At 70.6% G+C, this 56469-nt stretch carries 53 protein-coding genes and 1 tRNA gene (1 of these 54 cut by a window edge); 23 read left to right on the top strand and 31 right to left on the bottom strand.

The genetic code is table 11. The annotated features are described in order from the left end of the window. The 3 genes from DEJ47_RS19470 to DEJ47_RS19460 all read left to right on the top strand — a co-directional run. Positions 1-1011 carry the 3' portion of a M18 family aminopeptidase gene (locus DEJ47_RS19470; RefSeq protein ID WP_150170057.1) on the top strand. Its footprint begins 288 nt before the window's first position, so 1011 of the gene's 1299 nt are visible here — the last part of the coding sequence; the start codon falls outside the window, past its left edge; the stop codon is at positions 1009-1011. Positions 1012-1120: 109 nt separating this feature from the next. Continuing rightward, on the top strand, positions 1121-1351 hold the full coding sequence (locus DEJ47_RS19465) for a DUF6458 family protein (RefSeq protein WP_150170055.1): 231 nt from the start codon (positions 1121-1123) through the stop codon (positions 1349-1351). Positions 1352-1408: 57 nt separating this feature from the next. After that, on the top strand, positions 1409-1909 hold the full coding sequence (locus DEJ47_RS19460; protein ID WP_150170053.1) for an LURP-one-related/scramblase family protein: 501 nt from the start codon (positions 1409-1411) through the stop codon (positions 1907-1909). 43 nt (positions 1910-1952) lie between these two features. Here the strand turns inward: DEJ47_RS19460 and DEJ47_RS19455 are convergent, their stop codons facing one another. Continuing rightward, entirely contained in the window at positions 1953-2771 is an 819-nt protein-coding gene (locus DEJ47_RS19455; RefSeq protein ID WP_150170051.1) for a carbon-nitrogen family hydrolase, read from the bottom strand. A gap of 135 nt (positions 2772-2906) precedes the next feature. Here DEJ47_RS19455 and DEJ47_RS19450 point away from each other — a divergent pair, with 135 nt between their 5' ends. After that, on the top strand, positions 2907-3731 hold the full coding sequence (locus DEJ47_RS19450) for a maleylpyruvate isomerase family mycothiol-dependent enzyme (RefSeq protein WP_150170049.1): 825 nt from the start codon (positions 2907-2909) through the stop codon (positions 3729-3731). A gap of 45 nt (positions 3732-3776) precedes the next feature. Here DEJ47_RS19450 and DEJ47_RS19445 read toward each other — a convergent pair whose 3' ends face one another. Then, the gene (locus tag DEJ47_RS19445) at positions 3777-5084 is read right to left on the bottom strand and encodes an MFS transporter (RefSeq protein ID WP_150170047.1); all 1308 of its coding nucleotides are present in this window, start codon (positions 5082-5084) and stop codon (positions 3777-3779) included. Continuing rightward, positions 5081-5782 (bottom strand): GntR family transcriptional regulator, encoded by a 702-nt coding sequence (locus DEJ47_RS19440; RefSeq protein ID WP_150170045.1) that lies wholly within the window; start codon positions 5780-5782, stop codon positions 5081-5083. The genes DEJ47_RS19445 and DEJ47_RS19440 overlap by 4 nt, the downstream gene beginning before the upstream one ends. Before the next feature lie 193 nt (positions 5783-5975). Between DEJ47_RS19440 and DEJ47_RS19435 the strand changes: the two genes are divergently transcribed. Continuing rightward, positions 5976-6872, top strand: a complete 897-nt coding sequence (locus tag DEJ47_RS19435) for a D-alanyl-D-alanine carboxypeptidase family protein (protein ID WP_223828412.1) — start codon at positions 5976-5978, stop codon at positions 6870-6872. Positions 6873-6939: 67 nt separating this feature from the next. Here DEJ47_RS19435 and DEJ47_RS19430 read toward each other — a convergent pair whose 3' ends face one another. From DEJ47_RS19430 to pdhA (DEJ47_RS19420), 3 genes are read right to left on the bottom strand one after another with little or no spacing between them, the layout of a single operon-like run. Then, positions 6940-8400 (bottom strand): dihydrolipoamide acetyltransferase family protein, encoded by a 1461-nt coding sequence (locus DEJ47_RS19430; protein ID WP_150175739.1) that lies wholly within the window; start codon positions 8398-8400, stop codon positions 6940-6942. A gap of 20 nt (positions 8401-8420) precedes the next feature. Continuing rightward, positions 8421-9401 carry an alpha-ketoacid dehydrogenase subunit beta gene (locus DEJ47_RS19425; protein ID WP_150170043.1) on the bottom strand — a complete coding sequence of 327 codons (981 nt, stop codon included), beginning with the start codon at positions 9399-9401 and terminating at the stop codon, positions 8421-8423. Positions 9402-9403: 2 nt separating this feature from the next. After that, positions 9404-10603 carry a pyruvate dehydrogenase (acetyl-transferring) E1 component subunit alpha gene (pdhA, locus tag DEJ47_RS19420; RefSeq protein WP_150170041.1) on the bottom strand — a complete coding sequence of 400 codons (1200 nt, stop codon included), beginning with the start codon at positions 10601-10603 and terminating at the stop codon, positions 9404-9406. A 405-nt stretch (positions 10604-11008) separates the two neighbouring features. Between pdhA (DEJ47_RS19420) and DEJ47_RS19415 the strand changes: the two genes are divergently transcribed. Both DEJ47_RS19415 and DEJ47_RS19410 read left to right on the top strand, forming a co-directional pair. Beyond that, positions 11009-11671 (top strand): response regulator, encoded by a 663-nt coding sequence (locus tag DEJ47_RS19415; protein WP_150170039.1) that lies wholly within the window; start codon positions 11009-11011, stop codon positions 11669-11671. A 114-nt stretch (positions 11672-11785) separates the two neighbouring features. Next, the gene (locus DEJ47_RS19410; protein WP_150170037.1) at positions 11786-12208 is read left to right on the top strand and encodes a pyridoxamine 5'-phosphate oxidase family protein; all 423 of its coding nucleotides are present in this window, start codon (positions 11786-11788) and stop codon (positions 12206-12208) included. A 21-nt stretch (positions 12209-12229) separates the two neighbouring features. On the opposite strand, the gene DEJ47_RS19405 is transcribed toward DEJ47_RS19410, so the two are convergent. Then, entirely contained in the window at positions 12230-13798 is a 1569-nt protein-coding gene (locus DEJ47_RS19405) for a protein kinase domain-containing protein (RefSeq protein ID WP_150170035.1), read from the bottom strand. Between the two features lie 305 nt (positions 13799-14103). Between DEJ47_RS19405 and DEJ47_RS19400 the strand changes: the two genes are divergently transcribed. Continuing rightward, on the top strand, positions 14104-15744 hold the full coding sequence (locus DEJ47_RS19400) for a protein kinase domain-containing protein (protein WP_150170033.1): 1641 nt from the start codon (positions 14104-14106) through the stop codon (positions 15742-15744). Positions 15745-15846: 102 nt separating this feature from the next. Here the strand turns inward: DEJ47_RS19400 and DEJ47_RS19395 are convergent, their stop codons facing one another. The 9 genes from DEJ47_RS19395 to pdhA (DEJ47_RS19355) all read right to left on the bottom strand — a co-directional run bounded on the left by DEJ47_RS19395 (position 15847) and on the right by pdhA (DEJ47_RS19355) (position 25709). After that, entirely contained in the window at positions 15847-16392 is a 546-nt protein-coding gene (locus DEJ47_RS19395; protein WP_150170031.1) for a bacterial proteasome activator family protein, read from the bottom strand. A 93-nt stretch (positions 16393-16485) separates the two neighbouring features. Further along, positions 16486-16902 (bottom strand): hypothetical protein, encoded by a 417-nt coding sequence (locus DEJ47_RS19390; protein WP_150170029.1) that lies wholly within the window; start codon positions 16900-16902, stop codon positions 16486-16488. 88 nt (positions 16903-16990) lie between these two features. Next, positions 16991-17968: an NAD(P)H-quinone oxidoreductase gene (locus DEJ47_RS19385; RefSeq protein ID WP_150170027.1), complete on the bottom strand. Its 978-nt coding sequence runs from the start codon at positions 17966-17968 to the stop codon at positions 16991-16993. 192 nt (positions 17969-18160) lie between these two features. Continuing rightward, the gene (locus tag DEJ47_RS19380) at positions 18161-19258 is read right to left on the bottom strand and encodes a potassium channel family protein (RefSeq protein WP_150170025.1); all 1098 of its coding nucleotides are present in this window, start codon (positions 19256-19258) and stop codon (positions 18161-18163) included. Continuing rightward, positions 19255-20832: a molybdopterin molybdotransferase MoeA gene (locus DEJ47_RS19375; protein ID WP_150170022.1), complete on the bottom strand. Its 1578-nt coding sequence runs from the start codon at positions 20830-20832 to the stop codon at positions 19255-19257. The genes DEJ47_RS19380 and DEJ47_RS19375 overlap by 4 nt, the downstream gene beginning before the upstream one ends. Then, entirely contained in the window at positions 20829-21896 is a 1068-nt protein-coding gene (locus DEJ47_RS19370) for an NTP transferase domain-containing protein (protein ID WP_150170020.1), read from the bottom strand. Before DEJ47_RS19370 ends, DEJ47_RS19375 begins: the two co-directional genes overlap by 4 nt. Positions 21897-22000: 104 nt before the next feature. Continuing rightward, positions 22001-23551: a dihydrolipoamide acetyltransferase family protein gene (locus DEJ47_RS19365; protein ID WP_150170018.1), complete on the bottom strand. Its 1551-nt coding sequence runs from the start codon at positions 23549-23551 to the stop codon at positions 22001-22003. Beyond that, entirely contained in the window at positions 23551-24567 is a 1017-nt protein-coding gene (locus tag DEJ47_RS19360) for an alpha-ketoacid dehydrogenase subunit beta (protein ID WP_150170017.1), read from the bottom strand. Before DEJ47_RS19360 ends, DEJ47_RS19365 begins: the two co-directional genes overlap by 1 nt. After that, on the bottom strand, positions 24564-25709 hold the full coding sequence (gene pdhA, locus DEJ47_RS19355; protein ID WP_150170015.1) for a pyruvate dehydrogenase (acetyl-transferring) E1 component subunit alpha: 1146 nt from the start codon (positions 25707-25709) through the stop codon (positions 24564-24566). Before pdhA (DEJ47_RS19355) ends, DEJ47_RS19360 begins: the two co-directional genes overlap by 4 nt. A 204-nt stretch (positions 25710-25913) precedes the next feature. On the opposite strand from pdhA (DEJ47_RS19355), the gene DEJ47_RS19350 reads away from it, so the two are divergent. Then, complete coding sequence (locus DEJ47_RS19350; RefSeq protein ID WP_150175738.1) at positions 25914-26408, top strand: Lrp/AsnC family transcriptional regulator; 495 nt, start codon at positions 25914-25916, stop codon at positions 26406-26408. Positions 26409-26430: 22 nt separating this feature from the next. On the opposite strand, the gene DEJ47_RS19345 is transcribed toward DEJ47_RS19350, so the two are convergent. Together DEJ47_RS19345 and DEJ47_RS19340 are read right to left on the bottom strand one after the other, a co-directional pair. Continuing rightward, positions 26431-27024: a TetR/AcrR family transcriptional regulator gene (locus DEJ47_RS19345; RefSeq protein ID WP_150170013.1), complete on the bottom strand. Its 594-nt coding sequence runs from the start codon at positions 27022-27024 to the stop codon at positions 26431-26433. Next, positions 27021-28532, bottom strand: coding sequence for a 3-hydroxyacyl-CoA dehydrogenase (locus tag DEJ47_RS19340; RefSeq protein WP_150170011.1), 1512 nt, complete (start codon positions 28530-28532; stop codon positions 27021-27023). Before DEJ47_RS19340 ends, DEJ47_RS19345 begins: the two co-directional genes overlap by 4 nt. A gap of 197 nt (positions 28533-28729) precedes the next feature. On the opposite strand from DEJ47_RS19340, the gene paaN reads away from it, so the two are divergent. Then, a complete protein-coding gene (paaN, locus tag DEJ47_RS19335; protein WP_150170009.1) occupies positions 28730-30421 on the top strand; it encodes a phenylacetic acid degradation protein PaaN in 1692 nt (563 codons plus the stop codon). A 32-nt stretch (positions 30422-30453) separates the two neighbouring features. On the opposite strand, the gene DEJ47_RS19330 is transcribed toward paaN, so the two are convergent. From DEJ47_RS19330 to DEJ47_RS19320, 3 genes are read right to left on the bottom strand one after another with little or no spacing between them, the layout of a single operon-like run. Further along, a complete protein-coding gene (locus DEJ47_RS19330; RefSeq protein WP_150170007.1) occupies positions 30454-31233 on the bottom strand; it encodes a TrmH family RNA methyltransferase in 780 nt (259 codons plus the stop codon). After that, a complete protein-coding gene (locus DEJ47_RS19325) occupies positions 31230-32552 on the bottom strand; it encodes an HTTM domain-containing protein (protein ID WP_150170005.1) in 1323 nt (440 codons plus the stop codon). The genes DEJ47_RS19330 and DEJ47_RS19325 overlap by 4 nt, the downstream gene beginning before the upstream one ends. Then, positions 32549-33370, bottom strand: a complete 822-nt coding sequence (locus DEJ47_RS19320) for a DUF5819 family protein (protein ID WP_223828411.1) — start codon at positions 33368-33370, stop codon at positions 32549-32551. Before DEJ47_RS19320 ends, DEJ47_RS19325 begins: the two co-directional genes overlap by 4 nt. Before the next feature lie 185 nt (positions 33371-33555). Here DEJ47_RS19320 and paaA point away from each other — a divergent pair, with 185 nt between their 5' ends. From paaA to DEJ47_RS19290, 6 genes are all read left to right on the top strand, one after another. Then, a complete protein-coding gene (paaA, locus tag DEJ47_RS19315) occupies positions 33556-34593 on the top strand; it encodes a 1,2-phenylacetyl-CoA epoxidase subunit PaaA (protein WP_150170003.1) in 1038 nt (345 codons plus the stop codon). Further along, positions 34590-34880 (top strand): 1,2-phenylacetyl-CoA epoxidase subunit PaaB, encoded by a 291-nt coding sequence (paaB, locus tag DEJ47_RS19310; protein WP_150170001.1) that lies wholly within the window; start codon positions 34590-34592, stop codon positions 34878-34880. Before paaA ends, paaB begins: the two co-directional genes overlap by 4 nt. Positions 34881-34894: 14 nt before the next feature. Next, positions 34895-35647 carry a 1,2-phenylacetyl-CoA epoxidase subunit PaaC gene (gene paaC, locus DEJ47_RS19305; protein WP_150175737.1) on the top strand — a complete coding sequence of 251 codons (753 nt, stop codon included), beginning with the start codon at positions 34895-34897 and terminating at the stop codon, positions 35645-35647. Then, positions 35641-36141, top strand: a complete 501-nt coding sequence (gene paaD, locus DEJ47_RS19300; RefSeq protein ID WP_150169999.1) for a 1,2-phenylacetyl-CoA epoxidase subunit PaaD — start codon at positions 35641-35643, stop codon at positions 36139-36141. Before paaC ends, paaD begins: the two co-directional genes overlap by 7 nt. Then, positions 36141-37220 carry a 2Fe-2S iron-sulfur cluster-binding protein gene (locus DEJ47_RS19295; RefSeq protein WP_150169997.1) on the top strand — a complete coding sequence of 360 codons (1080 nt, stop codon included), beginning with the start codon at positions 36141-36143 and terminating at the stop codon, positions 37218-37220. The genes paaD and DEJ47_RS19295 overlap by 1 nt, the downstream gene beginning before the upstream one ends. A 174-nt stretch (positions 37221-37394) precedes the next feature. After that, on the top strand, positions 37395-38528 hold the full coding sequence (locus DEJ47_RS19290; RefSeq protein ID WP_150169995.1) for an acyl-CoA dehydrogenase family protein: 1134 nt from the start codon (positions 37395-37397) through the stop codon (positions 38526-38528). A gap of 10 nt (positions 38529-38538) precedes the next feature. Here the strand turns inward: DEJ47_RS19290 and DEJ47_RS19285 are convergent, their stop codons facing one another. From DEJ47_RS19285 to DEJ47_RS19270, 4 genes are all read right to left on the bottom strand, one after another. Further along, positions 38539-38868, bottom strand: a complete 330-nt coding sequence (locus DEJ47_RS19285; protein ID WP_150175736.1) for a rhodanese-like domain-containing protein — start codon at positions 38866-38868, stop codon at positions 38539-38541. A 74-nt stretch (positions 38869-38942) separates the two neighbouring features. Beyond that, entirely contained in the window at positions 38943-39914 is a 972-nt protein-coding gene (locus DEJ47_RS19280; RefSeq protein ID WP_398336235.1) for a hypothetical protein, read from the bottom strand. Positions 39915-39982: 68 nt separating this feature from the next. After that, the gene (locus DEJ47_RS19275) at positions 39983-41416 is read right to left on the bottom strand and encodes a DUF2252 domain-containing protein (RefSeq protein ID WP_223828410.1); all 1434 of its coding nucleotides are present in this window, start codon (positions 41414-41416) and stop codon (positions 39983-39985) included. 196 nt (positions 41417-41612) lie between these two features. Beyond that, positions 41613-41696: transfer RNA gene (locus tag DEJ47_RS19270), tRNA-Leu, on the bottom strand. A gap of 513 nt (positions 41697-42209) precedes the next feature. Here DEJ47_RS19270 and DEJ47_RS19265 point away from each other — a divergent pair. The 6 genes from DEJ47_RS19265 to pknB all read left to right on the top strand — a co-directional run bounded on the left by DEJ47_RS19265 (position 42210) and on the right by pknB (position 50424). Beyond that, complete coding sequence (locus tag DEJ47_RS19265; protein ID WP_150169991.1) at positions 42210-43100, top strand: FhaA domain-containing protein; 891 nt, start codon at positions 42210-42212, stop codon at positions 43098-43100. A gap of 10 nt (positions 43101-43110) precedes the next feature. Beyond that, positions 43111-43623 carry an FHA domain-containing protein gene (locus DEJ47_RS19260; RefSeq protein WP_150169989.1) on the top strand — a complete coding sequence of 171 codons (513 nt, stop codon included), beginning with the start codon at positions 43111-43113 and terminating at the stop codon, positions 43621-43623. 131 nt (positions 43624-43754) lie between these two features. Beyond that, positions 43755-45317 (top strand): Stp1/IreP family PP2C-type Ser/Thr phosphatase, encoded by a 1563-nt coding sequence (locus tag DEJ47_RS19255; RefSeq protein ID WP_190415461.1) that lies wholly within the window; start codon positions 43755-43757, stop codon positions 45315-45317. Positions 45318-45343: 26 nt separating this feature from the next. Continuing rightward, entirely contained in the window at positions 45344-46768 is a 1425-nt protein-coding gene (locus DEJ47_RS19250; RefSeq protein WP_150169985.1) for an FtsW/RodA/SpoVE family cell cycle protein, read from the top strand. Next, positions 46765-48228, top strand: coding sequence for a peptidoglycan D,D-transpeptidase FtsI family protein (locus tag DEJ47_RS19245; protein ID WP_150169983.1), 1464 nt, complete (start codon positions 46765-46767; stop codon positions 48226-48228). The genes DEJ47_RS19250 and DEJ47_RS19245 overlap by 4 nt, the downstream gene beginning before the upstream one ends. 168 nt (positions 48229-48396) lie before the next feature. After that, positions 48397-50424, top strand: a complete 2028-nt coding sequence (gene pknB, locus DEJ47_RS19235) for a Stk1 family PASTA domain-containing Ser/Thr kinase (protein ID WP_150169981.1) — start codon at positions 48397-48399, stop codon at positions 50422-50424. An 86-nt stretch (positions 50425-50510) separates the two neighbouring features. On the opposite strand, the gene DEJ47_RS19230 is transcribed toward pknB, so the two are convergent. The 5 genes from DEJ47_RS19230 to DEJ47_RS19205 all read right to left on the bottom strand — a co-directional run bounded on the left by DEJ47_RS19230 (position 50511) and on the right by DEJ47_RS19205 (position 54848). Beyond that, positions 50511-51245: a class E sortase gene (locus DEJ47_RS19230; RefSeq protein WP_150169979.1), complete on the bottom strand. Its 735-nt coding sequence runs from the start codon at positions 51243-51245 to the stop codon at positions 50511-50513. 24 nt (positions 51246-51269) lie between these two features. Next, on the bottom strand, positions 51270-52487 hold the full coding sequence (locus tag DEJ47_RS19225; RefSeq protein ID WP_150169977.1) for a class E sortase: 1218 nt from the start codon (positions 52485-52487) through the stop codon (positions 51270-51272). Beyond that, positions 52484-53125: an aminodeoxychorismate/anthranilate synthase component II gene (locus tag DEJ47_RS19220; protein ID WP_150169976.1), complete on the bottom strand. Its 642-nt coding sequence runs from the start codon at positions 53123-53125 to the stop codon at positions 52484-52486. The genes DEJ47_RS19225 and DEJ47_RS19220 overlap by 4 nt, the downstream gene beginning before the upstream one ends. 228 nt (positions 53126-53353) lie before the next feature. Further along, positions 53354-54043, bottom strand: a complete 690-nt coding sequence (locus DEJ47_RS19210; protein ID WP_150175733.1) for a class E sortase — start codon at positions 54041-54043, stop codon at positions 53354-53356. Between the two features lie 34 nt (positions 54044-54077). Continuing rightward, positions 54078-54848, bottom strand: a complete 771-nt coding sequence (locus DEJ47_RS19205) for a DUF881 domain-containing protein (protein WP_150169974.1) — start codon at positions 54846-54848, stop codon at positions 54078-54080. Between the two features lie 142 nt (positions 54849-54990). Here DEJ47_RS19205 and crgA point away from each other — a divergent pair, with 142 nt between their 5' ends. Further along, positions 54991-55248, top strand: a complete 258-nt coding sequence (crgA, locus tag DEJ47_RS19200) for a cell division protein CrgA (protein ID WP_150169972.1) — start codon at positions 54991-54993, stop codon at positions 55246-55248. Between the two features lie 242 nt (positions 55249-55490). Here the strand turns inward: crgA and DEJ47_RS19195 are convergent, their stop codons facing one another. Then, complete coding sequence (locus DEJ47_RS19195; protein WP_150169970.1) at positions 55491-56387, bottom strand: rhomboid family intramembrane serine protease; 897 nt, start codon at positions 56385-56387, stop codon at positions 55491-55493. Between the last annotated feature and the right edge of the window lie 82 nt (positions 56388-56469).

Here is a 56469-nt window from a genome sequence, read left to right as displayed (position 1 = left end):
CCGCAGCCGGACGCCGGCTCGCACGGGTGGCGTCAGGTCGCCGTCGAGATCTACGGCGGTCCGCTGCTCAACTCCTGGCTCGACCGCGACCTCGGCCTCGCCGGTCGCCTCTCGCTGCGCGACGGCACCACGCGGCTCGTGGACATCGACCGGCCGCTCCTGCGCGTCCCCCAGCTCGCCATCCACATGGACCGGTCCGTGCACACCGACGGGCTCAAGCTCGACAAGCAGAAGCACATGCAGCCCATTTGGGGTCTCGGCCACGACGTCCACGAGGGCGACCTGATCCGTTTCCTGGAGGAGGAGACCGGACTCGACGAGGGCGACGTCACCGGCTGGGACCTCATGACGTACGCCATCGAGGCGCCCGCCTTCCTCGGCCGCGACCGCGAGCTCGTCGCCGGCCCCCGCATGGACAACCTCCTGTCCGTGCACTCCGCGACCGCCGCCCTCACCGCCGTCGCCGCCCAGGAGGACCTCCCGTGCATCCCCGTGCTCGCCGCGTTCGACCACGAGGAGAACGGCTCGCAGTCCGACACCGGCGCCGACGGCCCGCTGCTCGGCAGCGTCCTGGAGCGGTCCGTGTTCGCGCGCGGCGGCTCGTACGAGGACAGGGCGCGGGCGTTCGCGGGGACGGTCTGTCTCTCCTCCGACACCGGCCACGCCGTCCACCCCAACTACGCGGAGCGGCACGACCCCACGCACCACCCGCGCGCCAACGGCGGACCGATCCTCAAGGTCAACGTGAACAACCGTTACGCCACCGACGGTTCGGGCCGTGCGGTCTTCGCCGCCGCGTGCGAGAAGGCGGGCGTCCCCTTCCAGTCGTTCGTCTCCAACAACGCCATGCCGTGCGGCACGACCATCGGGCCCATCACCGCGGCACGCCACGGCATCAAGACGGTCGACATCGGCGTCGCGATCCTCTCCATGCACAGCGTGCGCGAGCTGTGCGGCGCCGACGACCCGCACCTGCTGGCCAACGCGCTGGTGGCGTTCCTGGAGGGCTGAGCCCCGCCTCGGCCCCAACTCGCCCTGTGGCCAACGATTCTCCCTGTGTGGCCGCGGAGCTCCCGGGTACCCGGAGGCTTCGTAGCCACTACGCAGGGAGGCGGTCCATATGGGCCTCGGCGGATGCATACTTCTGATCGCCGTGGGTGCCATCCTCACGTTCGCGACCGACTGGGAAATGGACGGGCTCAACGTCACCGTCACGGGTCTCATCATGATGGCCGTGGGCCTCATCGGTGTCGCCGTCTTCACCAGCATCGCCCGTCGCAGGAGGGCGGTGGTCCCGCCGGTCGCCCAGACGACCGTCGTCGACCCCGACCAGCAGCCCCGCGGTTACTGACGCCACGCCGCCCGCGACCGTGTCCGAAGTGGGACGGTTCGGGGTAGTCATGGCGCCATGAGACTTCTCGTACGCGACCGCGTGCTCGGCATCGGTGACGACTACTGGATCGAGGACGACCAGGGCCGCAAGGTCTTCCTCGTCGACGGCAAGGCCATGCGCCTGCGCGAGACCTTCGAGCTGAAGGACATGCAGGGCAGGGTGCTCATCGACATCCACGCCAAGATGCTCGCCCTGCGCGACACGATGGTCATCGAGCGGGAGGGCGAGCCACTCGCCACGGTCAAGCGCAAGCGCCTGTCGCTGCTGCGCAACCACTACCGCGTCGAGCTGGTCGACGGCACGGCGCTCGACGTCAGCGGCAAGATCCTCGACCGCGAGTTCGCCATCGAGTACGACGGCGAACTGCTCGCCGACATCTCACGCCGCTGGTTCCGCGTACGCGAGACGTACGGCCTCCAGGTCGTGCGCGAGGACGCCGACCCCGCGCTCCTCCTCGCTGTCGCGGTCTGTGTGATCCGCCTGGCGGAGAAGGAACGCGAGGGGGACGACGACTGACAGGAGACCCCGCGGTCGCGCACCCCGCCGCAGGAGAACCCCGCTAGGCGCCCCGCGCACCCCGCTGCGGCGGCGCCTGTCCGAGGAGCCGGTCCTTCAGGGCCGGGAACTGCTCACGGGTCGCCGAGACCTTTCCGGGATCGAGGTCGACCGTGAGGACCTCCTCGCCGTCACCCGCCTCCGCGAGCACCTCGCCCCACGGGTCGACGACGACACTGTGCCCCGCCTGCGGAACCCCCGCGTGCGCCCCACCCGTGCCGCAGGCAAGCACGTACACCTGGTCCTCGACCGCCCGCGCCCGCGCGAACAGCAGCCAGTGCTCCAGCCGCCGCGCGGGCCACCCCGCAGGCACGACGAACATCTCGGCGCCCGCGTCGACGAGCCCCCGGAACAGCTCGGGGAAGCGCAGGTCGTAACAGGTCGCGAGGCCGAACGTCGTGTCCTGCGTGCGGAACGTCGCCAGCTCGGAGCCGGCCGCCATCATGACGGCCTCGCCCTTGTCGAAGCCGAAGCGGTGGATCTTCCGGTACGCGGCGGCGAGCTCACCCGCGGGGGAGAAGACGAGCGAGGTGTTGTAGAGGGGACCGTCCGGGTCGCGCTCGGGGATCGAGCCCGCGTGCAGCCACACGCCCGCCTCGCTCGCGGCCTTCGACATGGCCTCGTACGTGGGGCCCTCCAGGGGCTCCGCCTCGTCCGCGAAGGACTCGTACGCGAACGCACCCGTGGTCCACAGTTCGGGGAGAACGACCAGGTCCGACCCGTCCCGCGCACTCACTTCACGTACCAGTGAAGCGACCCGCGACCGACGGGAATTGACCGCTTCGTCCTCGTCTACGGCGATCTGGATGAGAGAGGCGCGCACACTACCACCGTCCTGGCATTCGAGTCGGCAACACGGGCCTACGATCGTCACACGAAAGCACTGCCGGGGTGCCTGCGGGCAGCGTAACTTAACGTCTCAGACACCCACCGCCCGCGTACAACCGCAAGGGGTCCCGTGAGTCTCCATCCCAGCCTGCAAACCTACGCCGACGCCTGGACGCACTCCGTCGAAGCGATATCCGAGCTGGTGTCGCCGCTCGCCGAGGGGGAGTGGAACTGGGCCACCCCCTGCCCCGGCTGGTCGGTGCGCGACATCGTCTCCCATGTCATAGGCCTGGACTGCGAGATGCTGGGCGACCCCCGCCCGATCCACACCCTCCCCCGCGACCTGTACCACGTGAAGACCGAGGGCCAGCGGTACATGGAGATGCAGGTCGACGTGCGGCGCCACCACACCGCACCGGAGATGACCTCCGAGCTGGAGTACACGATCATCCGCCGCTCCCGGCAGCTGCGGAACGAGTCGCGGGACCCCTCCACCAAGATCCGCGGCCCCCTCGGCTCCGAGCAGACCCTCGAACTGGCCATGCGGCTGCGGGCCTTCGACGTGTGGGTGCACGAGCAGGACCTCCGCACGACCTTGCGCAAGCCCGGCAACCTCGACTCCCCCGGGGCGTACGTCGCACGGGACCTGCTCCTCAAGGGCCTCCCGAAGGTCGTCGGCGAGAAGGCCGGAGCCCCCGCGAACTCGGCGGTCGTCTTCGACGTCAGCGGGCCCGTCGAGTTCCTGCGCACGGTCCGCATCGACGCCGACGGCAAGGGCACCGTCGACAACGCGCCCTCCCTGGGCCCGCTCGTCACCCTCGGCCTCGACTGGGAGACGTACTTCAGACTGGCCTGCGGCCGCGTGACGTACGCGTCCGTCGCGGACCGCGTCAAGGCCGAGGGCGACCACGAGCTGGCGGACGCGATCCTGCGGAACTTCGCGGTGACGCCGTAGCGGCTCGAACCGACGGCTCCGGACGGACGGTTCAGGCGGGACGGCTCAGGCGGGTACGTGCACGGCCTCGACGCGGCTCGCGACGAGCTGCTCCCGCTCCCTGCGCACGGCCCGCGACTTGAGCCGCAGGATCTGGACGAGGCCGAGCGCCTCCAGGACGAAGACGGCGGAGAACGCGATCCGGTAGTTGTCGCCGGTCGCGTCGAGCAGCACGCCGATCGCCAGCAGGGTCGTCATGGAGGCGATGAAGCCGCCCATGTTGGTGATGCCGGAGGCCGTGCCCTGGCGCTCCGGCGGGTTCGCGGGCCGCGCGAAGTCGAAGCCGATCATGGAGGCGGGCCCGCAGGCGCCGAGGACCGCGCAGAGGACGATCAGCAGCCACATCGGTGCGTGCTCGCCCGGACAGGCGAGCGTCGCGCCCCACGCCGCCGCCGTCGTCCCGATGGTGCCGAGCGCCAGCGGGAGGCGCGCGGCGTGGTGCCGGGCCACGATCTGGCCGTAGACGAGACCGATGACCATGTTGGACAGCACGACGAGCGTGAGCAGTTCACCGGCCGTCGCCCGGGACAGGCCCTGCGCCTCGACGAGGAACGGCAGGCCCCACAGCAGCAGGAACACCATCGCGGGGAACTGCGTCGTGAAGTGCACCCACAGGCCGAGCCGGGTGCCGGGCTCCCGCCAGGACAGCGCGATCTGCTCGCGCACGAACGCCACCCCGGTGTGCGGCACCGGCTCCGGTTCGTGGCCCTCGGGGTGGTCCTTCAGGAACAGCGACATGAGGACGAGGACGACGACACCGCACAGCGCGCTCCCGGCGAAGGCGGCCGTCCAGCCGACGGAGTGCAGGAGGCGGGCCAGGACGAGCGTCGAGACGAGGTTGCCCGCCATGCCGACGAGACCCGCGAGCTGGGCGACCATCGGGCCGCGCCGGGCCGGGAACCAGCGGGTGCCGAGCCGCAGGACGCTGATGAACGTCAGCGCGTCGCCGCAGCCGAGCAGGGCGCGGGACGCGAGCGCCATCGCGTACGAGGGGGAGAACGCGAAGCCGAGCTGGCCGACCGTGAAGAGGACCACTCCGATGGTCAGCACCTTCTTGGTGCCGAGCCGGTCCACCATGAGGCCGACGGGTATCTGCATGCCCGCGTAGACGAGCAGTTGGAGTATGGAGAACGTCGACAGGGCCGACGCGTTGACGTGGAAGCGGTCCGCGGCGTCGAGGCCCGCGACGCCGAGGGACGTCCGGAAGATGACGGCGACGAAGTAGACGGCGACGCCGATGGACCAGACGAGGACGGCCTTCCTGCCGCCGGGGGGATCACCGGGCAGGGAGACGGGGGCGGCGGCGGAGCTCATCGGACCTCGCCCCGCGCCAGGTTCTGGAACCAGCCGACGTGCCGGGTGACCACGGCGACCGCCGCGTCCGCGTCGCCGCGACGCAGCGCGTCGAGGATCTCCTCGTGCTCGGCGAGGGTCTTCGCGATGCGGTCGGGGTGCGAGTGCATCACGGCGACGCCCATCCGCAGCTGCCGGTCGCGCAGCTGGTCGTAGAGGCGGGACAGGATCTCGTTGCCGCCGCTGCGGACGATCTCCGCGTGGAAGCAGCGGTCGGTGACGGCGGCCTCGGCGAGGTCACCGACGGCGGCCTGCGCGCGCTGCCGGTCGAGGAGCTCTTCGAGGCGGCCGATCAGGGCCGCGGGCGCGGGTACCGCCTTGCGCACGGAGTGCGTCTCGACGAGCAGCCGCGTCTCGACGACGTCCGCGATCTCCTGCGCGGAGACGGGCAGCACGAGGGCGCCCTTCTTCGGGTAGAGCCGCAGCAACCCCTCGACCTCCAGCCTCAGCAGCGCCTCGCGCACGGGGGTGCGGGACACCCCCACGGCCTCGGCGAGCTCGCCCTCGGTGAGGAGCGTGCCGCCTTCGTAGCGGCGCTCCAGGACGGCCTGCTTGACGTGGGCGTAGACGCGCTCGGCGGCGGGGAGACGCTTGGCGGGCGCGGCGGAAGCCGCGGAAGCGGTGGGGGTGGCGGGGGTGAGAGCGGTGGCGGCTGGCATGGGCACAGCATAGATACAACAGGTATACAGGGGTACCGCTGTCCACATGGCGAGCATCCCCGGCATGGACGGTCCCTCCCGCCCGGCCGAATTTCCCCGGCACATCAGCGCATCCATCCGCCCCTCTCGTTCGTCTAATCAGTGAGCGGCACCCTCATGCAGCCGCAGCCCAAGGGCATTTGGAGCATTTGTCTTGAATACCGGCATCAAGGGCGCACGTCGCGCGACCGCCGTCCTCGTCACCGCGAGCGCGATGCTCGCCGGCGGCGCCCTCACCAGCCCGGCCCACGCGGCCGCACCGCCGAAGCCGTCCATCGTCGCCAAGGGCGGCTATGTGATGAACAACGCCACGGGGAAGACCCTCTTCACGAAGACGGCCGACACCCGCCGTTCCACCGGCTCCACGACGAAGATCATGACGGCACGCGTGGTGCTCGGTCAGCGGAACCTGAACCTGAACTCCAAGGTCAAGATCGACAAGGCGTACAGCGACTACATCGTCCGCAACAACTACGCCTCGTCGGCCCGCCTGATCGTCGGTGACAAGGTCACCGTCCGCCAGCTCCTCTACGGTCTGATGCTGCCGTCCGGCTGCGACGCGGCGTACGCGCTCGCGGACAAGTTCGGCAAGGGTTCGACCCGCGCCAAGCGCGTGAAGAACTTCATCGGCCAGATGAACTCGACCGCCAAGACGCTCGGCATGCGGAACACGCACTTCGACTCGTTCGACGGCATCGGGCACGGCGCCAACTACTCGACGCCGCGCGACCTGACGAAGCTCGCGAGCAACGCGATGAAGTACTCCACGTTCCGTACGGTCGTGAAGACGAAGTCGACGAAGCAGAAGGTCACCACGAAGTCCGGTGGCTACCGCAACATGTCGTGGACGAACACGAACAACCTCCTCGGCTCCTACCGCGGCGCCATCGGCGTGAAGACGGGCTCCGGCCCCGAGGCGAAGTACTGCCTCGTCTTCGCGGCGACCCGCAACGGCAAGACGGTCATCGGCACGGTCCTGACCTCTTCCTCGCTCGCCAACCGCACCAAGGACGCCAAGAAGCTCCTTGACTACGGCTTCAAGGTCGCGTGACGACTCAGCCGGTACACGAAGAGGGCCCCGCCGCGACGTCGCGGCGGGGCCCTCTTCGTGTACGTCCCTACGCCCAGGTCATGAGCCGCTTCGGCTGCTCCAGGATGGCCGCCACATCGGCGAGCACCTTCGAGCCGAGCTCCCCGTCCACCAGGCGGTGGTCGAAGGACAGCGCGAGCGTCGTCACCTGACGGGGCTTCACCTTGCCCTTGTGGACCCACGGCTGGAGCTTGATCGCGCCGACCGCGAGGATCGCGGACTCGCCGGGGTTCAGGATCGGCGTGCCCGTGTCGACGCCGAAGACACCGACGTTCGTGATCGTGACCGTGCCGCCCTGCATGGCGCCGGGCGAGGTCTTGCCCGCGCGGGCCGTGGACACCAACTCACCGAGCGACGCGGCCAGTTCGGGCAGGGTCTTGGCGTGCGCGTCCTTGATGTTCGGCACGATCAGACCGCGCGGGGTGGCCGCGGCGATGCCCAGGTTCACGTAGTGCTTCTGGACGATCTCCTGGTTCGCCTCGTCCCAGGCCGCGTTGACCTCCGGGTTCCGCTTGATCGCCACGAGCAGGGCCTTGGAGACGAGCAGCAGCGGGTTGACCCGCAGCCCCTCGAACGCCTTGTCCTGCTTGAGCTCCTCGACCAGCTTCATCGTCCGCGTGACGTCGACCGTCACGAACTCCGTGACGTGCGGCGCCGTGAACGCCGACTCGACCATCGCCTGCGCGGTGGCCTTGCGGACACCCTTGATCGGGATGCGGGTCTCGCGGGCGTCCGCACCGGCCACGGGGGACGGCACCGCGGGGGCGGGTGCCTCGACCGGCTCGGGCGCCTGCGGGGCCGGTGCGGCGGCCGGGGCCGGGGCCACCGCCGCGTGCACGTCCTCGCGGGTGATGATCCCGTCGGGGCCGGACGGCGTGATCGTCGCGAGGTCCACGCCGAGGTCCTTGGCGAGCTTGCGGACCGGCGGCTTGGCGAGCGGCCGGGCGCCGTTGTGCCCGTTCAGGGACGGGGACTGCGGTGCGGGCACGGGTGCCGGTGCGGGTGTCGGTGCCGAGGCGGCCGGTGCCGGTACCGCGGCGGGAGCGGCGGGCGCCTCCGGCGCGGCGGGCTTGCGGGCCCGGCGCTTGGTGGAGGACTCGGCGACCCCGTACCCGACGAGCACGGGCTTGCGGCCCTCCGGAGCGGCGGACTCCGCCTCGGGCTCGGCAGCCGCCACGGACTCCGCGGTCGGCGCCGGCTCGGGCACCGTCGCCTGCTCGGCGACCGGGGCGCCTCCGCCCGACACGTCCACCGCGATGATCACCTGGCCGACGTCGACCGTGGTGCCCTCGGGGAACCGCAGCTCCCGTACGACGCCGTTGAACGGAATGGGGAGTTCGACGGCGGCCTTGGCCGTCTCGACCTCGCACACGACCTGGCCGTCGGTGACCGTGTCACCGGGCTGTACGTACCACTTGAGGATCTCGGCCTCGGTGAGTCCCTCGCCCACGTCGGGCATCTTGAACTCGGCAAGAGCGGTGTCTGTCATCGTCGTCACGACCCTCTCCCTCAGTACGCCAGCGAGCGGTCGACGGCGTCGAGCACCCGGTCGAGGCCCGGCAGGTACTCCTCCTCGAGGCGCGCCGGCGGGTACGGGGCGTGATAGCCGCCGACCCGCAGCACGGGCGCCTCCAGGTGGTAGAAACACCGCTCGGTGATGCGCGCCGCGATCTCCGCGCCCGTGCCCAGGAAGACCGGGGCCTCGTGGACGACGACGAGCCGCCGCGTCTTCTCGACGGACGCCTGCACGGAGTCGAAGTCGACCGGCGACATCGAGCGCAGGTCGACGACCTCCAGGGACTTGCCCTCTTCCGCGGCGGCCGCGGCCGCCTCCAGACAGACCTTCACCATCGGGCCGTACGCCGCGAGCGTGAGGTCGGTGCCCTCGCGGGCGACGGTGGCCTTGTGCAGGGGGCCGGGGATCGCTTCCTTGTCGACCTCGCCCTTGTCCCAGTAGCGCCGCTTCGGCTCGAAGAAGATCACCGGGTCGTCGCTCTGGATGGCCTGCTGCATCATCCAGTAGGCGTCCGCCGAGTTCGAAGGAGAGACCACCTTGAGGCCCGCGACGTGCGCGAAGAGCGTCTCGGGGGACTCGCTGTGGTGCTCCACCGCGCCGATGCCGCCGCCGTACGGAATGCGGATGACGACGGGCATCTTGATCTTGCCGAGCGCACGGGCGTGCATCTTCGCGAGCTGCGTGACGATCTGGTCGTACGCCGGGAAGACGAAACCGTCGAACTGGATCTCCACCACGGGGCGGTACCCCCGCAGGGCGAGGCCGATGGCCGTGCCGACGATGCCGGACTCGGCGAGCGGGGTGTCGATGACCCGCTCCTCGCCGAAGTCTTTCTGCAGTCCGTCGGTCACCCGGAAGACGCCGCCGAGCTTGCCGACGTCCTCACCCATGATGAGGACCTTGGGGTCGTTCTCCAGCGCGGTGCGCAGGGATTCGTTGATCGCCTTGGCGATGGGAAGTTTCTGGACAGCCATGGTTACTTGACCTCCCCTGCCGCGGGGGCGTCCGCGAACGACGCCTGGTAGGCGGCGAACTGGGCGCGCTCCTCGTCCACGAGGGCATGCCCGTCGGCATAGACGTTCTCGAAGATCGCCATCAGATCCGGATCCGGCATCGCCCGCACCACCTCTCGCACTCGCTTGCCCAACGCTTCGCTCTCGTCGTCGAGTTCCGCGAAAAATCCCTCATCCGCGTGACCTTCGGACTCCAGGTACGCCCGGAGCCGCAGGATCGGGTCCTTGGCCTCCCAGGCCACCCGCTCGTCGTCGTTGCGGTACTTGGTCGGGTCGTCGGAGGTCGTGTGCGCGCCCATGCGGTACGTGAACGCCTCGATCAGCGCCGGGCCCTCGCCGTTGCGGGCGCGCTCCAGCGCCCACTTGGTGACCGCGAGACAGGCCAGGACGTCGTTGCCGTCGACCCGTACGCCGGGGAAGCCGAAACCCTGCGCGCGCTGGTACAGCGGCACCCGGGTCTGCTTCTCGGTGGGCTCGGAGATGGCCCACTGGTTGTTCTGGCAGAAGAACACGACGGGCGCGTTGTAGACCGCGGAGAAGGTGAACGATTCCGCCACGTCGCCCTGGCTGGAGGCGCCGTCGCCGAAGTACGCGATCACCGCCGAGTCCGCACCGTCCTTGGCCACGCCCATCGCGTAGCCGGTGGCGTGCAGGGTCTGCGAGCCGATGACGATCGTGTACAGGTGGAAGTTGTTGCTGTTCGGGTCCCAGCCGCCGTTGTTCACGCCGCGGAACATGCCGAGCAGGTTCGTCGGGTCGACGCCGCGGCACCAGGCGACGCCGTGCTCCCGGTAGGTGGGGAAGACGTAGTCGTCGTCGCGGGTGGCGCGGCCCGAACCGATCTGGGCGGCCTCCTGGCCGAGCAGCGAGGCCCACAGGCCCAGCTCGCCCTGGCGCTGCAGTGCGGTGGCCTCGGCGTCGAAGCGGCGGGTGAGGACCATGTCGCGGTAGAGACCGCGCAGCTCTTCCGCGGTGATGTCGGCGACGTACGCGTCGTACACCGCGTTCCTCGCGTCCTTGACCCGCTTGCCCTCGGGGTCGAGCAGCTGGACGAGCTCGGGCTCGGTGCTTTTCTGCGGCGCGGGCTTCTTGGCGCTTGCGCGCTTGCCGCCGCCGGTACTGCTGCGGCGCGGTTTGCGCGCGGCGGTGCTCTCCACGGTCACGTGTGCTCCTCCGTCGGTCCGGCCCCCGGGGGTTACCGGGAAAACCAGTACGGCTCGCCTGGTCCGTGCCCGCGCACGGGGTGGGTGCGACTCAGCCGGGAACAGGCGTGACAGGTGCCCCGGCGAGCGCCCTGCACAAAGCACGTTACCCAGTGCGTCCCATTTCTGTGAAACCCCATCTGACCTGCGAATTTGCTTGGATTTCCAAGTAAACGGTCAGTCAGTCGACATACTCGGATTTCCGAGTATCCCGAGAAAACCGGGAACACTTCCTGGTCACAGCACTGATCACAGCCTGGCAGGGGGCCGGAACACCGGCACGTTATCCCGGCCACCCCGGGGACGGGAAGGGTTCCGAAGGGTTCCGCACAGGCACGCAAAGAGATCGTGTGTGAGACTGGCTCCGTGCGCGAAGATGGAAAAATTACGGTTTTTCTCCTCGACGACCATGAAGTGGTCCGGCGGGGAGTCCATGAGCTGCTGTCCGTCGAGGCCGACATCGAAGTGGTCGGCGAGGCCGGCACCGCGGCGGACGCCCTGGTCAGGATCCCGGCGACCCGCCCCGACGTGGCGGTTCTCGACGTGCGCCTGCCGGACGGCAGCGGTGTCGAGGTGTGCCGCGAGATCCGTTCGCAGAACGAGGACATCAAATGCCTGATGCTCACCTCGTTCGCCGACGACGAGGCCCTTTTCGACGCGATCATGGCCGGTGCCTCGGGATATGTCCTCAAGGCCATCCGCGGCAATGAGCTCCTCACCGCCGTGCGCGACGTGGCCGCGGGAAAGTCCCTGCTCGACCCCGTCGCGACCGCCCGGGTCCTGGAGCGGCTGCGTGACGGCAACAACGCCAAGGGCGACGACCGTCTCGCCAACCTCACCGATCAGGAGCGGAAGATCCTCGACCTGATCGGCGAGGGCCTGACCAACCGCGTGATCGGTGAGCGGCTGCACCTCGCCGAGAAGACGATCAAGAACTACGTCTCCAGCCTGCTGTCCAAGCTGGGCATGGAGCGGCGCTCCCAGGCCGCGGCGTACGTGGCGCGCATGCAGGCGGAGAAGCAGCACTGACGCGCCCCCGGGCGCGACGGACAGGCGAACCCGCCGGTTCAGGGACTTACGTCCTTCGTTGATGGGGGCGGGATCCCCTTTTCCGACGCCCTGTCGATGAACCAAGGTGGGTGCATGCCCACCGACGACCGGCTCGCCTTCGAACTGCTCCGCCGCACCGACTACGGCCGGGTGGCGACCAGCATGCGCGCGCTGCCCTTCCTCGCCGCGGCCCGGCACATCGTCGTGGACGGGAAGATCCTGCTCCGCATGCACAAGGGATACGGCTACCACCAGGCCTGCGTCGGCAGCGTCGTCGCGTACGGCGCGGACAACCTCAACGTGGCGAGCGCGAAGGACGTCCAGTGGACCGTCCAGCTCGTCGGCGTCTGCGACCGGGTCGAGCCGACCAACGCGGAGCTCGAACTCTTCGGGTCCACCCCGCACTACGTGGACGGCGAGCTCTTCGACCCGGTCTACCTGCGGATAGAGCCGCAGTTCACCACGGTCCACACGCTGCACACCGGCCACGACCGCCAGCTGCAGCACATCCTGTAGGCCGCCAGGCGCCGGTCCGGCTCAGGCCCCTTCGCCCTCGCCGCCGCCACCGTTGCCCGCACCCTCGTCGTCGCCACCGGGATCGGTCGGCGGGTCCGAGGGCTCGGTCGGGTCCTGAGTCGGCTTGGTCGGGTCCTGGGTGGGGGTGCTCGGGTCCCCCGTCGGCGTCGAGGGGTCCCCCGTCGGCGTCGACGGACGCGTCGTCGGATACGTCGGGTTCGTCGGCCGGTTCGTCGGCTCGGTGTAGTCCGTCTCGCCGCCCGTGCCCGTGTCCGGGTCCGACGTCTCGTCCTGCGTCTCGTCGTCCGCGCTCTTGCTCGGCTCCTTCGACTGCGACTGCTTCGTCGCGGGAGTCTTCGGCGGGTCCTTCTTGTCCTTCTTGTCGCTCGCGTTCAGCGCGAACGCCACACCCACCGCGATGGCGATGATCGCGAGCACGGCGACGATCCACAGCCTGCCGCGGCGTCCGCCCGTGCCGCCGCGGTGCCCGCCGTCGAAGCCGCCGTCGTCGCCCGGGGGACGCAGCATCGGGCTCGGGATCTGCGCGGTACCGGAGTCCGGGTGCGCCATCGCCGTGGTGCCCGCGACGCCCATCGCCGGGGTGCCGCCCCCCTCGTGCATCGCCACGGGGCCGGTGTTCCAGGTCCCCGTGTGACTGCCCTGCTCGGCCAGCATCTGCAGCCCGTACTGGACCAGGCCGCGCATCTCCTCGGCGGTCTGGAACCGGTCGTCCGGGTCCTTCGCGAGGGAGCGCATGACGAGCCCGTCCAGCTCCGGCGGCGCCGCGTCCGAGACCTCGGACGGCGGCACGGCCTGGTCCTGGACGTGCTGGTAGACGACGGAGAGCGGCGTCTCACCGGTGAACGGGGGCCGCAGCGCGAGCAGCTCGTAGAGGAGACAGCCCGTCGCGTACAGGTCGGAGCGGTGGTCAACGGCCTTGCCGAGCGCCTGCTCCGGCGACAGGTACTGGGGCGTGCCCATGACCATGCCGGTCTGCGTCATCGTCGACTGCGCGCCGTGCAGGGCGCGGGCGATGCCGAAGTCCATCACCTTCACCGCGCCGGTGTGGGTGATGATCACGTTCGCGGGCTTGATGTCGCGGTGCACGATGCCGTGCTGGTGCGAATAGGCCAGGGCCTCCAGGACGCCCGACACGATGATGAGCGCCTGCTCCGGACCCGGCGCCTCCGCGTTGAGCAGCAGATCGCGGATCGTCCGGCCCTCGACGATCTCCATGACGATGTACGGGACGACATTCGGCCCGACGACGTCTTCACCGGAGTCGTACACCGCGACCACGGCGTGGTGGTTGAGACCGGCCACGGACTGCGCCTCACGCGTGAAACGCGCCTTCGAGACCGGGTCCTCCGCGAGATCGGAGCGGAGCAGCTTGACCGCGACCGTACGGCCGAGACGCACGTCCTCGGCCGCGAAGACCTCGGCCATGCCGCCCCGGCCGAGTCTGTGGGTCAGCCGGTACCGGCCGTCGCCGACGAGCCCGCCGTTCCCCCACAATTCAGGCGCGTCTGACATACCGCCGCCAGACGCCTCGGGGTCGGACGGGCCCTGAGCGCGCTGCGTCTGTGCCATCAGTCCTCGCCGTCGTTTCTGGTCGTGGTACTTGGTGCCGAGTACGTGGAGATACCGGGTACTCAGTCGGCCACGCTACAGCCTTCGCGCCCCCCGCCGGTCCGAGGTGGACCGGACATCAAAGCCGCCCGGGGGTCCCATGCGCAAACTTGTAACGCTTCCGAGACGCTTCTTGCGCGTACGGTCACGGAACGGGCACCGAGCTTGACGCGTCATCGTCCTGGGGCAGACTTGGCCTGGAATAGCGGTAATCGATCAGCAGCCGCGGAGCCGTCCGGCAGCCGCGCCGATGGGGGACGCACGAGATGAGCAGCCAGGACGGCGCACAGGGGCGGTACGCGGGGCGTTCGCTGGCCGGTGGCCGCTACCAACTGCGCGATCTGCTCGGCGAGGGCGGCATGGCGTCGGTGCATCTCGCGTACGACACCGTCCTCGACCGCCAAGTCGCAATCAAGACACTTCACACCGAACTCGGTCGCGAACAGTCGTTCCGCGAGCGCTTCCGCCGCGAGGCCCAGTCGGTGGCGAAGCTCACGCACACGAACATCGTGTCGGTCTTCGACACCGGCGAGGACGATCTGGACGGCACGACGATGCCGTACATCGTCATGGAGTACGTCGAGGGCAAGCCGCTCGGCTCCGTGCTCGACGCGTCCGTCGCCCAGTTCGGCGCGATGCCGAGCGACCAGGCGCTGAAGATCACCGCGGATGTCCTGGCGGCGCTGGAGATCAGCCACGAGATGGGCCTGGTCCACCGCGACATCAAGCCCGGCAACGTCATGATGACCAAGCGCAACGTCGTCAAGGTCATGGACTTCGGCATCGCCCGCGCGATGCAGTCCGGCGTCACCTCCATGACGCAGACCGGCATGGTCGTCGGCACCCCGCAGTACCTCTCGCCCGAGCAGGCCCTGGGCCGCGGCGTCGACGCGCGCTCCGACCTCTACTCGGTCGGCATCATGCTCTTCCAGCTGGTCACCGGGCGGCTGCCCTTCGAGGCGGACTCGCCGCTCGCCATCGCGTACGCGCACGTCCAGGAGGAGCCCGTCGCGCCCTCCTCGATCAACCGCTCCCTGCCGCCGGCCGTGGACGCGATCGTCGCCCGCGCGCTGAAGAAGAACCCGAACGAGCGCTTCCCGACCGCCGAGGCCATGCGCGACGAGTGCCTGCGCGTCGCCCAGTCCTTCCAGGCGGCGGCCCCCAGCATCGTGCCGGGCGCACCGACGGCGAGCGGCGCGGGCGTCGGCTCGGCGGTCTTCCCGCCGGTCGACACGTCGATGCCCCAGAGCGGCGCCGTCCAGACGCCGTACCAGCCGGGTTCCTACGGCCCCGCGACCCCGTCCCCCGCGCCGACGCCGGGCTACGGCTACCCGCAGCAGAGCGGTTACCAGACCCCGCCGCCCGTCAACGCCTACGCCCCGCAGCAGCAGGGCGCGCACACCCCGCCGCCGTACAACCTCTCGCCGCAGCCCGCCACGACGGCCTCGCCGTCCGGTTCCGGCGGCGCGGGCGGCGGCAAGCGGAACATGCCGGTGATCGTCGGCTCGATCGTCGTCGCGCTCCTCGCCATCGGCGGCCTGATCACCGCTCTGTCGCTCAGCGGCGGTGACGACGGCAAGGAAGCCGGCGGCGACAAGTCGACGCAGCCGGTCGCCGGTCACAAGGGGCCCGACCGGGCCCAGGTGATCGAGACCGAGAAGTGCACCGAGCCCGATGTCGGTTACAACGACGAAGAGAAGATCAAGGTCCCGGACTTCACGTTCAAGGACTGGAGGTCGGTCCTGTCCTGCCTGCAGGCGGCCGGCTGGCAGCACGACAAGCGCAAGGTCAACGAGAACGCGTACGGCGAGGACACGGTCATGCGGCAGACCCCGAAGGAAGGCACGGAGGTCGACCCGAAGAACCTGGAGATCCAGTTCGACGTGTCCACGGGCAACCCGGCCTAGTCCCGGCTTCGCAGGCCTTCTCACGCGGAGGGGCTCGGTACGCGGTGTGCGTACCGAGCCCCTCCGCGCTGTCCGGATATACGGGTCTACGGGTCTACGGGTCTACAAGTAAGGGCCGCCCGTGCGGCCCGCGATGCCGCCGCTCTCGTCCTCGTCCTCACCGCCGCCGACACCCGGCGGCAGCGCCCGCCGCATGGACTCCAGCTGGGCCCGCGCCGCCATCTGCTGCGCGAACAGCGTCGTCTGGATCCCGTGGAAGAGGCCTTCGAGCCAGCCGACCAGCTGGGCCTGCGCGATCCGCAGCTCCGCGTCGCTCGGCGTCGCCTCCTCGGTGAAGGGCAGGGAGAGCCGCTCCAGCTCCTCGACCAGCTCGGGGGCGAGGCCGTCCTCGAGCTCCTTGACCGAGCTGGCGTGGATCTCCTTCAGACGGACCCGGCTCGCCTCGTCGAGAGGAGCCGCCCGCACTTCTTCGAGCAGCTGCTTGATCATGCTGCCGATGCGCATCACCTTGGCCGGCTGTTCGACCATCTCCGTCACCGGGACCTCGCGGGATTCGTCGTCTCCGCCGCCACCGAGTGCCATTCCGTCCTGGCCCACGACCAGGACCTGGGGGCTCTCCGGCGACCGTTCGTTCCTCGGCATCTCCATGCCGCCATTCTCTCGCACCCGTACGTCACACATCGGTGGTGCCCCCTCACGCAGCTGATCCACCCTCAGGGCCGGCCTTCAGCGAGCTGTCTCTCAGCCGCGGCGGAGCCGGAGGCCCAGGAAGCCGAGTCCGAGCCCGATGAGGACGAGTCCACCACCGAGGGGGAGGACGCGGAGGTTGGGCAGCACGGGGCCGACCGGGGGGCGTTCGGTGGGGTCGGACGCGGTGTCCCGGTGCGCGACGGGGGTCGGCACCGGCTGTCGTGGGGGCGGGGCGACCGGGGGTGGGGTGTGCGGCACGGGTGTCGGGTCCAGGATGGGCGGCTGCATGCCTCCCGGCCGCTCGCGGCCCTCACCTGCGGCGCTTCCGGCGCGCGCGGTCTCCTCGACCGTGGTGACGGCCGCGTGCGCCGTGGGGGCGGGGGCGTACGCCGTCAGGGCCGCGAGGAACGCCGCGCCGACCAGGGTGATCGCGGGGGCCGTGCTGCGGCTCGCCCAGGATGCCTTCACGGGATCAGCGTCACACGACGGGGCATGTCCGGCATCTCGGGCGGAGTGCAGCGGGCGGAGCAGTGCCCCACCCGCTGTCCGTGCTCCGCTACCGCGTGAGCAGCACCTTGCCGATGTGGCTGCTCTCCTCCAGGACCCGGTGAGCCGCCGCCGCGTCCCGCATCGGCACGGTCCGGTCCACGATGGGCCGCACGTGGCCCCCGCCGATCAACGGCCAGACGTGCTCCCGTACGGCCGCGATGATCGACGCCTTCTCGGCGGCCGGGCGGGCGCGCAGCGACGTGGCGGTGACGGCGGCCCGCTTGGTGAGCAGCGCGCCGATGTTCAGCTCACCCTTGGCGCCGCCCTGCATGCCGATGATCGCGAGGCGACCGTTCACGGCGAGAGCGCGCACGTTCCGGTCGAGGTACTTCGCGCCCATGTTGTCGAGGATGACGTCCGCGCCGGCCCCGTCCGTGGCGCGCTCGATCTCCTCGACGAAGTCCTGCTCGCGGTAGTTGATGAGGACGTCGGCCCCCAGCTCGCCGCAGAACGTCAGCTTCTCCTTGCTGCCCGCCGTGACGGCGACCTTCGCGCCGACGGCCTTGGCGAGCTGGATCGCCATGGTGCCGATGCCGCTCGAACCGCCGTGCGCGAGCAGCGTCTCGCCGAGCCTGAGGTGGGCGATCATGAAGACGTTGGACCACACGGTCGAGGTGACCTCGGGCAGCGAGGCCGCCGTGACGAGGTCGACGCCGTCCGGCACGGGCAGCAGCTGGCCCGCGGGGACGACGACCTGCTCCGCGTAGCCGCCGCCGGAGAGCAGCGCGCACACCTCGTCGCCGACCGCCCAGCCGGAGACGCCGGGGCCGAGCGCGCTGATGCGGCCCGAGCACTCCAGGCCGGGGTACGGGGAGGCGCCGGGCGGCGGGTTGTAGAAGCCCTGCCGCTGCAGGAGATCGGCGCGGTTGACGGCGCTCGCCGCGACCTCGACGAGCACCTCGCCCTCGCCGGGTACGGGATCGGGGACCTCGGCCCAGACGAGCGCTTCGGGGCCACCGGGTTCGGGGATCGTGATCGCATACATGCTGGCGAGGCTACTCGCGTACGGGGCGAAGGGCCGGGCGTGGCAGCGATGACGGTGCGGGCCCGCGCCCTGGGCGTGGCAGTCGATGGCGGTGCGGGCCCGCACCCCGGGCGTGGCGGTCGATGGCGGTGCGGGCCCGCGCCGCGGGGGTGGCAGTCGATGACGGTGCGGGCCCGCGCCCGCCTTTCCGGCTCAGTTCGGGCGCAGCGGCTTGATGTCCGGGGCGACCGCCGTGCCGGGTGACGCTCGTACGATCGTGATCAGCCGGTCCGTCAGCTCCAGTTTGCCGACGGCCGGGTCGTCGTATCCGAGCACGCGGTGCCCTCGTACGACACTCACCACCAGGTCGTCCGTCTCCCGCACGCTCAGCCCCACCTCGGCCTTTATGACCGGGCGTTCGACGAGGTCGAGGCCGCTGCCCTGCTGGATCAGGTCCTCCATGACCATGCCCGCGCTCGGGCTGAGCACGGAGAGACCGAGCAGCCGGCCCGCCGCGCTGGCGCTGGTGATCACCGCGTCCGCTCCGGACTGCCGGAGCAGCGGCGCGTTCTCCTCCTCCCGCACCGCCGCCACGATCTTCGCCCCGCGGTTCAGCTGCCGGGCGGTGAGCGCGACCAGTACCGCCGTGTCGTCGCGCTGCGTCGCGATGATGATCTGGCGGGCCCGCTGCACCTCGGCGCGGAGCAGCACGTCGCTGCGCGTCGCATCGCCGACGACGCCCGCGTACCCCTCCGCCGTGGCCGCGTCGATCACCTTCGCGCTGGGGTCGACCACCACGATCTGCTCCGGCTTCAGACCGGTCGCGCAGACCGTCTGGATCGCGGAACGCCCCTTCGTGCCGAAGCCGACGACAACAGTGTGTTCACGCAAGTTGGACCTCCAGCGGGACAGACGCCATTCCTCGCGCGTCCGTTCCGTGAGCACTTCGAGAGTGGTGCCGACCAGGATGATCAGGAAGAGCACGCGCAACGGCGTGACCAGGAGAATGTTGGTGAGCCGCGCGCTGTCGCTGTACGGGACGATGTCTCCGTATCCCGTGGTCGAGAGCGTGACCGTCGCGTAGTACGCGGAATCGAGGAAGTCGAGGCGGTCGTCCGAGTTGTCGTGGTAGCCGTCGCGGTCGATGTAGACGAGGACCGTCGTCAGGGCAAGCACGAACAGCGCCATCGCGAGACGGCGGGTGACCTGGCGCAACGGCCGCTCGACCGTGCGCTGGGGCAGTTTGATGCGGTGTGTCGTGTGCTGCTCTTCGGGGTGACGCGCCATGGCGTCATGCCCGGGAAGTTTCACGTGAAACGCTCCTCGCCGTCTACGACTGCCCCATCCGCGGGCCCAGCCCCCACCTCGGGCCCGGCCCCGGATCCGGTGCCGACACCGGCTCCGGATCCTGCGCTGTCTTCGGCTTGGCCCCCGTCAATCGGACCACCGTACAAAGCCGCGCCCACGCCCGTTCCGGTGCCCACCTCGGGAACGGCCCACGGCAGGTCAAGGACCTCCACCTCCCTGCCCGCCCGCGCCCCGCCGGGCGGCACGACGGCGAGCCCGTCGGCCGCCGCGATCCCGCGCAGCATCGCGGGGCCGTTGAAATGCAGCGGCACGGCACGTTCGTCCCGCAGGGCGACGGGGACGAGGCGGGTGTCGTGCGGGTGCCCCTGGACGCCGTCGCGCAGGGGGGCGGTGTACGTGGAGGGCCCGCCACAGCCCGCCGCGCGGCCGGAGAGCGTACGCAGCAGGGGTTCGGCCAGCGTGAGGAGGCCGGACACGGCGGCGAGCGGGTTGCCGGGCAGACCGACGAGGTGCCGCCCCGCCCCGACGCGGGCCAGCAGCATGGGGTGCCCGGGGCGCACCGCGACGCCGTCCACGAGCAGTTCGGCGCCGATCCGGCGCAGGGTGGGGTGGACGTGGTCGACCGGTCCTGACGCGGTGCCGCCCGTGGTGACGATCAGGTCGGTGGTGGACGAGGTGATCGCGTCGTGGAGGGCCTCGGCGTCGTCACCGAGGCGCCGGACGGCCGTCACCTCGGCGCCCAGCGCATGCAGCCAGGGCGGCAGCATCGGGCCGAGTGCGTCCCGGATGAGCCCTTCGCGCGGCAGTCCGTCCGTCAGCAACTCGTCGCCGAGGACGAGGACTTCGGCACAGGGCCTGCGGAACACCGGCAGGGTGTCGTACCCGGCGGCCGCGGCGAGACCGAGCACGGCGGGGGTCACCAGGGCACCGGCGGGGAGGAGATGGTCGCCGGACCGGCACTCCTGGCCGCGCGGCCGGATGTCCTGGCCGGTGATCACGTCACGCAGGGCGTGCAGCCTGCCCTTGTCGTCGGTCCTGCCGTGTTCGCTGCGCAGCACGGCCGTGGCGTCCGGCGGGATGCGGGCTCCCGTCGCGATACGGACCGCCTCACCGTCGGAGAGGGCGTCAGGCCGGGCATGTCCGGCGAGGATTCCGTCGGCCCGTACCGTCCAGGGTCCGGGCCCGCCGACGGCCCAGCCGTCCATCGCCGAGGTGTCGAAGGACGGCAGGTCCGTGAGGGCGGTGAGCGGCGCGGCGAGGATCATGCCGAGGGCCCGGTGCAGGGGTACGTCGACAGGCTCGGTGCCGGGCTCGGGCGCGGCCCGTTCGGCGCGGGCGCGGGCGGCGGGCCAGGTGGTGGTGTCGTGGGCGGCGGGGGTGGAGGGCGGGGCGGTTGCGGAGGGCGGGGCCGCTGGGACGGACGGGGCCGTTTGGGCGGGTGCGGCCTGCGCCGGAGCCGAGGTCGGCCGGTGCACGGGGTCTTCGTGGGCGTCGTGGCCGTTGTAGGCGTCACGGTGCCCGTTCACCAGGGCGAGCGCCTCGTCGAGCTCGGCGTCCGACGCGGGCTGCCCGGTCATCCGGCACTCGGAGGCGTACCGGGAGCGGGCTGCGCGGGGGCGGGCCGAGGGGAGCCGGGCTGGGCGGCGCCGGGGCTCGCGGGGGCGGACGACGCGGACTTGGGCTGGGCGGCGCCGGGCCCCTCTGACTCGGCCTGGGCGGCGCCCGGCTGCGCGGACTCGGGCTGCGCGGCGCCCGGCTTCGCGTTCTGCTGGTCCTCGTCCGCCCAGCGGGCCGCGAGAGCCACGGCCTTGCGCGTCGCCTCGGCCACCGCCTCGGCACCACCGGCCGCTCCGCCGCGCGCCGCGGCCTGCGCCGCCGCGTACCCGACGAGGAACGTGGTCAGCGGTGCCGCGGGCCTGGCCACGCCGTGCGCGGCGTCGCGAGCGAGGTCCAGGAGGGCGCCGGTGTCGACGTCGAGCTCGATGCCCAGCTCGTCCTTGACTGCGGAAATCCATTCATCCAACACGTTGCCATGCTCCCTGATCCGCGCCCGGGCGGACGCGATGTCGTCCCAGGTGTCGCAGTCGAAAGCGGCGAGAGGGTCCGCGACCCGGGTGAGGGCGAGCCGCCCGGTGAGCCGCCGCAACGGCAGCCCGGCGAGCCCGCCGCCCCCGTGGCCGTCCCGCTCGTCGAGCGCGGCGATCCCCCGCAGGAGTGCGTCACGCCGATAGGCCGCGACGAGTGGCTGGTCGCGGCCGTCGGGGTCGGTGAGCACCGCGCCGTCCGCCCCGCTCCCGGCCAGCGCGTCGAGAAGCCGGCGAACGGTCCGCTCGCCCAGGAACGGCAGGTCGGCGGAGAGTACGACGACCTGTTCCGCCGTCGTGCGGGCGAGCCCCGCGTCGAGCGCGGCCAGGGGGCCACCGCCCGCGGGCTCCTCGCGCGCCCAGACGACGGGGCGCACGGTCGGCCGCGGCGCGGCCACCACGACGGTCGTACCCGCGCCGGAGCACGCCGCGAGCACCCGGTCGATCAGCGCACGGCCGCCGACCCGCACCCCCGGCTTGTCCGCACCGCCGAGGCGGGCGGCGCCGCCCCCGGCGAGCACGACGGCGTCGTACGGGCCGCCCTCTTTCGTGGTCACACCCCGAGTATGGGCATACGAAGGATCATTGACACCCCCGTGAAGGGCCCTACAGGCACGGGACTTACGTCACGCGCCTCCACCAGGGCCCCCGCCCGTGCTCCTCACACCGACCGCAGCAACACCGCCGGTTGCTCGACGCAGTCCGCCACGTACCGCAGGAAGCCGCCCGCCGTACCGCCGTCGCACACCCGGTGGTCGAAGGTGAGCGACAACTGCACCACGTGCCGCACGGCCAACTCGCCCTGGTGCACCCACGGCCTGGGCACGATCCGGCCGACGCCGAGCATGGCCGCCTCGGGGTGGTTGATGATCGGCGTGGAACCGTCGACCCCGAACACCCCGTAGTTGTTGAGCGTGAACGTGCCTCCGGTGAGCTCCCCCGGCGTGAGCGTTCCCGCGCGCGCGGACTCCGTGAGCCGTATCAGCTCCGCGTTGATCGAGCCGGTCGACCGCGACTGCGCGTGCCGCACCACGGGAACGACCAGGCCGCGCGGGGTCTGCGCGGCGAAGCCGAGGTGGATGTCGGCGAACTGCCGCACCTCTCGCGCCTCCATGTCCACGGCGGAGTTGAGCGCCGGGAAGCGGGTCAGTCCGGCCACGCTGATCCGCGCGAGGAGCGCGAGCAGCGACACCTTCTGTCCTTCGCGGTCGGTCATGGCGTCGTTCATGGCCTTGCGGGCCGCCAGCAGCTCGGTCGCGTCGGCGTCGACCCAGCAGGTCGCCTCCGGTATCTCGCGGCGACTGCGGGACATCTTGTCGGCGACGAGCCCGCGCAGTCCGGTCAGCGGGTGCCGGGAGTAGAGGCCTGTCCTGCGCGGCTCCTCCCCGGCCTCCACGCGCTGCCGCGCCTCATGACGTCCGGCGCGGATCAGTTCGTCGTCCTCCCGGACGGCTGCCTTGAGCGCGCGTGTGCGTTCCTCGTCGGACGTCCCGGCCTGTGCCACCGCCCGGCGCGCCTCGACGGCGGCGTCGACGTCGGCCCGAAGGATGAGCCCGTCCGGCCCGGACCCCACCAGACTGCGCAGGTCCACGTCGTTCTCCCGCGCCAGCTTGCGCACCAGCGGAGAGATCACCGGAACTGGCCCATCGAGAGCGGGCGCCCCGGGGGCGGGAGCCTTTGCGGCCGGGGAGGTTGAGGGAGGTGCGGCCGAGGCAGGCGCGGCTGGAGCCGGAGCGGTGGGAGGAGCCGGAGCCGGATCGGCGGGCGCGGAAGTCGGTGGCGCGGAGACCCGCACCGCCCGCACCCGGCGCCGCCGCGCAGGTGCCGCCGTCGTCCCGTACCCGACCAGCACGTTCCCGGAGGACTCCGCACCGCCCTGCTCCGCAGCCGTCTGTTCCGCGGCCGCGCGCTCCGCGGCGGCCTGCATGGCCCGATCAGCAGGCTCCTCAGGCGCCCCGCCAGAACCCGCTCCCACCGCGACCGTCAACAGCGGCGCGCCCACCGGCAGTTCCGTGCCCTCCTCGCCGAAGCGGGCGGTGACCACGCCTCCGTAGGGGCACGGCACCTCGACCATCGCCTTGGCCGTCTCGACCTCGACGACCGGCTGGTCCACGGTCACGACGTCGCCGACGTCGACGAGCCAGCGGACGACTTCCGCCTCCGTCAGCCCTTCCCCGAGGTCGGGCAGCTTGAATTCAAGGACCTGGGCCATCAGCTGTCCGCCTCCCACTGCAGCCGCGCGACCGCGTCCAGGATCCGGTCGACGCCCGGGAGATGGTGCTTCTCCAGCATCGGCGGAGGGTACGGGATGTCGAAGCCCGCGACGCGCAGCACCGGCGCCTCCAGGTGGTGGAAGCACCGCTCGGTGACACGCGCGGCGATCTCGCCGCCGGGACCACCGAAGCCGCCCGACTCGTGGACGACGACGGCCCGCCCGGTCCGCCGCACGGACGCGGCGACCGTCTCGTCGTCGAACGGCACGAGGGAGCGCAGGTCGACCACTTCGAGGTCCCAGCCCTCGGCGCGGGCCGCCTCCGCCGCCTCCAGGCAGACGGGCACGGACGGTCCGTACGTGATGAGCGTGGCGCTGCGCCCGGTGCGCCGCACCACCGCGCGGCCTATCGGTTCAACGGCTTGCGGTGCCTCCGGGTTCCAGTCGGCCTTCGACCAGTACAGCCGCTTCGGCTCCAGGAAGACGACGGGGTCGTCGGAGGCGATGGAGGCGCGCAGCAGGCCGTAGGCGTCGGACACCGTGGCGGGCGTGACGACGTGCAGGCCGGGGGTCGCGATGTAGTACGCCTCGGAGGAATCGCTGTGGTGCTCGACGCCGCCGATGCCGCCGCCGTAGGGCACGCGCACGGTGATGGGCAGCGGCAACGCGCCCCGCGTGCGGTTCCGCATCCGCGCCACGTGTGAGATCAGCTGCTCGAAGGCGGGGTACGCGAACGCGTCGAACTGCATCTCGACGACCGGCCGCAGCCCGTACATCGCCATGCCTACCGCCGTGCCGAGGATGCCCGCCTCGGCGAGGGGCGTGTCGGTGCAGCGGTCCTCGCCGAACTCCGCCGCGAGCCCGTCGGTCACCCTGAAGACACCGCCGAGCGCTCCGACGTCCTCTCCGAGGACGTGGACGGACGGGTCCTCGGCCATCGAGTCCCGCAGCGCGCGCCCGAGCGCCTGCGCCATGGTGGCCGGTTTGGTGGCCGGCTTCGCCGCGACCGTGGTCATCGGGCTTCCTCCTCGGCCTCTTCCGAGGCGACTTCGAGCTCGGCCCGCAACTGTGCCGCCTGCTCCCTGAGCTGGGAGGTCTGCTCGGCGTACACGTGCGTGAAGAGGTCCATGGGGTCGAGCACGGGCTCCTGGTTCATGTGTTCGCGCAGGTCGGCGGCCATGGCCTCGGCGTCGTCGCTTGCCTGCCGCTTCATGTCGTCGTCCAGGAGTCCGCGCTCCGTGAGCTCCCGCTCCATGAGCAGGATCGGGTCGTGGTCGCGCCAGGCCTCGACGTCGGTGTCCTGTCGGTAGCGAGTGGCGTCGTCGGCGTTCGTGTGCGCCTCCATGCGGTACGTGACCGCCTCGACGAGCGTGGGGCCGCCACCCTCACGCGCGCGGGCGACCGCTTCGCTCAGCACCTCGTGCATCGCCGCCGCGTCGTTGCCGTCGACCAGGCGTCCCGGCATGCCGTACCCCACGGCCTTGTGGGCCAGGGACGGGGCCGCCGTCTGCTTGGCGAGCGGCACGGAGATCGCGAAGCCGTTGTTCTGCACGAGGAAGACGACGGGGGCCTGCCACACTGCGGCGAAGTTCAGCGCCTCGTGGAAGTCGCCCTCGCTGGTGCCGCCGTCACCGACCATGGCGAGCGCGACGACGCCGTCGCCCTTGAGCCGGGCCGCGTGCGCGAGGCCGACGGCATGGGGGAGCTGGGTCGCAAGAGGGGTGCTCAGCGGCGCTATGCGGTGCTCGCGCGGGTCGTATCCGGTGTGCCAGTCGCCGCGCAACAAGGTCAGCGCGCTCGCGGGGGCGAGGCCGCGGGCGACCACGGCGAGCGTGTCCCGGTAACTGGGAAAGAGCCAGTCCCGCTCCTCCAGGGCGAGGGCGGCGGCGATCTCGCACGCCTCCTGCCCGGTGCTGGAGGGATAGACCGCGAGCCTGCCCTGTTTGGTCAGCGCCGTCGCCTGCGTGTTGTACCGACGGCCGCGCACCAGCTCCGCGTAGAGCCGCCGCAGCAGCTCCGGGTCGACCTTGTCGGCGGCGCCGGTGCCCAGGACGCGGTAGGGCTCCGCGTCCGGCAGCAGCGGCGCGGGGTCGGTCCTGGGCTGCCAAGCGGGGGGCGGGGTGGGCCGGTAGGCGCCCCGCTGCTCCATGACCGTCATGACGGCACCTCCTGGGGGAAGCGGTCTCCTCGTGGGAGCGGCATAAGAGGCACGCGACGTGATGCGCCTCACCTACCGATTGTTCGGTCGTCGGCACATTTTGGCTACAGGCGCCTCCAGGCTGTGGACAAACGGTTCTGCACAGCCTGGGATGGATGCAGTACGTCCATGGTAGGGAGGCGGGGGGACATGGCACCTGAACGAATGGCCGACGGACCGGACGGCGACCGTCCCGAGCCACAGATTCCGGATCCCCGGCCCCTGGATGCCATAGACCGCGACATCCTGCAGATCCTGCACACGGACGGTCGCGCCTCGATACGCTCCGTGGCCGAACGGGTCCATGTGTCACGGGCCAACGCGTACGCGCGCATCAACCGCCTCATCGACGACGGCGTCATCCGGGGCTTCGGGGCGCGCATCAATCACGAACGCGCCGGGCAGGGCGCGTCCGCCTACATCACGCTGAAGATCGTCCAGAACACCTGGCGCACGGTGCGCGAGCATCTGCGCGCACTTCCGGGTGCGTCCCACATCGCCCTGGTCAGCGGCGACTTCGACGTACTGCTCCTGGTGCACACGCCGGACAACCGAGCCCTGCGTGAGCTGGTGCTGACCCGGCTGCAGTCCATCCCCGAAGTCCTCAGCACGCGTACGTTGCTGGTCTTCGAGGAGGACGACATGGAGCCGGACGGCTGAGAGCCCGCCTTGGGCCCCGGGCTCAGCGGTCCGTGCGCAGGCCCGCGAAAGCCAGTTGCACGACCGCGTCGGCGATCTGTTCGCCGTTGGCGGCACCCCGGCTCTCCGGCCGGTACCACTCCACGATGGAGTTGATCATCCCGAAGAGCAGCCGGGTGGCGAGGCGCAGTTCGACGTCGGAGCGCAGGTCACCGTCGGCGACTGCCTCCTTGAGGAGCGCCGCCACCTGCTGATCGAACTCCCTGCGCCGCTCCATGGCCCAGCGCTCGGTGTCCGTGTTGCCGCGCACCCGCAGGAGCAGTGTCACGTAGGGCAGTTCGGCGACCAGCACCTCGACGGTGCGGCGCGTGACGTACTCCAGACGCCGCACCGCGCTGCCCACGCGCGCGTCGTCCTCGGCGAGGATCCCGAAGAGCCCGTCGAGCGCCCGGCTCACGGCGCGGCGCAGCAGCTCCTCCTTGCCCGCCACGTGGTGGTAGATCGACGACTTGGAGATGCCGGCGGCCTTGGAGAGGTGCTCCATGGACGTGCCGTCGTAGCCGCGCTCGTTGAAGACCCGCACGGCCACGCTCAGGAGCGTCTCCGGGGTGTACGTGTCGCGCCGGGCGATGGTCATGAGTACTCCTCTCGCACGGCTTGGCGCCGCAGTGCCTGGGAGGGCGCGTAGCGCCCGGTGGGGTACTCGTCGTGCAGGGCGTCGAGCGCCTCTGCCACCCGGTACGCGGTGAGGCGGCGGCCCCATGCGATGGGTCCGAGCGGGTAGTTGACGCCGAGCCGCATGGCGGTGTCGATGTCCTCGGCGTCCGCGACCTCGCGCCCGACGGCGTCCAGGGCGAAGTCGACGAGCATCCACACCGTACGGGCGACGATCATGCCGGGGGTGTGCCCGATGACGCTGACCTTCTTGCCGAGCGCCTGGAAGAGGCCGATCGCCTCGTTCAGGGACTGTTCGTCGACCCTGCTCGAGGGGGCGAGGGCGATCCTGGTGGCGGCGCGGTAGTCCAGCGCAAGGTCGAAGTGGATGGTGGGCTCGGCGTCGGTGTCGGCGGCCGTGCCGTCGGCCAGGGCGAGCCGGGCCCCGCCGGGGAGCTCGATGGAGCCGGGGTACTCGGGGACGCCCTCGCCGCGTCCGACCCGGATGCCCGCCTCCTCCATGAGGGCGGTCAGCGCCTCCGCCGGGAAGAGGTCGCCGTGCACGGTGACGGACTCCGGTGCCTGTGCGGGCGGCGCGGTGTGCGGCTCCGCGCGCGGGGCGTCGTCCCCGTACGCGTACCAGCCCTGGCCCGACTTCCGTCCGAGGCGGCGGGACTCCACGAGGCGGCGCTGCGCGAGGGACGGCGTGAACTTGGGGTCCTGGAAGAAGGACTCCCACACGGAGCGTGTGACGGCTTCGTTGACGTCCTGGCCGATGAGGTCGGTGAGTTCGAAGGGACCCATCTTGAATCCGCCGCACTCGCGCAGGACGGCGTCGATCGTGGCGGGGTCGGCGACCCGCTCCTCGTACAGGCGCAGCGCCTCGGCGTAGAAAGGCCGTGCGATGCGGTTGACGATGAAGCCGGGGGTGTCCGCGCAGCGCACCGGGGTCTTCCCCCAGGTCTTGGCCGTCTCGTACGCGCGCGTGGCGGCGGTCTCCTCCGTCGCGAAGCCGCTGACGACCTCGACGAGAGGGAGCAGGGGGGCCGGGTTGAAGAAGTGCAGGCCGACGAAGCGGCCCGGTGCGCGCAGGGCGCCCGCGATCGCGGTCACGGAGAGGGACGACGTGTTCGTGGCCAGCAGACATTCCTCGGCGACGACCTCTTCGAGGTCCTGGAAAAGGCGCTGCTTCACGTCGAGTTGTTCGAGGATCGCCTCGACGACGAGACCACAGCCGGCGAGCTCGGCGAGGCTCTCGGCGGGGGTGAGCCGGGCGCCGGCCGCGGCGCGGTCCTCGGCGGTGAGCCTGCCCTTCTCGACGAGCCGGTCCAGGCGCGCACCGATCGCGTCGGCCGCCGCCTTCGCGCGGCCCGGCGCGGCGTCGTACAGCCGCACGGGGTGCCCCGCGACCAGGGCGACCTGCGCGATGCCCTGCCCCATGGTTCCGGTGCCGACCACGGCAACGGCGCTGCTGAGCTCGAGTGCTGTCATGTTCGCGATCCTCCCGCACGGCCCGTCGGCCGCAGGGTCCGGGGGTGGCCGTCGAGAAGTTGTCCACAGCTTTGGCGGACCCCCTTGTCCCGACCGATCGTTCGGTTACTCTAGCCCTGTCAGAGCGTTCCTGCCCACCGTCCCTGCCCAGCTCGCCAGCTCGACGAAGAGCTGCCCGAGGAGGAGTTGGTCCCGTCATGGCCGCCGAACTCACCGCGCCCCAGCTGATCGCCAAGCACCGGCCCACCCTCGACCAGGCGCTGGAGACCATCCGCACGCGTGCGTACTGGTCCCCCCACCCCGAGCACCCGAAGGCGTACGGGGAGAACGGCAGCCTGAGCCTGCCCGAGGGAAAGGCCGCCTTCGACGCCCTCCAGGGCACCCGCTTCGACCTCGACCAGCCCGGCACGGACGACTGGGTCGGCGGCGAGGTCTCTCCGTACGGCCCGGAGTTGGGGATCACGTACCCCCACCCGGACATCGACACCCTGCTGCCCGCCATGCGCACCGGGATGCGCGCCTGGCGCGACGCGGGCGCGGAGGTGCGCGCCGTGGTCTGTCTGGAGATCCTGTCGCGCATCAGCGCCCGCACGCACGAATTCGCGCACGCGGTCATGCACACCAGCGGCCAGGCCTTCATGATGGCCTTCCAGGCGGGCGGCCCGCACGCGCAGGACCGCGGCCTCGAAGCGGTCGCCTACGCGTACGTCGAGCAGTCCCGCACCCCTGACGCCGCCGAGTGGACCAAGCCCCAGGGCAAGCGCGATCCGATCGCCCTGAACAAGCGGTTCACGCCCGTCGCGCGCGGCATCTCGCTCATGATCGGCTGCAACACGTTCCCGACGTGGAACGGCTATCCCGGACTGTTCGCCTCGCTCGCCACCGGCAACCCCGTCCTGGTCAAGCCCCACCCGCGCGCGGTCCTGCCCCTGGCGCTCACGGTGCGCATCGCCCGTGAGGTCCTCGCCGAGGCGGGCTTCGACCCGAACCTCGTCTGCCTGGCCGTCGAGCGGCCCGGCGAGGGCATCGCCAAGACGCTCGCCGTGCGCCCCGAGATCAAGCTGATCGACTACACCGGATCGACGTCCTTCGGCGACTGGCTCGAGGCCAACGCCCGCCAGGCGCAGGTCTACACGGAGAAGGCCGGCGTCAACACCGTCGTCGTCGAGTCGACGGACGACTACAAGGGAATGCTGGCCAACCTGGCCTTCTCCCTGTCTCTGTACAGCGGCCAGATGTGCACCACCCCGCAGAACCTGCTGATCCCCCGGGACGGGATTCAGACCGACGCGGGCGCGAAGTCGTACGACGACGTGGTCGCCGACCTCGCGGCCTCGGTGAACGGCCTGCTGGGCGACGATGCGCGGGCGAACGGCATCCTGGGCGCTCTGGTCAACCCGGACGTGAAGTCCCGCCTGGAAGCCGCCGCGGGCCTCGGCGAGGTCGCCCTCCCCTCGCGGGAGATCACCAACCCGGAGTTCCCGGACGCCGTCGTCCGCACCCCGGTGATCGTCAAGCTGGACGGCGCCAAGCCGGACGCCGAGGCCGCGTATCTGAGCGAGTGCTTCGGCCCGGTCTCCTTCGCGGTCGCCGTCGACTCCGGGGAGGACGCGGTGGAGCTGCTGCGCCGCACGGTGCGTGACAAGGGAGCGATGACCGTCGGGGCGTACACGACGTCGGAGGAGTTCTCCGCCACCGTCGAGGAGACCTGCCTCGAAGAGTGCGCCCAGCTGTCCCTGAACCTCACAGGCGGTGTCTACGTGAACCAGACGGCGGCGTTCTCGGACTTCCACGGCTCGGGCGGCAACCCCGCGGCGAACGCCGCACTGTGCGACGGCGCCTTCGTGGCCAACCGCTTCCGCGTGGTGGAGATCCGCAAGGACGCGTGACGGCTTGCGCGTCTCGCATGACGCGCGGCGGGTCAGGCCTCCGGCCCCGGGGGCCTGCCCGCCGACCAGTGGAAGAGCGCCATGCCGACGCTCGTCGCCAGGTTGTAGCTGGACACCTGCGGGCGCATCGGCAGGGACACCAGGTGGTCCGCGCGCTCACGCAGTGCGGCCGACAGCCCGCTGCGCTCCGAGCCGAAGGCGAGCACGGCGTCGTCCGGAAGCTTCAGCCCCCTGATGTCATCGCCCTCCGCGTCGAGCGCGAAGACAGGGCCGGGCGGGAGGTCCGCCACCTCCACGCGTTCCACGGCGGTCGCGAAGTGCAGGCCCGCGCCGCCCCGCACCACGGTGGGGTGCCATGGGTCGAGCGTGCCGGTCGTCACGACCCCGGTCGCCCCGAACCCGGCGGCGAGCCGGATCACCGCGCCGGCGTTGCCCAGGTTGCGCGGATCGTCGAGCACGACGACCGGCGCGGACCGGGACGGCCTCCGCAGCGCCTCCAGGTTGGCCGCGCGCGAAGGACGTACCGCGAGGGCGGCCATGGCCGTGGGATGCAGCCGCGGCACCAGGGCGCGCAGCCGGTCGTCCGGGACCTGGGTCAGGAGCTCGTCGAGCGCGTCCTTCACATCCGGCGCGAGCTCATCCGCCAGGGCCAGGACAGCGGGCCGGTCACTGGTCAGCGCCACCGGCACCCGCGCGTCGAAGCGCAGGGCGTGCTTGACCGCGTGGAAACCGTCCAGCAGCACGGACGTATCGGCGAGCCCGCGCCAGGCGCGCACGGCGCCCTCGGGGTCCGCCCCGTCCGTCCTGTTCATGGCGTGAAGCCTACGTGGGCGGGGCCGGTGGGTTCCTCGCCCCGCGCCCCGGCCACGGAGTCCCCGGAAGCCATGGACTCGGTGGCGTCCCCGGAATCCGCAGACCTGGCGGAGTCCCCAGTCCCCACGAATTTCGCGGAACCCTCGGCGTCACCGGACCGCTGCTCCGGCACATCACTGCCGCGAGAAAGCGGAAGCCGGGATAACGCCCCTTCACGCACGCGTGCCGCCCACCGGCCGAGCCGCCGCAGGAATGACGTCGGCAGGAACACCGCGTCGGCCGCGATCATCGCGAGCGAGAAGAACGGCAGCCCCAGAACGACCGCGATCGCGGAGTGCTCGACGATCATGGCCACGAGCAGGACGTTCTTGACCCGGCGGTTGAAGAGGGCGAAGGGGAAGGCCACCTGTACGGCGACCGTTCCGTACGTCACCAGGAGCACCATGATGCCGTGGGACGAGAGCAGTTCGGAGAGCGCGGGCCACGGGGAGAAGTAGTCGAGGTTCAGCGGGTAGTACACGGCCGTGCCGTCCTGCCAGCGACTCCCCTGGATCTTGTACCAGCCGGCGGTCGCGTAGATCAGACAGGCCTCGACCATGATCACCAGCAGGCCCGCGTTGTGGGCGAGGTTGGCCACGACATCGAGCAGCTTCCGCAGCTCGCTCCCCGGGGCCCGCCGCCCCACGGCCCACCAGAGGCCGTGCGCAAGCCACAGCCCCCAGAAGAGCAGCAGCCAGCCACCGCTGAGCTCCCCCATGAACGTCACGACGGACAATGCGAGCCCGAGCACCCACCACAGGACGGGCCCGGCAGGACCGGCCGGGTCCTGCCCGCCCTCACGCGCGCGTTCCGCCCGCCGCGCGTCCAGCGACCAGACCTGGCCGCAGCGCGTGAAGACCAGATACGTCGACATCAGGTGGATGACGTTGTCACCGCCGTCCCCCATGAAGATGCTGCGGTTCTGCAGCGACAGCACCCCGATCATGAAGAGCACGGACATCGCGCGCGTGTGCCAGCCGAGCAGCAGCAGGACGCTGCTGAGGATGCCCACCGCGTAGACGATCTCGAACCAGAGGTGCCCGTCCGACCACATCAGCGCGGTGAAGGCACCGTTGTTCGCGATGAGCTGCTGCGCCATGTCCCAGTTCCAGGGACCGTCGGGCCCGTACATCTCGTGACGGTGGGGCAGCTCGCGCAGCAGGAAGAACAGCCAGGTGCCGGCGAATCCGATACGGATCACCGCGGTCTGGTACGGCCCCAGGGCGAAGCCCGTGACATTGCTGAGGCCCCGCGCCAGAGGGTGCTCGAAGCGGCTCATCGGGCAGCACCCTCCGCTTCGGTGTCCGCGCGCCCCTTCGTACCGACGCCTGCGTGGCTCTTCGTATCGGCGTCCACGCGGCCCCTTCCTTCGGCGAGCGGCAGGTCGTCCGGCTCCACCGTCCACCACGGGAGCACCCGGTACGTGGGCTTGAGGGAGACCTTCTCGTCGCTCCACTTCGGCGGCCGCACGTTGGTCGTCTTCGAGCGCAACTGCACACGGGCGATCTCGTCGCCCTCGCGTCCCGGCTCCTCGCGGTCGAGCCGCATGTACGCGATGCGGCGGACGTAGCGCTCGGAGAGCTGGCCCCGCAGGCCGACGGGACGATTCTGCGAGTCGTGCGAGCCCACGTAGAAGTCCCAGGCGCGGCGGAGTTCGTTCTGCTGCGTGTGGCTGGGCAGCAGGCTTCCGTCGATGGCGGCACCGTCCATGGCGGAGAGGCCGTACCAGTCGGTGGTCCGCACGCCCCCGTCAGCCGTGCGGAGCTCCGCACGGGCCTGGACGGCGACGTTCTGCTGGAGCGGGTTGGGCGCGAAGAGCTTCCAGTTCTGCTCGAACTCGGGGTAGATCCATTCGTCGACCACGTCCCCGTGCTGCTTGGTCAGCGTGTTCGAGGGCGCGACGTGCAGGAACAGCATGGCCACGTGGACGCAGGCGGCCGCGGCGACGACGGCGAGGGCGCACGCGGCGGCGATCTGGTAGCCGAGCCTGAGCCCGGCGATCCCGACCCGGACCGGCCGCTCGGCCTCCGGGCCACCCGCTTCGGCCCCGACAGATTCACCGGGCCCCTCACCGGAGCCCTCGTCGTTCCGGTCCATTCCGCCCCGTTCCCCGTTCCCGCACCGAACCCTGCCGCCGGAACGGTACTCACGCCTGCCCACCACGCACAGCGTCCGTGAAGTTATCCACAGGGTTGACACCTTATGGCGGAGGACCGCACCATTGAATTCAACGAACCGAACGATCGGTCGGGCGGTTCGCTCACAGGTCGAGGGGGACCGAGATGGCGACAGCAGCCGCACACCAGGCGGCGGGCACGGAGCCGGACGAGGCCGCGCCCGCCGCGGACCCTGCCGCGCGCGCAGCGGAGTACCAGGCCGTCTTCGACGCGGCGGTCGCCGCCGACGAGCGCATCGAGCCGCGCGACTGGATGCCGGACGCGTATCGCGCGTCCCTCGTGCGCCAGATCGCCCAGCACGCGCACTCCGAGATCATCGGCATGCAGCCGGAGGCCAACTGGATCACCCGCGCCCCCTCCCTGCGGCGCAAGGCGATCCTCATGGCCAAGGTGCAGGACGAGGCCGGCCACGGCCTGTATCTGTACAGCGCGGCGGAGACCCTCGGCGCGAGCCGTGACGAACTGCTCGACAAGCTGCACTCCGGCCGCCAGAAGTACTCGTCGATCTTCAACTACCCCACGTTGACCTGGGCCGACGTGGGTGCGATCGGCTGGCTCGTGGACGGCGCGGCGATCACCAACCAGGTCCCCCTGTGCCGGTGTTCGTACGGGCCGTACGCGCGGGCGATGGTCCGCGTCTGCAAGGAGGAGTCCTTCCACCAGCGCCAGGGGTACGAGTCGCTGCTCGCCCTCAGCCGCGGCACCGAGGCGCAGCACGCCATGGCCCAGGACGCGGTGGACCGCTGGTGGTGGCCGTCCCTGATGATGTTCGGCCCGCCCGACGACGAGTCCTCGCACTCCGAGCAGTCCATGACGTGGAAGATCAAGCGCCACTCGAACGACGAGCTGCGCCAGCGCTTCGTGGACATCTGCGTCCCCCAGGCGGAATCCCTCGGCCTGACGCTCCCCGACCCGGACCTGGCGTGGAACGAGTCCCGGGGTCACTACGACTTCGGGGCCATCGACTGGACCGAGTTCTGGGACGTCCTCAAGGGCAACGGCCCCTGCAACGACCAGCGCATATCCCAGCGCCGCCGCGCCCACGAGGAGGGCGCCTGGGTCCGCGAGGCAGCCGCTGCCTACGCGCGCAAGCAGACGCCCGCGCAGGGCACGGCCACACAGCACGGAGAGGCGACAGCATGAGCAGCACGACCGACTGGCCGCTGTGGGAGGTGTTCGTCCGCTCCCGCCGCGGGCTCTCCCACACGCACGCGGGCAGCCTGCACGCGCCGGACGCGGAGATGGCGCTGCGCAACGCCCGCGACCTGTACACGCGCAGGAGCGAAGGCGTCTCGATATGGGTCGTGCCGTCCGCCGAGATCACCGCGTCCTCGCCGGACGAGAAGGACTCCTTCTTCGAACCGGCCGGCGACAAGCCGTACCGCCACCCGACGTTCTACGAAATCCCGGAAGGGGTGAAGCACCTGTGAGCTCCCGAGCCTCCGTGACCACCCCGGCCACCACCCCGCCCGCCGCCTCGACCGACGCCGCGGTCCTCCTCCCCGCCCTGGCCCTCGGCGATGACGCGCTGGTGCTCTCCCACCGGCTGGGGGAGTGGGCGGGGCACGCCCCCGTCCTCGAGGAGGAGGTCGCCTTGGCGAACATCGCCCTCGACCTGCTCGGTCAGGCCCGCCTCCTGCTCTCCATGGCCGGGGACGAGGACGAGTTGGCGTACCTCCGCGAGGAGCGCTCCTTCCGCAACCTCCAGCTGGTCGAGCAGCCGAACGGCGACTTCGCCCACACCATCGCCCGCCAGCTCTACTTCTCGACCTACCAGTCGCTGCTGTACGCCGAGTTGGCGTCCGGGGACGGCCCGTTCGCCCCCTTGGCCGCGAAAGCCGTCAAGGAGGTGGCCTACCACCAGGACCACGCCGAGCAGTGGACCCTGCGGCTCGGCGACGGCACGGACGAGAGCCACCAGCGGATGCAGAAGGGCGTCGACGCCCTGTGGCGGTTCACCGGCGAGATGTTCAAGCCGGTGCCCGGACTGGACGCCGACTGGCCGACCATCCAGCAGCGGTGGACCGCGTCGGTGACCTCAGTCGTCGAGCGGGCGACCCTGACCGTGCCGCAGGGCCCGCAGACCGGCGCGTGGACAGCGGGCGCAGGCCGCGAGGGCCTGCACACCGAGTCGTTCGGCCGGATGCTCGCCGAGATGCAGCACCTGCACCGCAGCCACCCGGGGGCGTCATGGTGACCACCGCGCCCACCGCGCTGGAGGCGGAGCTCCTGGCCCTCGCGGGCTCGGTGCCCGACCCCGAGCTGCCCGTGCTGACGCTGGCCGAGCTCGGCGTGGTGCGCGGCGTGCGGGTCCTCGCCCCGGGCAAGGTCGACGTCGAGCTGACCCCCACCTACACGGGCTGCCCCGCGATAGAGGCCATGTCCGCCGACATCGAGCAGGTCCTGCACGACCACGGCGTCGCCGAGGTCGCGGTGCGCACGGTGCTCTCCCCCGCCTGGTCGACCGACGACATAAGCGCCGAGGGGCGCCGCAAGCTGGCCGAGTTCGGCATAGCTCCCCCGCGTTCCCACGCGGCCGGCGGACCCGTTCCGCTGAGCCTGTCGATCCGCTGCCCGCACTGCGGCTCGACCGACACCGAACTGCTCAGCCGCTTCTCCTCCACGGCCTGCAAGGCACTGCGCCGCTGTGCCTCCTGCCGGGAGCCCTTCGACCACTTCAAGGAGTTGTGATGGCCCGCTTCCACCCGCTCCGGGTAGCGGCGGTCGACCGGCTCACCGACGACTCCGTGACGCTGACGTTCGACGTGCCGCCACCGCTCCGCGAGGAGTACCGCTTCACGCCGGGCCAGCACCTCGCCATCCGCCGCTTCGCGGACGGGACGGAGATCCGGCGTACGTACTCGATCTGTTGCGCGGCACCGCCCGTCGACGCCCCCGAGGAGCCCCGGTTTCTGCGGGTCGGGGTGCGGCTCGTCGAGGACGGCGCCTTCTCCACGTACGCCTTCAAGGAAGTCTCAGTCGGCGACGAGCTGGACGTGATGACGCCGGCCGGGCGGTTCACGCTGGACCCGGCCCCCGGGCGCTATGCGGCGATCGTCGGCGGCAGCGGCATCACACCGGTGCTCTCCATCGTCACCACGCTCCTGGAGCGGGAGCCGAAGGCGGACTTCTGTCTCATACGCAGCGACCGCACCGCCGCGTCGACGATGTTCCTGGAGGAGGTCGCCGACCTCAAGGACCGGTGGCCCGACCGATTCCAGCTGGTCACCGTATTGTCCCGCGAGGAGCAGCAGGCGGGTCTCGGCTCCGGACGGCTCGACGAGGAACGCCTCTCGCAGCTCCTGCCTGCGCTGCTGCCCGTGTCGGAGATCGAGGGCTGGTTCCTGTGCGGGCCGTTCGGCCTGGTGCAGGGTGCGGGGCGGACGCTGCGTGCCCTGGGCGTCCCGCGCCGCCGGGTCCACGAGGAGATCTTCCACGTGGACGACGGAGGCGCCGTCGCCGTCGCCTCGGCCCCTTCGACCCCGGCACCCGCACACAGCACGGTGACGGCGACCCTGGACGGCCGCTCGGGCACCTGGCCCGTGCAGCCCGGTGAGACCCTCCTGGAGACGGTGCTGCGCAACCGCGCCGACGCTCCGTATGCCTGCAAGGGCGGGGTGTGCGGCACGTGCCGGGCCTTCTGCGTCTCGGGCGAGGTGCGGATGGACCGCAACTTCGCGCTGGAGCCGGAGGAGACGGAGGCCGGGTATGTGCTGGCGTGCCAGTCCCGCCCGGCCACGGACACCGTGGAGCTGGACTTCGACCGCTGACCCGCGCCAAGGACCCTCGTCACTGCCCCGCTCTACGATCCCTCCCCGCCCCGGCCGCGCCCCACTGCCTGTTCCCTTCCCATAGAACCTGTTCTATCTTGACGCTCCGTCAGATACGAAGAGGCGGAAGAGGCGACGGATACGTCGGCCGACCGGGGCGCGGGAGGACGAGCAGTGGACTTCACCTTCACCGAGGAACAGCAGGCCGTGGTCGAGGCGGCGAAGGCGCTCTTCGCGGACGTCGAGCCGGACGGGGTGCCCAGTCCCGCCCTCACCCCCGGTGCCGTCGCCGAGGACTTCGACCGCGCCCTGTGGTCCCGGCTCGCCGACGCCGACCTCCTCGGCGTACTCGTCGCTCCGGAACACGGCGGCGTGGGCCTGGACGTCATCGCCCTGTGCCTGGTGCTGCGCGAGTCCGCGAAGGTGCTCGCCCGGGTGCCTCTCCTGGAGAGCAGCGCGGCCGCGTTCGCGATCCGGGCCGACGGGAGCGCCGAATTGAAGCGGAGGCTGCTGCCCTCGGTCGTGCGCGGCGACCTGGTCCTGACGGTCGCCGCCAACGGCCGCACCGGCCACGACCCGGCCGACCTCGCCGTCACCGCGCAGCGCGACGGCGACAGCTGGGTCCTGGACGGGCTCCAGACCGGCGTGCCCTGGGTGCAGAACGCGGATCTCGTGATCGTGCCCGCTCACACCCCCGAAGGCCACACCGTCCTCGCGCTCGTCCCCCGCCCCCACGACGGCCTGACCATCGCCGAACAGATCTCCACCAGTGGCGAGCGTCTGGGCGAGCTCCGCCTGGCGGCCGTGCGCGTCGCCGCGTCCGACGTCATCGAGGCCGACGGCGCGTGGGACCGGCTGCGCGACCTGCTCGCCACCGGGACCTGTGCGCTCGCGCTCGGGCTCGGCGAGGGCGTGCTGCGCATGACGAGCGAATACGTCAGCAAGCGGGAACAGTTCGGCCACCCCGTGGCCACGTTCCAGGCGGTGGCCGTGCAAGCGGCCGACCGCTACATCGACCTGCGCGCGATGGAGGTCACCCTCTGGCAGGCCGCCTGGCGCGTGAGCACCGGCGCGGACGGCGCCCTGCCCGCGACCGGGGACGTCGCCGTGGCGAAGATCTGGGCTTCGGACGGCGTACGCAGGGTCGTGCAGACGGCCCAGCACCTGCACGGCGGCTTCGGCGCGGACACCGACTACTCCCTGCACCGCTACCACGCCTGGGCCAAACAGCTGGAGCTCTCCCTCGGCCCGGCGGCCGCCCACGAGGAGACGCTGGGCGACCTGCTGGCCGCCCACGCACTCGGCTGACCGCGCGCGGTCAGACCACGGTGCCCGGCTGCCCCTTGGCGTCCACCACGGGCCGCCCCGAGGCCGCCCACGCCTCCATGCCACCGGCGACGTTGAACGCCTCGATGCCCTGCTGCCCCAGGTACATGGCGACCTGTGCGGAGCGCCCGCCGGACCGGCAGATGACGTTGACCTTGCCGTCCTGCGGCGCGGCCTCGGTCAACTCGCCGTACCGCGCGACGAATTCGCTCATCGGGATGTGCAGCGCACCCGCGGCATGGCCCGCCTGCCACTCCTCGTCCTCACGGACGTCCAGCAGAAAGTCGCCACTCGTGAGGTCGTCGACACCGACCGTGGGCACCTGAGATCCGAAAACCATGCCCCCGACGCTACCCGAAGGCACACCCCCCGTAAGGCGCGCAGTCGCACACCCCGTCAGGCGCGCAGTCGCGCCAGCTCCGCCTCACGCTCGGAGACCTGCGCGAGCAGCTGCTCGGCGATCTCGTCGAGCAGCGTGTCCGGATCGTCGGGAGCGAGCCGCAGCATGCCGCCGATCGCGCTCTCCTCCAGCTCCTTGGCGAGGACCGTCAGAAGCTCCTTGCGCTGGGCGAGCCACTCGAGCCGGGCGTACAGCTCCTCGCTGCGCGTCAGCCGCTGCTCCACGGGGACGGGACCCGCCGCCCACTCCTCGGACAGCTCCCGCAGCATCGCCTCGTCACCGCGCGCGTACGCGGCGTTGACCCGCGTGATGAACTCCTCACGCCGCTGCCGCTCGCCCTCCTCCTGCGCCAGGTCCGGATGTGCCTTGCGGGCCAGCTCGCGGTAGAGCTTGCGGGCCTCCTCGCCGGGGCGTACCCGCTGCGGTGGCCGCACGGACTGCTCGGTCAGCATCGCGGCGGCCTCGGGGTAGAGCCCGTCGCCGTCCATCCAGCCGTGGAACAACTCCTCGACTCCGGGCATCGGCATCACCCGCGCCCGCGCCTCCTCCGCCTTGCGCCGGTCCTCCGGGTCGCCGGTGCGGGCGGCGGTGGCCTCGGCGATCTGCGCGTCGAGCTCGTCGAGGCGCGCGTACATCGGGCCGAGCTTCTGGTGGTGCAGGCGGGAGAAGTTCTCCACCTCCACGCGGAAGGTCTCCAGCGCGATCTCGTACTCGATCAGTGCCTGCTCGGCGGCGCGCACGGCCCTTTCGAGCCGCTCCTCGGGCCGTTCCGCGGGAGGTTCCTCGGCGGCCTGCGCCCCGTCGCGGCCATCCGGCGCTCCCAGCCCCTCCGACCGCGCCTCGGACCTCTCCCTGAGCCGCGCCTTCAGCTGGTCCTTGAGCCGCCCCTCGGAACCCGGCTGCCGCGCTCCCTCCGGGGGAGTATCAGGCGTCTCGGGCTGCGTCGGCTCGGCTTCCGGGGTCGTCACTCGTCCAGCCTAGGCCACACAAGGCCCGGCCCAGGAAACCCGCCCACGCCACGCCCGACTCTCCGCCGTCACACCCCCGACTCCGCCGGCACACGCCCCTCCTTGACCGCCTGCACCAGCAGCGCGTGATCCGCCTCCGTACGGTCCGCGTACGCCGTCGCGAACCGCGCCATCGCCTCGTCCAGCTCTTCGTTCTTCCCGCAGTACCCCGCTATGAGGCGCGGGTCCGCGCTGTGCGCGTGTGCGCGGGCCAGCAGGGCGCCGGTCATGCGGCCGTAGTCGTCCAGCTGGCCCGCGGCCAGCTCGGCGGGGTCGACGCTGCCCTTGCGGTTCCTGAACTGCCGTACCTGGAAAGGCCGCCCGCCGACCGTCGTCCACCCGAGCAGGAAGTCGCTGACGACCTGCATCCGCTTCTGCCCGAGCACCACTCTGTGCCCCTCGTGCTCGGTCTCCGGCGCCTTGAAGCCGGCCACCGGCAGATGCGGCAGCAGCGCGGACGGCCGCGCCTCCTTGACCTGCAGCACCAGCGGCTCGCCCCGGTGGTCGAGGAGCAGCACCACGTACGACCGCAGGCCGACACTGCCCGTGCCGACGACACGGAACGCCACGTCCTGGATCGCGTACCGCGCGAGGAGCGGCAGCCTGTCCTCCGTCAGCGTGCTCCTGTACTCACCGAGTGCCGCCGCCACCGAGGCGGCCTCCGCGTCCGGCACGCGCCGCAGCACGGGCGGCGCCTCGACGAAGCGCCGTCCCTCGGCGCCGTCCCCACTGACGACCTTCTCCGTCGACTTCGCCGCGAAGCGGGCGCTGGTGTTCAGCCGCGCCTTCTCGGCGACCCGCTCCAGGGTGCCGAGGAGATCACGCGCGTCCGTGTGCGAGACCAGCTGCTCGTCCGCGATGGCGTTCCACGCGTCGAGGACCGGGAGCTTCGCGAGCAGCCTCATCGTGCGGCGATAGGCCCCGACGGCGTCCAGCGCCGCCTCCTCGCAGGCGTCCTCGCTCGCCCCCGCCTCGCGCCCCGCGAGCACCAGGGACGCGGCCAGGCGCTTGAGGTCCCACTCCCAGGGGCCGTGCACCGTCTCGTCGAAGTCGTTCAAATCGATGACGAGGCCGCCCCGCGCGTCCGCGTACAACCCGTAGTTCGCCGCATGCGCGTCCCCGCATATCTGCGCGCCGATACCGGTTGCCGGGGTGCGTGCGAGGTCGTACGCCATGAGGCCCGCGGACCCCCGCAGGAACGCGAACGGTGACGCCGTCATCCTGCCGACCCGGATCGGCGTGAGTTCAGGAAGCCGACCGCGGTTGGACTCCTCCACGGCGGACACCGCATCGGGCCGCGCACCGTCCGCCTCGAACTCCGCGTGCGCGGCACGGGGCACCCGCCGCCGCACCGCCTTGCCCTCCGCCTTCGGCGACCCCTGCGCGGGCCACTCGGCGAACCCCCGCACCCGCGGAAGCCGCTCGCCACGCTGCCCGGGAATCCTCCCGCCGTGCTCCACCATGTTCATCGCCCCCCGCCGACCGTCGGCCGTCCCCGAATCCGGCCTCGAAGGTACCGCCGCTCGTCGACGACCGTCAGAGCCTGTGGATAACTTCGGTGACATACATCACCGGCCTGCCTGACGCGCGCAGAGGCGGACGCAAAAAGAAGCGGCCCTCCTCCGGACTTTCGTCCGGAGGAGGGCCGCTTCCTCATTGTGCGCGAGGGGGGAGTTGAACCCCCACGCCCTTGCGGGCACTGGAACCTGAATCCAGCGCGTCTGCCTATTCCGCCACCCGCGCATGGGTGCTGTCTTTGGGTCTCTCACTGTGTGGTGCGAGCGCCTGCCGACATCCAGAAGATTAGCACGCTGCAGCGGGTGGATTCACATCCGTATTCGGCGGGCAACCGGCACGAGAAGCCTCGCGCGCGCCTCGGGCGGGGCTCGCCCGCCCCATGGACCGGACCTGACCCGCCCGGCACCCCGGTCCCGTATTCACCTCTTCCCGGCCGAGCTCCCGGCCGGGCTCGGCGAGGTCCACAGCCAGGTGCGGGACACTGGCTTCGGGCCCCCTCTACGATCCCTTGTAAAAGGAGGCTCGAGCAGACGTCCCGAGCAGCTGCCCGTAAGGGGTTCCGAGGCCGGAATCAGGGCTTGATCAGGGGTCCCGGAGGATCCTTGGGCGCTGGTGCGGGCATGTCTTGTGAGAGGCGACACTCGTCGACTGGGCGGACAGGGGGAACCAGCCGATTTCCCGGCGCGTGGATACGATCAGTAAGCAGTACCAGGATGACTACGACGGAGGAGGTGCCCCATGGGAGTCCTGAAGAAGTTCGAGCAGCGACTCGAAGGTCTGGTCAACGGCACCTTCGCCAAGGTGTTCAAGTCCGAGGTCCAGCCCGTCGAGATCGCCGGCGCACTCCAGCGGGAGTGCGACAACAACGCGACGATCTGGAACCGCGAGCGGACCGTCGTCCCGAACGACTTCATCGTCGAGCTGAGCGCCCCCGACTTCGAAAGACTCAGTCCGTACTCGGGCCAGCTCGGCGACGAGCTCTCCGGCATGGTGCGTGACTACGCGAAGCAGCAGCGGTACAGCTTCATGGGGCCCATCAAGGTCCACCTGGAGAAGGCCGAGGACCTCGACACCGGTCTGTACCGCGTGCGCAGCCGCACCCTGGCCTCCAGCACCTCCCAGGCTCCCGAGCGCGCCCCCGCGGCCCCCGGCGGCCCCGCGGCTCCCGGCCGCGGCGCGGGTGGCGGCGGAGGGGCCGCGGGAGGCTATCCGCAGCCGCCGTCCGGCGCTCCCGGAGGCGCACCTCCCATGCCCGCCGCGCCGCCACCCGGCGCGGGTCGCCCCGGCGGGCAGTCCCCGGCTCCGAACAGGCCCGCGGGCCCCGGTGCCGGACCACTTCCGGGCGCCCAGGTGCGGCGCTGGATCGAGATCAACGGCAATCGCCATCAGATCTCCCGCCCGACGCTGGTGCTGGGTCGCAGCACCGACGCCGATGTGCGGATCGACGACCCCGGCGTATCCCGTCGGCACTGTGAGATCCGGACCGGAACGCCCTCGACGATCCAGGATCTCGGGTCTACCAACGGCATCGTGGTAGACGGGCAGCACACCACCCGCGCTACGCTCCGCGACGGCTCGCGGATCGTCGTGGGCCAAACCACCATCGTTTACCGGCAAGCCGAAGGGTGAAGCGGGGGCAATGTCAGAGCTGACCCTGACGGTCATGCGGCTAGGTTTCCTGGCCGTTCTGTGGCTGTTCGTGATCGTGGCCGTCCAGGTCATCCGCAGCGACCTGTTCGGAACGCGCGTCACACAGCGCGGTTCCCGGCGCGAGCGGCCCCCGCAGGCCGCCCGCCAGCAGCAGGCCGCACCTCCGCAGCAGCGCCAGCAGGGCGGTGGTGGCCGCTCACGGCGCGGCGCCCCCACGAAGCTGGTCGTCTCCGAGGGCATCCTCGCCGGGACGACGGTCGCGCTGCAGGGCCAGACCATCACGCTGGGCCGTGCGCACGACTCCACGATCGTCCTGGACGACGACTACGCCTCCAGCAGGCATGCCAGGATCTACCCGGACCGTGACGGTCAGTGGATCGTCGAGGATCTCGGGTCCACCAACGGCACGTATCTCGACCGGACCCGCCTCACCAGCCCGACGCCCATTCCGCTGGGCACGGCGATCCGCATCGGCAAGACCGTCATCGAGCTGCGGAAGTAGTACTACGTCATGACAGAGCGCGAGCGGAGCGAGCGAGCCGAAACGGCGGTCCAGGCACTGGACGCCGGCGCGCTCCCGACCGGAGGGTGGGCACCGTGCGGATGTACCCGGAGCCGACGGGCGAGGTGCGCATGAGTCTGTCTTTGCGCTTCGCCGCCGGATCGCACAAGGGCATGATCCGGGAGGGGAACGAGGACTCCGGTTACGCCGGCCCGCGTCTCCTCGCGATCGCCGACGGCATGGGGGGCCAGGCCGCGGGTGAGGTGGCGAGCTCCGAGGTCATCTCGACGCTCGTCACGCTCGACGACGACGTCCCGGGCTCGGACATCCTCACGTCGCTGGGCACCGCCGTGCAGCGGGCCAACGACCAGCTGCGCGTGATGGTCGAGGAGGACCCCCAGCTCGAAGGCATGGGGACCACCCTGACCGCTCTCCTGTGGACGGGTCAGCGCCTCGGCCTCGTGCACGTCGGTGACTCGCGCGCGTACCTCCTGCGGGACGGCGTCCTGACGCAGATCACACAGGACCACACCTGGGTGCAGCGCCTCGTCGACGAGGGCCGCATCACCGAGGAGGAGGCCACCACCCACCCGCAGAGGTCGCTCCTCATGCGGGCGCTGGGCAGCGGCGACCACGTGGAGCCCGATCTTTCGATCCGCGAAGTGCGCGCCGGCGACCGGTACTTGATCTGCTCGGACGGCCTCTCCGGAGTCGTGTCCCACCAGACCATGGAGGACACCCTCGCCTCCTACCAGGGCCCCCAGGAGACCGTGCAGGAGCTCATCCAGCTCGCGCTGCGCGGCGGAGGCCCCGACAACATCACCGTGATCGTCGCCGACGTCCTGGACATCGACAGCGGCGACACCCTGGCGGGCCAGCTGTCCGACACCCCCGTGGTCGTCGGCGCTGTCGCCGAGAACCAGCTCCAGTCGCAGGACGACGGCGCGATGCAGACGCCCGCGGGCCGCGCGTCCGGCCTCGGCCGTCCCGTGCCGCCGCAGGCCCCCCAGGGCGGAGGCGGCTTCGGCCCACCCGGCAGCGGGGACACCACGGGGTACGCCCCCGAGGGCAGCTTCGGCGCCTACGGCGACGAGGACTTCGTGAAGCCCGGCGGCGGCCGCAAGTGGCTCAAGAGATCGCTCTACGGAGTGCTGGCTCTCGCCGTCATCGGCGGCGGTCTCTACGGCGGCTACCGCTGGACCCAGACGCAGTACTACGTGGGCACGAAGGACGAGCACGTAGCCCTGTACCGCGGTATCGACCAGGACCTCGCGTGGGTCAGCCTTTCGAAGGTCGAGAAGGATCACCCCGAGGTCGAACTCAAGTACCTGCCGCCGTACCAGCGCAAGCAGGTCGAGGCCAACATCGTCGAGGACAGCCTCGACGAGGCCAAGAGCAAGATCGACGAGCTGAGCCTGCAGGCCACCGCGTGCAAGAAGGACGCCGAGCGTCGCGAGGTCGAGCGCGAGAACAACGCCAAGACCGGCGAGGGCGAAGCGGGCGGCTCCACCGGACTGCGCACCGCGCCGTCCCCGGACCCGACCTCCTCCCCCGGTGGCGACGCCAGGACCGACAAGAACGACAAGAACAACCCGACCGACAAGAACAAGTCCAAGACCGCACCGACTCCCACACCCGGCCCCAGCCTCTCCGAGGATGAGCAGAAGCTGGTCCCGCTGTGCGGTAAGCAGTAACCAGCCGTTGGGGGCCTCTGCACGCCATGAGCAGTAGTACTACACACACGTCGACGATCGGCGCGATCGGGGCGCCGAGCAGGCGCAACACCGAGCTCGCGCTGCTCGTGTTCGCCGTCGTCATCCCGCTGTTCGCCTACATGAACGTGGGCCTCGCGCTCGACGGCAAGGTGCCGTCCGGCATGCTCGGCTACGGAGCGGGCCTCGGTCTGCTCGCGGCGGTGGGCCACCTCGTCGTCCGCAAGTTCGCGGCGTACGCGGACCCGCTGCTGCTGCCGCTGGCCACCCTCCTGAACGGTCTGGGGCTGGTGCTGATCTGGCGCCTCGACCAGTCCGAGCGGCTGCAGCAACTGCCGAACTTCAGCGTCGCGGCCCCGAACCAGCTCATGTACTCCGCGATCGGCATCGCCCTGTTCGTAGGCGTGCTGCTGCTCCTCAAGGATCACCGCGTCCTGCAGCGCTACACGTACATCTCCATGGTCGGCGCCCTGGTGCTGCTGCTCCTGCCGCTCGTGCCGGGCCTTGGCATGAACGTGTTCGGCGCGAAGATCTGGATCCGCATCGGCGGCTTCTCCATCCAGCCCGGTGAGTTCGCGAAGATCGTCATCGCGATCTTCTTCGCCGGGTACCTGATGGTGAAGCGAGATGCCCTCGCTCTGGCGAGCCGTCGCTTCATGGGCCTGTACCTGCCGCGCGGGCGTGACCTCGGGCCGATCATCGTCGTCTGGGCGATGTCGATCCTGATCCTCGTCTTCGAGACCGACCTCGGTACGTCGCTGCTGTTCTTCGGCATGTTCGTCGTCATGCTGTACGTCGCCACGGAGCGCACCAGCTGGATCGTGTTCGGCCTGATGATGTCCTCGGTCGGCGCGGTCGGCGTCGCCTCCTTCGAGCCGCACGTCAAGCAGCGCGTCGACGCATGGCTCGACCCCATGCGCGAGTACACGCTGAGCCAGCAGGGCATGGTCGGCCACTCCGAGCAGGCGATGCAGGCCCTGTGGGCCTTCGGCTCGGGCGGCACTCTCGGCACCGGACTCGGCCAGGGCAACTCGGACCTGATCAAGTTCGCCGCCAACTCCGACTTCATCCTCGCCACCTTCGGCGAGGAGCTCGGACTCGCCGGCATCATGGCGATCCTGCTCATCTACGGACTGATCGTCGAGCGCGGCGTCCGTACGGCGCTCGCCGCCCGCGACCCGTTCGGCAAGCTCCTCGCGATCGGCCTCTCCGGCGCCTTCGCCATCCAGGTCTTCGTCGTCGCCGGCGGCGTCATGGGCCTCATCCCCCTGACCGGTATGACGATGCCCTTCCTGGCGTACGGCGGTTCCTCCGTCATCGCCAACTGGGCCCTGATCGGCATCCTGCTCAGGATCAGCGACACCGCGCGCAGGCCCGCCCCCTCCCCAGCCCCCAACCCTGACGCCGAGATGACCCAGGTGGTCCGACCGTGAACAAGCCCCTGCGCCGGATCGCGATCTTCTGCGGGCTGCTCATCCTCGCCCTGCTCGCCCGGGACAACTGGCTCCAGTACGTCCAGGCCGACACCCTCGCGAAGCACGAGAAGAACCGCCGCGTCACCATCGAGCGCTACTCCCAGCCGCGCGGCGACATCATCGTCGACGGCAAGCCCATCACCGGCTCGAAGGCGACCCCGGGCAACGACCTGAAGTACAAGCGCACCTGGAAGGACGGGCCCATGTGGGCCCCCGTCACCGGGTACTCCTCGCAGCGCATGGGCGCCACGCAGCTGGAGAGCATCGACGACGGCATCCTCACCGGCAACGACGACCGGCTGTTCTTCCGCCGCACCCTCGACATGCTGACCGGCGAGAAGAAGGAGGGTGGCAATGTCGTCACGACCCTCAACTCCGCCGCGCAGAAGGCCGCGTACGAAGGCCTGAAGGGCCGCGGCAAGGGTGCCGTCGCCGCGATCGACCCGTCCACCGGCGCCATCCTGGCGCTGGCCTCCACGCCGTCGTACGACCCCGGTGACTTCGCGGGCAACACCAGCGCGGAAGCCGAGAAGTACCTGAAGCTGGACAAGGACAAGAACAAGCCGATGGTCAACCGCGCGCTGCGCGAGACCTATCCGCCCGGCTCCACCTTCAAGGTGGTCACGGCGGCGGCCGCCCTGGAGCACGGCCTGTACGACGGCGTCGACGAGAAGACGGACTCGCCCCTTCCGTGGACGATGCCGAACACCACGACGCCGCTGAAGAACGAGGGCAACCTGCCCTGCAAGAACGCGTCGCTGCGCGAGGCCCTGCGCGTCTCCTGCAACACCGTCTTCGGCAAGATCGGCTCCGATCTCGGCAAGGACAAGATGCTGGAGACGGCGAAGAAGTTCGGCTTCAACGAGCAGCAGTTCATCCCGGTCCGCACCAACGCCTCCAACTTCCCCGAGGACATGGACAAGCCGCAGACCGCGCTGTCCTCCATCGGCCAGTTCGAGACCGCCGCGACGCCGCTGCAGATGGCCATGGTCGCCTCCGCGGTCGCCAACGACGGCACGCTCATGGAGCCGTACATGGTCAGCGAGCTGCAGGCGCGCAACCTCGACGTCGTCGAGAAGCACTCGCCGAAGGAGATGAGCGAGCCGCTCTCGAAGGAGAACGCGCAGAAGCTCCAGGAAATGATGGAGACGGTCGTCAAGTCCGGCACCGGAACCATGGCCCAGATCCCGGGCGTCACTGTGGGCGGCAAGACGGGTACGGCGCAGCACGGCGTCGCGAACAGCAAGAACCCGTACGCCTGGTTCATCTCGTACGCGAAGACGGACTCCGGGTCGCCGGTCGCCGTCGCCGTGGTGGTCGAGGACAGCGACGCCAGCCGTGACGACATCTCGGGTGGTGGCCTCGCGGCGCCGATCGCCAAGAACGTGATGAAGGCAGTCATCGACAGCAAGAAGTGACCCCCGTCACGGCCCCTCCACATCGGTGCACGTTGCGGTACCGGTCCGGTATCGGGTGACGGTCGCGGCCGGGTCACGTAAGTGGAGCCGGGTACCGTATGCCCGGACAGCACACCGCCGGACCACACAACGGTGCGGTCGGGACCGACGGAGAGGGCTGGATTAGCTATGGAAGAGCCGCGTCGCCTCGGCGGCCGGTACGAGCTGGGCCAGGTGCTCGGCCGTGGTGGCATGGCCGAGGTGTACCTCGCGCACGACACCCGGCTCGGCCGCACCGTGGCGGTGAAGACGCTGCGGGTGGACCTCGCACGCGACCCGTCCTTCCAGGCCCGGTTCCGCCGGGAGGCCCAGTCGGCCGCCTCGCTGAACCACCCGGCGATCGTCGCGGTCTACGACACCGGCGAGGACTACGTGGACGGGGTCTCGATCCCGTACATCGTCATGGAGTACGTCGACGGCTCCACGCTGCGTGAGCTCCTGCACTCCGGCCGCAAGCTGCTGCCCGAGCGGGCCATGGAGATGACGATCGGCATCCTCCAGGCCCTCGAGTACTCGCACCGCAACGGCATCGTCCACCGCGACATCAAGCCGGCGAACGTCATGCTGACGCGCAACGGCCAGGTCAAGGTCATGGACTTCGGCATCGCCCGCGCCATGGGCGAGTCCGGCATGACGATGACGCAGACCGCCGCGGTCATCGGCACCGCGCAGTACCTCTCGCCCGAGCAGGCCAAGGGCGAGCAGGTCGACGCCCGCTCCGACCTCTACTCCACCGGCTGTCTCCTCTACGAGCTGCTCACCGTCCGGCCGCCGTTCGTGGGCGATTCCCCGGTCGCCGTGGCCTATCAGCACGTACGTGAGGAGCCGCAGGCCCCGAGCGTCTTCGACGGCGAGATCACGCCGGAGATGGACGCCATCGTCCTGAAGGCCCTCACCAAGGACCCGGACTACCGCTACCAGTCGGCCGACGAGATGCGCGCCGACATCGAGGCCTGTCTGGACGGCCAGCCCGTCGCGGCCACCGCCGCCATGGGGGCGGTCGGTTACGGCGGTCACCCCGACGACCAGCAGACCGCCATGCTCCGCCCGCAGAACGGCGGCGGCCAGACCTCCATGCTCCCGCCGGTCAACCCGGACGACGGGGGCTACGGCTACGACGAGGGCCGCGGCCGCCGGCAGAAGAAGAGCAACGTCTCGACGTGGCTGCTCGTCCTCGCCGGCATCCTGGTCCTGGTCGGCGCGATCCTCATCGGCAAGTCCGTCTTCGGCGACGACGGCGGGAACGACGGGACGATGAAGGCTCCCAAGCTCATCGGCGAGACCGAGAGCGAGGCCAAGGAGTCGGCCACGAACGTCGGCCTGAAGTTTGAGGTCGGCGAGCGCAAGGCGTGCGCCAAGTTCCCGAAGGGCGAGGTCTGCAGTCAGGAGCCCGGGGTGAACGCCGAGATGAAGAAGGGCGAGACCATCTCGGTGACCGTCTCGACGGGCACCCCGAAGATCTCCGTCCCGGACGTGCAGGGTCTCAGCTTCCAGGAGGCCAAGAGCCAGCTCGAGGACAAGGGCTTCACCAACATCGAGAAGGCGACCGAGGAGTCCGACCGGACCCCCGGCAAGGTCATCCGTCAGGACCCCGCGGGCGACTCCAAGGCCGAGAAGAGCGAGACGATCACGCTCACCGTCGCCAAGGAGAAGAAGCAGCAGACCGTCCCGGACGTCACAGGCCTCGACTACGAAGCGGCCGCGAAGCAGATCACGGACAACGGCTTCACGCCCGCCCGCCAGGACGTCGCCAGTGAGGACGTCGAGGAGGGCAAGGTCATCAAGACCACGCCCGCGGCCGGTACGCCCGCCGACTCCGGCTCCACGGTGAACGTCCAGGTCGCCAAGGCGGCGGAGGAAGAGGAGGCCACGGTCCCGCCTCTCACCGGCCAGAAGCTGAAGGACGCGCGCAAGGCCATCGAGGACGCGGGGCTGAGCGTCGGCACCATCACGGGTCCGCAGGACGACGACGCCCTGGTGGTCCTGTCCCAGCCCAACGCCGGCGAGAAGGCGAAGCCCGGCACGGCGATCAACCTGACCACCGCGGGCGGCGGCGGAGACAACGGCATCGGCGGCGGGGACGGCGGCGGCATCGGCGGCATCGGCGGCCTGACCAGCGGCAACAACGGCCACCGGGACGACCGCTGGTGGGACTGATCTGACCCGCACGCAACGCACACGGAGAAGCCCCGGTACCGCTGAGCGGTACCGGGGCTTCTCCGTTGTCGCCGAGCTCGCCCGGGTTACTTCAGCTCCGCCGGAGGTGTCCGCTTGCTGTCGACCTTCTCGATGCGTTCCAGCTCGCCCCACACGACGTACCGGTAGCGGGACGTGTAGACGGGCGTGCAGGTCGTGAGTGTGATGTAGCGGCCCGGCTTCTTCGCGCCCGATTCCTTGGGCACGGGGTTCAGGACCTTCACGTTGTACTTCGAGGTCTCGGGGAGCTTCGCGTACACCTTGTAGATGTACCACTTGTCCCGGGACTCGAAGACGATCGCGTCGCCCTTGTCGATCTTGTCGATCTTGTGGAACTTCGCGCCGTGTCCGTCGCGGTGCGCGGCCAGCGTGAAGTTGCCCTGCTTGTCCTCGGGCAGCGCCGACTTGATGGGGTCCTTGTAGTAACCGGCCACGCCGTCGTTGAGGATCTTGTGGCTCGTGCCCGCCTTGACCAGCACCTCGCCGTTGCCCATCGCGGGTACGTGCAGGAACCCGATGCCGTCCTTGGTGTCGATGGAGCCGGGCCCCGCCGCCCAGTGGTCGCGCACGCGGTTGCCCTGCTTGTGCGCCTCGCGGTCCGCTATGACGTTCGTCCACCACAGGGAGTAGACGACGAAGAGCCCGAGCACGAGGCCCGCGGTGATGAGGAGTTCACCGAAGACGCTGACCGCCGTGGCGATGGGGCCGCGGCCGCGGCGCCGTGGTGTGGGGGCCGACGCGGGCGCCTCGTCCTGCTTCTCGTCATCGGTCGTGGCTGCCACTGGTTCCGCCCCGTTCTCACCGTTCTAGTTCACGAGCGCGCTCGGTTTGCCCTTGTCGCGCGGTCGCTCCTCGACCATCTTGCCCCAGACGATCATTCGATACTTACTCGTGAATTCCGGGGTACAGGTGGTCAGTGTGATGTACCGGCCGGGTTTGGTGAAGCCCGAACCCGGCGGGACGGGGCCGATCACGCTCGTGTTGCTGGGCGCGGTCTGCGGCAGGATGCTCGCCATCTTGTAGACGAAGTACGTGTCCTGCGTCTCCACGACGATCGGGTCGCCCGGCTCCAGGCGGTTGATGTAGCGGAACGGCTCACCGTGCGTGTTGCGGTGGCCCGCGACCGCGAAGTTGCCCTTCTTGGCCTCCGGCATCGCGGTCTTGGTGGCGCCTTCGTTGTAGTGGCCGACCATGCCGCGGTCGAGGACCTTCTGCTTGTCGATGCCCTCGGCGACCGGCACGACGACGTCCAGGCGCGGAATGTGGAGGAGCGCGAATCCCTGTCCTGGCTCGAAGCTGCCGGGCTTGCCCTTGCCCTCCGCCCAGCTCTCCTGGAGGTCGTGCGCGGCTCCGTCGGCCTGCTGCTGGGCACGGATGTTCGTCCACCAGAGCTGGTACGTGACGAAGAGCAGCATCAGGACGCCGACCGTGATGAAGACTTCGCCGAGTCCCCGGCTGATCACCGCGCCCGGTGAAGGCCTGCGGGCACGCTCCGCGCGGCGGGCCTCTACGCGGGACAGGGGGGCGCCGCCCGGACGGGTCGCCGTGGGGCGCGTGCCGCCCTTCTTGGCGGCCTTGCGGCGGGCGGCCCGGCCTTCGGTGGGGGTCGGCGGTGTAGGGCCTGGCTGGGTGGGGGCTGCCTGTGCTATTCGCCGCGTGTCGGCGGTGCGCAGGCCCATGGTCTCGTCGTCGGGCACGCGAGTGGGCTGTTCCGGGGCGTAGGCGCCGTACAGCTGCTCGTACGTGGGCTCCGGGGCCTGCGGCGGCTCCTGCTGCCACTCTTGTGCCTGCGGCTCCGGGGGTGCCGGTGTCTCAGTGGGGGCTTGCTGCCCCGTCGGCGTCCGCCGTTCCTGCTCCGCGCTGCCGCTGCGGAACCACGGCGAGGGGTGCTGCCCCGGCAACGGGTCCGTCAGGGGGTCCTCCAGGTGATCGACCGCCGCCTCGAGCGCACCGTCCTCCCCGTACGCGTCGTTCGCGTCGTACGGGGCTCCGGAGGAGTCGCGCTCGGGGCGCAGGGCCGTCACGCCGTGGCCCTGCCCACCACCGGGGCGAGCCCGCTCGATCGGGCGATGGCGCCGGTGTCCCCGCACTCCGCCAGCCAGTTGGCCAGCATGAGGTGGCCGTGCTCGGTGAGCACGGACTCCGGATGGAACTGGACGCCCTCGACCGCGAGTTCCCGGTGGCGCAGGCCCATGATGATGCCGTCCTCCGTGCGCGCGGTGACCTCCAGGTCGGCCGGGACGGTGGCGGGCTCGGCGGCGAGCGAGTGGTAGCGGGTCGCGGTGAACGGGGACGGGAGGCCGGCGAAGACGCCCTTGCCCTCGTGCCGGACGAGTGAGGTCTTGCCGTGCAGGAGCTCGGGAGCACGGTCCACGACGCCGCCGTACGCCACCGCCATGGACTGCATGCCGAGGCAGACGCCGAAGACGGGCACGCCGGTCGCGGCGCAGTGGCGCACCATCTCGACGCAGACGCCCGCCTGTTCCGGGGTGCCGGGACCCGGCGAGAGCAGCACGCCGTCGAAGCCGTCCTGCGCGTGCCGCAGCTCGACCTCGTCGTTGCGCAGCACCTCGCACTCGGCGCCCAGCTGGTACAGGTACTGGACGAGGTTGAAGACGAAGCTGTCGTAGTTGTCCACGACGAGGATGCGGCTGCGGCTCATGCCGCCGACGGCGCTCACTGGCCGTCCACCGTGACGTCGTTGAAGGGCAGCAGGGGCTCCGCCCAGGGGAAGACGTACTGGAACAGCACATAGACCACCGCGAGGACGAGCACCAGGGAAATCAGTGCCCTCACCCATGCGTTTCCCGGCAGATGCCGCCAGATCCAGCCGTACATGCCGTCCCTTCCGTCGCGTACGGCCAGGCCTCCCTCGCCGTACCGCACCAGACTAACGGCGCAGTGCCTCCGGTTTCCCGGCCTCCACGGGCTGGGTCGCGTCCAGATGCGCCCAGACGATCAGCCGGTGACTGTGGCCCCACTCTGGTTCACAGGTCGTAAGGGTGAGGTAACGGCCCGGCCCGTCGTAGCCGGACTTGCGCGGCACGGGGTCAATGACGCCGATGTCGCCGGGGAGCGTCTTGTAGGGCTTCTTGTCGATGCGGTACGTGAACCAGGTCGCGCCGTCGGTGAGGACCACGGCGTCGCCGGGGCGCAGTTCCGGGAAGTCCTTGAAGGGGTCGCCGTAGGTGCGGCGGTGGCCCGCCACGGCGAAGTTGCCCTTCTGGCCGAGGCGGGCGGTGGAGGCGTAGTGGCCGAGGCCCTTCTTGAGGACGTCGGTGCCGGTGCCGTGGAGCACGGGCTTGTTCCACGTGAAACCGAACCGCGGGATGTACATGACCGCGAAAGCCTTGCCGTCTTTGTAGGGCGCGGGCTCGTCCGGCGAGTCCGTAGAGCTCTCGGCGGACGTTCCCGAGGAGACGGCTCCTTGGGCCCACCGGTCCTGCAGAGCGTCGATCTGACTGTCCATCGCGTTGTCGGCCTTCACGCCGGTCCAGAACAGGACGTAGACGACGAAGAGCACGATCAGCGTGCCGACGGTGATGCACAGTTCGCTGAACGTCCTGACCAGCACGCGCACGGACACGGGTCCCCCCAGGTGCGGCTGCTCGCGGCTACTCCACGGGCTTCGCGTAGTGGAGATCCACTGTGCCCGAGTAGCCGGGAAGAGTCACCGCTCCGTCGTCGTCCACTTTCCAGCCGAGACCGTACGCGTTGACGTAGAGCATGTAGTTCTGGATCTCGGGAGAGGCCGTGAGGGCGGTCCTGAGCTTGTCGGGGTCACCGACCGCGGTCACCTTGTACGGCGGGGAGTAGACGCGGCCCTGGAGGATCAGAGTGTTGCCGACGCAGCGCACGGCGCTGGTGGAGATCAGACGCTGGTCCATGACCTTGATGCCCTTGGCACCGCCCTTCCAGAGGGCGTTGACCACGGCCTGGAGGTCCTGCTGGTGGATGACCAGGTCGTTGGGCTGGGGCTCGGGGTAGCCGGGGAGCTTGGCGGTGGCGTTGGGCGGGGCGTCGGCGAGGGTGACCGTGACCGCCTTGCCCTTGAGCTTCTTGGTGCCGGCGTTCTCCTCGAGCGCCTCGAGCCGGGCCTCGTCCGCCTTGGTGCCGCCGCCGTCGCGCTGGGCGAGCGATTCGACGTCGTCGCGGAGGTTGCCGTTGGACTCGTCGAGGGCGCCGTTCTTGTGGCTGCGCTCCTGAATCAGGTCCGAGAGTTTCAGCAGTGAGGCGTCGGTACGAATGTTGGTGCCCTTGGCCGTGTTGAAACTGGTGAAGAAGATCAGCCCGGCGAGAGCGAAAACAGCACCCGTAAGCACCCGAACCGGACGCCATCGGGGGCGACGAACGGGGCCTTTGTGGGAGTCGGCAGAATTGCTCAACGTACCCTTATCTCCTTCGACGCCGCGGAAGCACTACGCTAACGGACGCCCGGGGGAGGCTTCAGCTCCCCGTGACGTCCCGCCCGGCGCCAGACAACAGTTACCTGCGCGGCCACGCAGCGCATCGACAGGAGAGACCCTCGTGCCGAAGTCACGTATCCGCAAGAAGGCAGACGACTACACGCCGCCGCCCGCGAAGAAGGCGACGAACATCAAGCTGACCAACCGCAGCTGGGTGGCTCCGGTGATGTTGGCGCTGTTCCTCATCGGTCTCGCCTGGATCGTCGTCTTCTACGTCACGGACGGGAAGCTGCCGATCGATCCGCTGGGCAACTGGAACATCGTGGTGGGCTTCGGCTTCATCGCCGCGGGGTTCGGTGTCTCCACCCAGTGGAAGTAGCCTTCCCCGGCCGAGCGCAAGCCCTGCCCTGAGTTATCCACAGCGCTATCCACATGGGGAAAAGGTCTGAAGATCTGTGGATAACCTTCGGCCGGTTGACGCCGGTGTGACTGGCCGACCGGAACTCTGTTCGCCGCTCGCCCCTTGTCCTTCCTGGGGAAACCCAGGTCAGCGACAGGGGGCACGGTTGTTCCCCACAGCATGCACAAGATCCGCCACACGCTGTGGACAACGTCGGTACGTCAGGTGAGCTCGGCGGTCCGCACGACGACCATGACCACCGTCGCCAGCAGCACCAGCGCACAGCTGCCGTACTGGATGAGGCTCCGCCGCTCGCGGGGCGCGTGCACCATCGCGTAACCGACGATGAGACCGCCGACGAGCCCGCCGACGTGCGCCTGCCACGCGATGTTGGGCCACCAGATGGTGATCGCCATGTTGATCGCCAGGAGCGCGATGACCGGCCGCATGTCGTAGTTGAGCCGCTTCATCAGGATGGCGGTCGCACCGAACAGGCCGAAGATGGCGCCGGACGCTCCGACCGAGGGCTGGTTCGGCTCCGCGAGGAGATACGTCAGCGCGCTGCCGGCGAGGCCCGACGCCGCATAGAGCGCGAGGTAGCGGACGCGGCCGAGCGCGGCCTCCAGCGGACCGCCGATCCACCACAGGCTGAGCATGTTGAACGCGATGTGCATGTAGCTGCTGTGCAGGAACATCGCCGTCACCAGGCGGTACCACTGCCCCTCGGCGACACCCTCGACCGTGCCGAACTCCGGGACGAAGGCCCGGCCCAGCAGATCGAAGCGGTCGGTGAAGGTGTCCCCCACCGCCAGTTGCACGAGGAACAGGGCGAGGTTCAGCCCGACAAGGATCTTGGTGACCAAACGCGGGTCGGCGGCGACCGTGCCGCCCGCGACCGTGCGGGGCTGGTTGGCCGTCGGTGCGTGGCCGGTGCCCGAACCGCCGCGGACGCACTCGGGGCACTGGAAGCCGACCGAGGCACTGATCATGCATTCGGGGCAGATGGGTCGCTCGCAGCGCGTGCAGGTGATGCCGGTCTCCCGGTCCGGGTGCCGGTAGCAGGAGGGCACACCCGACGCCCCCTGAGGCTCCTTCGGGCTGCCTGGCGCCTGGTCCATGGGGTCCCCTCAATCTCCGTACGAAGGCACTGCGACGGCACACGTGGCAACGCGCCGCCCCGCCCTTCCTTACGGATGGGCG

Origin of the sequence: Streptomyces venezuelae (assembly GCF_008642355.1) — a bacterium.
GTDB classification, from domain to species: Bacteria; Actinomycetota; Actinomycetes; order Streptomycetales; family Streptomycetaceae; genus Streptomyces; species Streptomyces venezuelae_B.
The sequence above is the reverse complement of the archived record's forward strand: the minus strand, read 5'-3'. Positions and strand labels throughout refer to the sequence as shown.

What these genes read in the sequence shown, in the direction of transcription:
- DEJ47_RS19465 (WP_150170055.1), top strand. Translation starts at nt 1,121, where the DNA reads ATGGGCCTCGGCGGATGCATACTTCTGATCGCCGTGGGTGCCATCCTC.
- DEJ47_RS19460 (WP_150170053.1), top strand. Translation starts at nt 1,409, where the DNA reads ATGAGACTTCTCGTACGCGACCGCGTGCTCGGCATCGGTGACGACTAC.
- DEJ47_RS19445 (WP_150170047.1), bottom strand. Translation starts at nt 5,084, where the DNA reads ATGAGCTCCGCCGCCGCCCCCGTCTCCCTGCCCGGTGATCCCCCCGGC.
- DEJ47_RS19440 (WP_150170045.1), bottom strand. Translation starts at nt 5,782, where the DNA reads ATGCCAGCCGCCACCGCTCTCACCCCCGCCACCCCCACCGCTTCCGCG.
- DEJ47_RS19430 (WP_150175739.1), bottom strand. Translation starts at nt 8,400, where the DNA reads ATGACAGACACCGCTCTTGCCGAGTTCAAGATGCCCGACGTGGGCGAG.
- DEJ47_RS19425 (WP_150170043.1), bottom strand. Translation starts at nt 9,401, where the DNA reads ATGGCTGTCCAGAAACTTCCCATCGCCAAGGCGATCAACGAATCCCTG.
- DEJ47_RS19410 (WP_150170037.1), top strand. Translation starts at nt 11,786, where the DNA reads ATGCCCACCGACGACCGGCTCGCCTTCGAACTGCTCCGCCGCACCGAC.
- DEJ47_RS19405 (WP_150170035.1), bottom strand. Translation starts at nt 13,798, where the DNA reads ATGGCACAGACGCAGCGCGCTCAGGGCCCGTCCGACCCCGAGGCGTCT.
- DEJ47_RS19400 (WP_150170033.1), top strand. Translation starts at nt 14,104, where the DNA reads ATGAGCAGCCAGGACGGCGCACAGGGGCGGTACGCGGGGCGTTCGCTG.
- DEJ47_RS19395 (WP_150170031.1), bottom strand. Translation starts at nt 16,392, where the DNA reads ATGGAGATGCCGAGGAACGAACGGTCGCCGGAGAGCCCCCAGGTCCTG.
- DEJ47_RS19385 (WP_150170027.1), bottom strand. Translation starts at nt 17,968, where the DNA reads ATGTATGCGATCACGATCCCCGAACCCGGTGGCCCCGAAGCGCTCGTC.
- DEJ47_RS19375 (WP_150170022.1), bottom strand. Translation starts at nt 20,832, where the DNA reads ATGACCGGGCAGCCCGCGTCGGACGCCGAGCTCGACGAGGCGCTCGCC.
- DEJ47_RS19365 (WP_150170018.1), bottom strand. Translation starts at nt 23,551, where the DNA reads ATGGCCCAGGTCCTTGAATTCAAGCTGCCCGACCTCGGGGAAGGGCTG.
- DEJ47_RS19360 (WP_150170017.1), bottom strand. Translation starts at nt 24,567, where the DNA reads ATGACCACGGTCGCGGCGAAGCCGGCCACCAAACCGGCCACCATGGCG.
- pdhA (WP_150170015.1), bottom strand. Translation starts at nt 25,709, where the DNA reads ATGACGGTCATGGAGCAGCGGGGCGCCTACCGGCCCACCCCGCCCCCC.
- DEJ47_RS19350 (WP_150175738.1), top strand. Translation starts at nt 25,914, where the DNA reads ATGGCCGACGGACCGGACGGCGACCGTCCCGAGCCACAGATTCCGGAT.
- DEJ47_RS19345 (WP_150170013.1), bottom strand. Translation starts at nt 27,024, where the DNA reads ATGACCATCGCCCGGCGCGACACGTACACCCCGGAGACGCTCCTGAGC.
- DEJ47_RS19340 (WP_150170011.1), bottom strand. Translation starts at nt 28,532, where the DNA reads ATGACAGCACTCGAGCTCAGCAGCGCCGTTGCCGTGGTCGGCACCGGA.
- paaN (WP_150170009.1), top strand. Translation starts at nt 28,730, where the DNA reads ATGGCCGCCGAACTCACCGCGCCCCAGCTGATCGCCAAGCACCGGCCC.
- DEJ47_RS19330 (WP_150170007.1), bottom strand. Translation starts at nt 31,233, where the DNA reads ATGAACAGGACGGACGGGGCGGACCCCGAGGGCGCCGTGCGCGCCTGG.
- DEJ47_RS19325 (WP_150170005.1), bottom strand. Translation starts at nt 32,552, where the DNA reads ATGAGCCGCTTCGAGCACCCTCTGGCGCGGGGCCTCAGCAATGTCACG.
- DEJ47_RS19320 (WP_223828411.1), bottom strand. Translation starts at nt 33,370, where the DNA reads ATGGACCGGAACGACGAGGGCTCCGGTGAGGGGCCCGGTGAATCTGTC.
- paaA (WP_150170003.1), top strand. Translation starts at nt 33,556, where the DNA reads ATGGCGACAGCAGCCGCACACCAGGCGGCGGGCACGGAGCCGGACGAG.
- paaB (WP_150170001.1), top strand. Translation starts at nt 34,590, where the DNA reads ATGAGCAGCACGACCGACTGGCCGCTGTGGGAGGTGTTCGTCCGCTCC.
- paaD (WP_150169999.1), top strand. Translation starts at nt 35,641, where the DNA reads ATGGTGACCACCGCGCCCACCGCGCTGGAGGCGGAGCTCCTGGCCCTC.
- DEJ47_RS19295 (WP_150169997.1), top strand. Translation starts at nt 36,141, where the DNA reads ATGGCCCGCTTCCACCCGCTCCGGGTAGCGGCGGTCGACCGGCTCACC.
- DEJ47_RS19275 (WP_223828410.1), bottom strand. Translation starts at nt 41,416, where the DNA reads ATGGTGGAGCACGGCGGGAGGATTCCCGGGCAGCGTGGCGAGCGGCTT.
- DEJ47_RS19265 (WP_150169991.1), top strand. Translation starts at nt 42,210, where the DNA reads ATGGGAGTCCTGAAGAAGTTCGAGCAGCGACTCGAAGGTCTGGTCAAC.
- DEJ47_RS19260 (WP_150169989.1), top strand. Translation starts at nt 43,111, where the DNA reads ATGTCAGAGCTGACCCTGACGGTCATGCGGCTAGGTTTCCTGGCCGTT.
- DEJ47_RS19255 (WP_190415461.1), top strand. Translation starts at nt 43,755, where the DNA reads ATGAGTCTGTCTTTGCGCTTCGCCGCCGGATCGCACAAGGGCATGATC.
- DEJ47_RS19250 (WP_150169985.1), top strand. Translation starts at nt 45,344, where the DNA reads ATGAGCAGTAGTACTACACACACGTCGACGATCGGCGCGATCGGGGCG.
- pknB (WP_150169981.1), top strand. Translation starts at nt 48,397, where the DNA reads ATGGAAGAGCCGCGTCGCCTCGGCGGCCGGTACGAGCTGGGCCAGGTG.
- DEJ47_RS19220 (WP_150169976.1), bottom strand. Translation starts at nt 53,125, where the DNA reads ATGAGCCGCAGCCGCATCCTCGTCGTGGACAACTACGACAGCTTCGTC.
- DEJ47_RS19195 (WP_150169970.1), bottom strand. Translation starts at nt 56,387, where the DNA reads ATGGACCAGGCGCCAGGCAGCCCGAAGGAGCCTCAGGGGGCGTCGGGT.